Origin of the sequence: Bacillus sp. EB600 (assembly GCF_024494385.1) — a bacterium.
Lineage (GTDB): Bacteria > Bacillota > Bacilli > Bacillales > Cytobacillaceae > JAEVLT01.
Genome location: NZ_JAEVLT010000010.1, coordinates 1 through 57,671 on the forward strand (window position 1 = coordinate 1; position 57,671 = coordinate 57,671).

General features: G+C 37.7%; 54 protein-coding genes, 1 tRNA gene, 4 pseudogenes and 2 other annotated features (1 of these 61 running past the window's edge). Of the genes and pseudogenes, 15 read left to right on the plus strand and 44 right to left on the minus strand.

Translation table 11 applies throughout. The annotated features are described in order from the left end of the window. Window positions 1–321: 321 nt before the first annotated feature. The 3 genes and pseudogenes from JN080_RS29840 to JN080_RS12475 form a co-directional block, all read right to left on the minus strand. Window positions 322–822: a CBO0543 family protein gene (locus JN080_RS29840; RefSeq protein WP_375141651.1), complete on the minus strand. Its 501-nt coding sequence runs from the start codon at window positions 820–822 to the stop codon at window positions 322–324. 311 nt (window positions 823–1,133) lie between these two features. Continuing rightward, a pseudogene (locus tag JN080_RS12470) lies at window positions 1,134–1,268 on the minus strand (YneF family protein); the annotation flags it as partial. 787 nt (window positions 1,269–2,055) lie between these two features. Beyond that, window positions 2,056–3,222 (minus strand): ATP-binding protein, encoded by a 1,167-nt coding sequence (locus tag JN080_RS12475; protein ID WP_256236342.1) that lies wholly within the window; start codon window positions 3,220–3,222, stop codon window positions 2,056–2,058. Between the two features lie 389 nt (window positions 3,223–3,611). Here JN080_RS12475 and JN080_RS12480 point away from each other — a divergent pair, with 389 nt between their 5' ends. Both JN080_RS12480 and JN080_RS12485 read left to right on the plus strand, forming a co-directional pair. Further along, window positions 3,612–4,184: a hypothetical protein gene (locus JN080_RS12480; RefSeq protein WP_256236343.1), complete on the plus strand. Its 573-nt coding sequence runs from the start codon at window positions 3,612–3,614 to the stop codon at window positions 4,182–4,184. Next, a complete protein-coding gene (locus JN080_RS12485) occupies window positions 4,177–4,350 on the plus strand; it encodes a hypothetical protein (RefSeq protein ID WP_256236344.1) in 174 nt (57 codons plus the stop codon). The genes JN080_RS12480 and JN080_RS12485 overlap by 8 nt, the downstream gene beginning before the upstream one ends. A 398-nt stretch (window positions 4,351–4,748) precedes the next feature. Here JN080_RS12485 and JN080_RS12490 read toward each other — a convergent pair whose 3' ends face one another. Next, window positions 4,749–5,351, minus strand: coding sequence for a recombinase family protein (locus JN080_RS12490; RefSeq protein WP_256236345.1), 603 nt, complete (start codon window positions 5,349–5,351; stop codon window positions 4,749–4,751). Between the two features lie 767 nt (window positions 5,352–6,118). Between JN080_RS12490 and JN080_RS12495 the strand changes: the two genes are divergently transcribed. Together JN080_RS12495 and JN080_RS12500 are read left to right on the plus strand one after the other, a co-directional pair. After that, window positions 6,119–6,565: a hypothetical protein gene (locus JN080_RS12495; RefSeq protein WP_256236346.1), complete on the plus strand. Its 447-nt coding sequence runs from the start codon at window positions 6,119–6,121 to the stop codon at window positions 6,563–6,565. Beyond that, window positions 6,566–7,390 carry a hypothetical protein gene (locus tag JN080_RS12500; protein WP_256236347.1) on the plus strand — a complete coding sequence of 275 codons (825 nt, stop codon included), beginning with the start codon at window positions 6,566–6,568 and terminating at the stop codon, window positions 7,388–7,390. A gap of 52 nt (window positions 7,391–7,442) precedes the next feature. On the opposite strand, the gene JN080_RS12505 is transcribed toward JN080_RS12500, so the two are convergent. The 14 genes and pseudogenes from JN080_RS12505 to JN080_RS12570 form a co-directional block, all read right to left on the minus strand. Continuing rightward, window positions 7,443–7,967, minus strand: coding sequence for a HEPN domain-containing protein (locus tag JN080_RS12505; RefSeq protein ID WP_256236490.1), 525 nt, complete (start codon window positions 7,965–7,967; stop codon window positions 7,443–7,445). 370 nt (window positions 7,968–8,337) lie between these two features. Next, window positions 8,338–8,571: pseudogene (locus tag JN080_RS12510) on the minus strand (CPCC family cysteine-rich protein); the annotation flags it as partial. 119 nt (window positions 8,572–8,690) lie between these two features. Further along, a complete protein-coding gene (locus JN080_RS12515; RefSeq protein WP_256236348.1) occupies window positions 8,691–9,143 on the minus strand; it encodes a hypothetical protein in 453 nt (150 codons plus the stop codon). A gap of 302 nt (window positions 9,144–9,445) precedes the next feature. Next, window positions 9,446–10,255 (minus strand): radical SAM protein, encoded by an 810-nt coding sequence (locus JN080_RS12520; protein ID WP_256236349.1) that lies wholly within the window; start codon window positions 10,253–10,255, stop codon window positions 9,446–9,448. After that, window positions 10,252–11,010: a hypothetical protein gene (locus JN080_RS12525; protein WP_256236350.1), complete on the minus strand. Its 759-nt coding sequence runs from the start codon at window positions 11,008–11,010 to the stop codon at window positions 10,252–10,254. Before JN080_RS12525 ends, JN080_RS12520 begins: the two co-directional genes overlap by 4 nt. A gap of 353 nt (window positions 11,011–11,363) precedes the next feature. After that, entirely contained in the window at window positions 11,364–11,633 is a 270-nt protein-coding gene (locus tag JN080_RS12530) for a hypothetical protein (protein WP_256236351.1), read from the minus strand. 143 nt (window positions 11,634–11,776) lie between these two features. After that, window positions 11,777–11,920: a hypothetical protein gene (locus JN080_RS12535; protein WP_256236352.1), complete on the minus strand. Its 144-nt coding sequence runs from the start codon at window positions 11,918–11,920 to the stop codon at window positions 11,777–11,779. Between the two features lie 395 nt (window positions 11,921–12,315). Beyond that, window positions 12,316–13,617: a DEAD/DEAH box helicase family protein gene (locus JN080_RS12540; RefSeq protein WP_256236353.1), complete on the minus strand. Its 1,302-nt coding sequence runs from the start codon at window positions 13,615–13,617 to the stop codon at window positions 12,316–12,318. A gap of 277 nt (window positions 13,618–13,894) precedes the next feature. Further along, complete coding sequence (locus JN080_RS12545; protein WP_256236354.1) at window positions 13,895–14,341, minus strand: HNH endonuclease; 447 nt, start codon at window positions 14,339–14,341, stop codon at window positions 13,895–13,897. A gap of 503 nt (window positions 14,342–14,844) precedes the next feature. Continuing rightward, complete coding sequence (locus JN080_RS12550; protein ID WP_309144673.1) at window positions 14,845–15,102, minus strand: site-specific integrase; 258 nt, start codon at window positions 15,100–15,102, stop codon at window positions 14,845–14,847. A gap of 451 nt (window positions 15,103–15,553) precedes the next feature. Then, on the minus strand, window positions 15,554–16,492 hold the full coding sequence (locus JN080_RS12555) for a tyrosine-type recombinase/integrase (RefSeq protein WP_256236355.1): 939 nt from the start codon (window positions 16,490–16,492) through the stop codon (window positions 15,554–15,556). A 220-nt stretch (window positions 16,493–16,712) separates the two neighbouring features. Next, window positions 16,713–16,925 carry a YneF family protein gene (locus JN080_RS12560; protein WP_256236356.1) on the minus strand — a complete coding sequence of 71 codons (213 nt, stop codon included), beginning with the start codon at window positions 16,923–16,925 and terminating at the stop codon, window positions 16,713–16,715. 73 nt (window positions 16,926–16,998) lie between these two features. Further along, window positions 16,999–17,439: a sporulation inhibitor of replication protein SirA gene (gene sirA / locus JN080_RS12565; RefSeq protein ID WP_256236357.1), complete on the minus strand. Its 441-nt coding sequence runs from the start codon at window positions 17,437–17,439 to the stop codon at window positions 16,999–17,001. Window positions 17,440–17,646: 207 nt separating this feature from the next. Continuing rightward, window positions 17,647–18,405 (minus strand): LamB/YcsF family protein, encoded by a 759-nt coding sequence (locus JN080_RS12570; protein ID WP_256236358.1) that lies wholly within the window; start codon window positions 18,403–18,405, stop codon window positions 17,647–17,649. A gap of 291 nt (window positions 18,406–18,696) precedes the next feature. Between JN080_RS12570 and pxpB the strand changes: the two genes are divergently transcribed. Then, window positions 18,697–19,443: a 5-oxoprolinase subunit PxpB gene (gene pxpB, locus JN080_RS12575; RefSeq protein WP_256236359.1), complete on the plus strand. Its 747-nt coding sequence runs from the start codon at window positions 18,697–18,699 to the stop codon at window positions 19,441–19,443. Beyond that, the gene (locus tag JN080_RS12580; RefSeq protein ID WP_256236360.1) at window positions 19,440–20,441 is read left to right on the plus strand and encodes a 5-oxoprolinase subunit C family protein; all 1,002 of its coding nucleotides are present in this window, start codon (window positions 19,440–19,442) and stop codon (window positions 20,439–20,441) included. The genes pxpB and JN080_RS12580 overlap by 4 nt, the downstream gene beginning before the upstream one ends. Before the next feature lie 33 nt (window positions 20,442–20,474). On the opposite strand, the gene tkt is transcribed toward JN080_RS12580, so the two are convergent. The 4 genes from tkt to yneA form a co-directional block, all read right to left on the minus strand. After that, complete coding sequence (gene tkt / locus JN080_RS12585) at window positions 20,475–22,481, minus strand: transketolase (protein ID WP_256236361.1); 2,007 nt, start codon at window positions 22,479–22,481, stop codon at window positions 20,475–20,477. 167 nt (window positions 22,482–22,648) lie between these two features. Next, on the minus strand, window positions 22,649–22,879 hold the full coding sequence (locus JN080_RS12590; protein ID WP_256236362.1) for a DUF896 domain-containing protein: 231 nt from the start codon (window positions 22,877–22,879) through the stop codon (window positions 22,649–22,651). A 94-nt stretch (window positions 22,880–22,973) separates the two neighbouring features. After that, the gene (locus tag JN080_RS12595; protein WP_256236363.1) at window positions 22,974–23,624 is read right to left on the minus strand and encodes a YneB family resolvase-like protein; all 651 of its coding nucleotides are present in this window, start codon (window positions 23,622–23,624) and stop codon (window positions 22,974–22,976) included. Window positions 23,625–23,651: 27 nt separating this feature from the next. After that, window positions 23,652–23,972: a cell division suppressor protein YneA gene (gene yneA, locus JN080_RS12600; RefSeq protein WP_256236364.1), complete on the minus strand. Its 321-nt coding sequence runs from the start codon at window positions 23,970–23,972 to the stop codon at window positions 23,652–23,654. A 157-nt stretch (window positions 23,973–24,129) separates the two neighbouring features. Here yneA and lexA point away from each other — a divergent pair, with 157 nt between their 5' ends. Next, a complete protein-coding gene (gene lexA / locus JN080_RS12605) occupies window positions 24,130–24,753 on the plus strand; it encodes a transcriptional repressor LexA (RefSeq protein ID WP_256236365.1) in 624 nt (207 codons plus the stop codon). A 480-nt stretch (window positions 24,754–25,233) separates the two neighbouring features. Here the strand turns inward: lexA and glnA are convergent, their stop codons facing one another. From glnA to miaA, 7 genes are all read right to left on the minus strand, one after another. Continuing rightward, entirely contained in the window at window positions 25,234–26,568 is a 1,335-nt protein-coding gene (gene glnA, locus JN080_RS12610; RefSeq protein ID WP_256236366.1) for a type I glutamate--ammonia ligase, read from the minus strand. A 29-nt stretch (window positions 26,569–26,597) separates the two neighbouring features. Continuing rightward, the gene (locus JN080_RS12615) at window positions 26,598–26,981 is read right to left on the minus strand and encodes a MerR family transcriptional regulator (RefSeq protein WP_256236492.1); all 384 of its coding nucleotides are present in this window, start codon (window positions 26,979–26,981) and stop codon (window positions 26,598–26,600) included. Between the two features lie 237 nt (window positions 26,982–27,218). Next, the gene (locus JN080_RS12620; RefSeq protein WP_256236367.1) at window positions 27,219–28,505 is read right to left on the minus strand and encodes a methionine gamma-lyase family protein; all 1,287 of its coding nucleotides are present in this window, start codon (window positions 28,503–28,505) and stop codon (window positions 27,219–27,221) included. A 12-nt stretch (window positions 28,506–28,517) separates the two neighbouring features. Then, on the minus strand, window positions 28,518–29,777 hold the full coding sequence (hflX, locus tag JN080_RS12625; protein WP_256236368.1) for a GTPase HflX: 1,260 nt from the start codon (window positions 29,775–29,777) through the stop codon (window positions 28,518–28,520). Window positions 29,778–29,901: 124 nt separating this feature from the next. Continuing rightward, window positions 29,902–30,846 carry a stage V sporulation protein K gene (gene spoVK, locus JN080_RS12630; protein WP_256236369.1) on the minus strand — a complete coding sequence of 315 codons (945 nt, stop codon included), beginning with the start codon at window positions 30,844–30,846 and terminating at the stop codon, window positions 29,902–29,904. 367 nt (window positions 30,847–31,213) lie between these two features. Then, window positions 31,214–31,444: an RNA chaperone Hfq gene (hfq, locus tag JN080_RS12635; RefSeq protein WP_256236370.1), complete on the minus strand. Its 231-nt coding sequence runs from the start codon at window positions 31,442–31,444 to the stop codon at window positions 31,214–31,216. Between the two features lie 27 nt (window positions 31,445–31,471). Next, window positions 31,472–32,428 (minus strand): tRNA (adenosine(37)-N6)-dimethylallyltransferase MiaA, encoded by a 957-nt coding sequence (gene miaA, locus JN080_RS12640; protein WP_256236371.1) that lies wholly within the window; start codon window positions 32,426–32,428, stop codon window positions 31,472–31,474. A gap of 274 nt (window positions 32,429–32,702) precedes the next feature. On the opposite strand from miaA, the gene mreBH reads away from it, so the two are divergent. Beyond that, window positions 32,703–33,710 (plus strand): rod-share determining protein MreBH, encoded by a 1,008-nt coding sequence (gene mreBH, locus JN080_RS12645; protein ID WP_256236372.1) that lies wholly within the window; start codon window positions 32,703–32,705, stop codon window positions 33,708–33,710. A 124-nt stretch (window positions 33,711–33,834) separates the two neighbouring features. Here mreBH and JN080_RS12650 read toward each other — a convergent pair whose 3' ends face one another. Together JN080_RS12650 and JN080_RS12655 are read right to left on the minus strand one after the other, a co-directional pair. After that, window positions 33,835–34,308, minus strand: a complete 474-nt coding sequence (locus JN080_RS12650) for a CBO0543 family protein (protein ID WP_256236373.1) — start codon at window positions 34,306–34,308, stop codon at window positions 33,835–33,837. 222 nt (window positions 34,309–34,530) lie between these two features. Continuing rightward, window positions 34,531–34,980: a S1 domain-containing RNA-binding protein gene (locus JN080_RS12655; RefSeq protein WP_256236374.1), complete on the minus strand. Its 450-nt coding sequence runs from the start codon at window positions 34,978–34,980 to the stop codon at window positions 34,531–34,533. Window positions 34,981–35,383: 403 nt separating this feature from the next. Between JN080_RS12655 and JN080_RS12660 the strand changes: the two genes are divergently transcribed. Then, window positions 35,384–35,557, plus strand: a complete 174-nt coding sequence (locus JN080_RS12660; protein WP_256236375.1) for a hypothetical protein — start codon at window positions 35,384–35,386, stop codon at window positions 35,555–35,557. Between the two features lie 130 nt (window positions 35,558–35,687). Continuing rightward, window positions 35,688–35,900, plus strand: coding sequence for a hypothetical protein (locus tag JN080_RS12665; protein ID WP_256236376.1), 213 nt, complete (start codon window positions 35,688–35,690; stop codon window positions 35,898–35,900). A gap of 148 nt (window positions 35,901–36,048) precedes the next feature. Here JN080_RS12665 and JN080_RS12670 read toward each other — a convergent pair whose 3' ends face one another. The 3 genes from JN080_RS12670 to mutS all read right to left on the minus strand — a co-directional run bounded on the left by JN080_RS12670 (window position 36,049) and on the right by mutS (window position 41,058). Continuing rightward, window positions 36,049–36,186: a DUF3934 family protein gene (locus JN080_RS12670; protein WP_256236377.1), complete on the minus strand. Its 138-nt coding sequence runs from the start codon at window positions 36,184–36,186 to the stop codon at window positions 36,049–36,051. 294 nt (window positions 36,187–36,480) lie between these two features. Continuing rightward, the gene (gene mutL / locus JN080_RS12675; protein WP_256236378.1) at window positions 36,481–38,412 is read right to left on the minus strand and encodes a DNA mismatch repair endonuclease MutL; all 1,932 of its coding nucleotides are present in this window, start codon (window positions 38,410–38,412) and stop codon (window positions 36,481–36,483) included. A 12-nt stretch (window positions 38,413–38,424) separates the two neighbouring features. Then, a complete protein-coding gene (mutS, locus tag JN080_RS12680; RefSeq protein ID WP_256236379.1) occupies window positions 38,425–41,058 on the minus strand; it encodes a DNA mismatch repair protein MutS in 2,634 nt (877 codons plus the stop codon). Window positions 41,059–41,404: 346 nt separating this feature from the next. Here mutS and JN080_RS12685 point away from each other — a divergent pair. The 3 genes from JN080_RS12685 to JN080_RS12695 all read left to right on the plus strand — a co-directional run bounded on the left by JN080_RS12685 (window position 41,405) and on the right by JN080_RS12695 (window position 43,004). Continuing rightward, window positions 41,405–41,478, plus strand: a tRNA-Arg gene (locus tag JN080_RS12685). A gap of 104 nt (window positions 41,479–41,582) precedes the next feature. Further along, a complete protein-coding gene (locus tag JN080_RS12690) occupies window positions 41,583–42,665 on the plus strand; it encodes a tyrosine-type recombinase/integrase (protein ID WP_256236380.1) in 1,083 nt (360 codons plus the stop codon). A 165-nt stretch (window positions 42,666–42,830) separates the two neighbouring features. After that, window positions 42,831–43,004, plus strand: a complete 174-nt coding sequence (locus JN080_RS12695) for a hypothetical protein (protein ID WP_256236381.1) — start codon at window positions 42,831–42,833, stop codon at window positions 43,002–43,004. 315 nt (window positions 43,005–43,319) lie between these two features. Here the strand turns inward: JN080_RS12695 and JN080_RS12700 are convergent, their stop codons facing one another. From JN080_RS12700 to JN080_RS12725, 6 genes and pseudogenes are all read right to left on the minus strand, one after another. Next, window positions 43,320–43,841, minus strand: a complete 522-nt coding sequence (locus JN080_RS12700; protein ID WP_256236382.1) for a hypothetical protein — start codon at window positions 43,839–43,841, stop codon at window positions 43,320–43,322. Between the two features lie 215 nt (window positions 43,842–44,056). Continuing rightward, window positions 44,057–44,362: a recombinase family protein gene (locus JN080_RS12705; protein WP_309144674.1), complete on the minus strand. Its 306-nt coding sequence runs from the start codon at window positions 44,360–44,362 to the stop codon at window positions 44,057–44,059. Window positions 44,363–44,687: 325 nt separating this feature from the next. Beyond that, the gene (locus JN080_RS12710) at window positions 44,688–44,876 is read right to left on the minus strand and encodes a hypothetical protein (protein ID WP_256236383.1); all 189 of its coding nucleotides are present in this window, start codon (window positions 44,874–44,876) and stop codon (window positions 44,688–44,690) included. A 107-nt stretch (window positions 44,877–44,983) separates the two neighbouring features. After that, window positions 44,984–45,184, minus strand: a pseudogene (locus tag JN080_RS12715) (YolD-like family protein); the annotation flags it as partial. A 333-nt stretch (window positions 45,185–45,517) separates the two neighbouring features. Beyond that, the gene (locus JN080_RS12720; protein ID WP_256236384.1) at window positions 45,518–46,270 is read right to left on the minus strand and encodes a BMQ_0737 family morphogenetic spore coat protein; all 753 of its coding nucleotides are present in this window, start codon (window positions 46,268–46,270) and stop codon (window positions 45,518–45,520) included. A gap of 789 nt (window positions 46,271–47,059) precedes the next feature. Beyond that, complete coding sequence (locus JN080_RS12725) at window positions 47,060–47,683, minus strand: hypothetical protein (protein ID WP_256236385.1); 624 nt, start codon at window positions 47,681–47,683, stop codon at window positions 47,060–47,062. Between the two features lie 500 nt (window positions 47,684–48,183). Between JN080_RS12725 and JN080_RS12730 the strand changes: the two genes are divergently transcribed. Continuing rightward, on the plus strand, window positions 48,184–51,900 hold the full coding sequence (locus JN080_RS12730; protein WP_256236386.1) for a DUF2062 domain-containing protein: 3,717 nt from the start codon (window positions 48,184–48,186) through the stop codon (window positions 51,898–51,900). Window positions 51,901–52,140: 240 nt separating this feature from the next. Here the strand turns inward: JN080_RS12730 and JN080_RS12735 are convergent, their stop codons facing one another. Next, entirely contained in the window at window positions 52,141–52,959 is an 819-nt protein-coding gene (locus tag JN080_RS12735; protein WP_256236387.1) for a DUF2935 domain-containing protein, read from the minus strand. Window positions 52,960–53,255: 296 nt separating this feature from the next. Between JN080_RS12735 and JN080_RS12740 the strand changes: the two genes are divergently transcribed. Then, window positions 53,256–53,495 carry a hypothetical protein gene (locus tag JN080_RS12740; protein WP_256236388.1) on the plus strand — a complete coding sequence of 80 codons (240 nt, stop codon included), beginning with the start codon at window positions 53,256–53,258 and terminating at the stop codon, window positions 53,493–53,495. Between the two features lie 149 nt (window positions 53,496–53,644). Here JN080_RS12740 and ilvN read toward each other — a convergent pair whose 3' ends face one another. The 3 genes and pseudogenes from ilvN to JN080_RS12755 all read right to left on the minus strand — a co-directional run. Further along, complete coding sequence (gene ilvN, locus JN080_RS12745) at window positions 53,645–54,121, minus strand: acetolactate synthase small subunit (RefSeq protein WP_256236494.1); 477 nt, start codon at window positions 54,119–54,121, stop codon at window positions 53,645–53,647. A 5-nt stretch (window positions 54,122–54,126) separates the two neighbouring features. Then, complete coding sequence (gene ilvB / locus JN080_RS12750; protein ID WP_256236389.1) at window positions 54,127–55,863, minus strand: biosynthetic-type acetolactate synthase large subunit; 1,737 nt, start codon at window positions 55,861–55,863, stop codon at window positions 54,127–54,129. Window positions 55,864–55,943: 80 nt separating this feature from the next. Beyond that, window positions 55,944–56,214, minus strand: a binding site (T-box leader). An 83-nt stretch (window positions 56,215–56,297) separates the two neighbouring features. Continuing rightward, window positions 56,298–56,571 (minus strand) — a binding site (T-box leader). 137 nt (window positions 56,572–56,708) lie between these two features. Further along, window positions 56,709–57,671 (minus strand): annotated as a pseudogene (locus JN080_RS12755) (oxidoreductase); its annotated part runs 99 nt beyond the window's last position; the annotation flags it as partial.

The window sequence follows — 57,671 nt, forward strand, 5'->3', positions numbered from 1 at the left end:
TGTTTTGTCTTACGCCAACCGAAATTCATCACCTCCCTAACCTTGGGCTTTGCCCTTCACAGGTTTGAGGAAGGGGAATTCTTTCGGGATTCGTTAAACCAAAATAGCTTAAGACCATAATTAATCCAAAAGTGTATTCAAGGTCAATTGCCGGCCTTAGGAGCAAGCTGTCAATTTTAGTTCCTACACATATCATTTAATCGAAAAATGCACATGAACTGAAAAAATTCGTGTGCATCACATTGCTAGGTTCGTATTTGCATCTCTTAAAGTGAACCCATTCTGTTGAAATAGCTGTATGTTTTTGCTTATCCTATTCCATCACTTTGAGAGACGGGCTAGTAGTTTTCTTGATTTATTGTATTTGCTGAAAAACCATCTGTAAAATCTATACGCTATTTGTAAAATAAGGAACATCGAAATCCAGCTCAAGAACACATTCCAATGGAGATATTTAATGTTATTCGTGTAACTTTCAATAATTCCTTCAAAAAGTATGATAACTGACGGAAAAGAAATGGAGTAAAGCAGTTTTTTTAGCCTTGTTCCATTTTTGGGATAGTACAGATTATAGAGGACACTTACCACAGGGAAAACTAAAAATTCAAATGTAATACTTGTTCGCGAAACGTAATTAAAGAAACGAATAGGATAGGAAATGAGCTTATAGTGAATGGTTATACAACTTAAAATAAAAGAAATAGATTGCATAAATAATAGACTTAGAATGACTTCACGAAGTTTGCTTCTCGGTGCCCCGAAAAACAGTAGTCCTAATGCAATGATCCAAGCTGCAAGTTCAATTATGTTTTCAATAGCAATATAAAACGCCCCCTTTAACTAACCAATAAAATTCTACAAAAAGGGCCATTTTCCTGCATAGACTAATAAAAAAGAACCATTACCTTTTTCTTACAATTTACAGTTGAAATTCCAATTCTGAGAACTCAAAAAAACCACTTTTCATTGGTTTCGTTTCCAATAGAAAAAGTGGTTTCTGATTAGTTTGTTGAAAGATAAGCAAAAATAAAACAAAATGATTTCGAAGGGTTCACTTAACAAAAGGCTCTAAAAGAACTAGTCCTATACCTACCCATCCACAAACTGTTTACCCTCAAAAAATAAGGGCTTCTTTATTTTCCCTGTTTATTCATGGCGTTCATCATTTGATTGATTTTCTTCTGGGATGGTTTCATACCCATTTGTGTCATCATCATCTTTAACATCTGTTCATTAATTGGTGGATTTTTCTTTAAATAGCTCATCATATCAAGGTTTCTAGGCTATATAAAGGAAAACCTTAACCACTCGTTTTTACCAATTCACTACCAAATAGACAGTCACATTTTCTTGAGAAAAGTTAACCATATTTTAGTACAATTTGTCAAGGAAAGTTTAACCTATTTAATAGATATTGGTTAAACCTTCACACTATTTTTCGGGTAAAAAGTGGTTGAAGTTTTCCGTATACATTTTTGAGGTTTATCGTACTGTTTTCAAAAAGTTTCCATTTTGGTTTTGTTGCGATCGAATAGATTTTAAGACGATTATGGGATATTCGTATGGATGGAATCGTAAAATATTGGGGTGTTGATTTCGACCTACCTCTATCTGTTTTGCTGTAAGGTACTTACGAAAACGTGGAAATTATTCCCCCCACATCAATTGCAAGCAAAAAAGAGGGTTTCCCCTCTTACAATTGTTTTGTTCTGTTCAGTGCAGTTACTTTCTTATTTCTTTTTCTCCCATTCAACATTCCTTTGCATCCGCATATTAATTTGCTGTTCCATTAGTGTCATTAGGTTAAGAACTTATAATTCTTTGATGTTTATGTTAATTGGGATTGCATAAGTTTTTTAAAATCACTAAAAATTAAATCAATTCAAGCTTTTAAGTTAAGTATTCAAGAGTCTCACTTGAATGACCTAAACAAATTCTTTCAGATCCTTACAGTTTCAATTTGTTCAGTGATTTCCTCGAGTACGTCGCAGGGGAATCTTAAAAAGAAAACTCCAAACCTTTTGATCAAGTTAATTTGGAGCTTTTTTAATAAGGTTAAACAACTTCTATTTCCAACTGACCAACAATTGGGGTTGGGAGGTTTTTAGCAAAAATTGTATATGAACAAGGAATTATTTTATCACTTGAGTTTGGGCTGAAAAATATCCTTAAATCTTCCCCAAAGGCTTCTGTATACTGATGATGTTTTAAATCACCTATAGTGCTTTCAATAATGTAAAAGCCTTCCTCTTTTTCTACATGAGGATAATGATAAGAAAAAGCAGGAACAGTTGCCAATGCTCGTTCAATACCAGAGACTGGCTCTTGATGAATTTTATCCATAACCATAACTCCCAAAGAAGGAATCTTAAACTGAATAGAAACGTCCTCCAAATATTTATCCCCATCATTTTTCAAAACCATGTTTAGCTTTTCAGATAATTCCTCGCCAATATGAAACAAATCATGTTCGTAATACGTTTCATCAACCTTCTCTAAATTTTCTCGTAATGTTTCTGTACTTCTGTCCTCGTAGGGAACGGATTTAAATGGAGAATAAAAGTTTGTCGATAATCTCAAACGATCAAGATTACTTAACCCTAACTTATCTTTAAACTTCCGTTCTTCCAAGATAGCTTCGATTTGTTGCTTTGCTTCTTGAGAGGGCAACATAAAATCCTTAACAGCACTAACAGTCAACTTTCTATCTAATTTCTTGTTAAATCCAATTGCAATTTTGCCATTGAATTGAAACTTTGACCTAAAGGCAAAAATTTCATCCAAGTCTCTCCTAGTCATTTTTTCTTGCTGGCTTCCCTTTCGGACAAAACAATCCCCTTTTTTAAGTTCTTGATAGTCTTTTTTCATCATGTATGGAGGATTATTACAGTTATCAATTTCAATTACCCCGAGCAAGTTTCCTTCAACTTCCACTGGATAATAAGTAAAATCAATACTTGGCTCAACATTTTCTCTTAATATTTGTTGATATGTAGCTTGGTCAACAAATTCTTCTTTTGGAATAGGAAAATATTGTTTATCTCCGCTTGGCAAATCCTTTACTCCTGTAATAAGGTATCTCTTGCCAACCCTTGTTGCATTTGCCATTGCCATAACATCCTTGATTAAATCCTTGTACTTTTCCTTCCGATACTGCTCCCTTTTAAAGTCCAGCAATGTTCCTTCTCGTTCATATCGAATAATAGACTCAATTTCACTCAAGAGCTTCTCCCCCAGTTTCGTTCTAATTTTTATCTATTAATAAGCTGCATCAAACATTATACTGTATATTTGAATTAATTTTATATTAATAATGAGGTCTTAATTCACTTGTAGAAATTAATGGTGTGTGACAGAACCAACTATGGGGTTTGTCCTGCCCATGACCCCAGTAAAAATGTGGAAGTACCCCATGCTTAGTTTGCTTAAAATTCCATAACCCTGTGATAGAATGGAATCAATTACCATCTAAATAGTAAATTATGTTTACTACTCTCCTCTTAATATAGTAGACAGATTACATACTTTGGAGGTAAAATCTACCTATATATAAAATAAATGAATCGGGGTGAATCAACATTAGTAAGCAGAATTACGAACTTTTTAAGGAGTTGTACTTCCTTGAATTAGATAACAAAGAGAAAATAAACTCCCGTATTTCTGTACCACTTAGTATTGTTACCTTACTCGCAGGAGGTTTTGTATTTCTCCTCTCAAACCTTAATGATATTAAGGGTGAAGTCTGGAAGCCGTTATTTTTTTCCTTTTTCTCCTTATTTACTGTAGCATTTCTTATTTCAATTTTTTATATGGGAAAAGCTTATTACAACTATAGGTATCAGTATCTTCCCTCATTAGCAGACTTAGATGACCAAGCACAGCAACTAGAACTCTATGTAGACAATCTTATTGCAAAGGGTGAGGTACAAGCAGAAAATAAAGAGGAAATCCTGGAGTTAGAAATACAAAGAAGTTTGTGCGAACAATACAAACAGATAACGGATGTAAATACTAATCTAAATCTAAAGAAATTAGAATATCTAAGAAAAGTAGGAATTTGGGTTCTAGCCTCTCTAGTTTTTGGTACAGCGTGTATGATTCCAGTTTTATTTGGAAAGTCAGATGAAGTTCAAAAAGTCAAAATTATAAAATCTATAGATAAGGCGGGGGGAAAAAATGACTGATTCAAATGAAAAAAAACAACCTCAAAAACCAAATGATAAACAGACTATTAATAGAAGCTATGGTAGACCAGCAAATCCGACAAGACGCCCTAAACCAAAATCTCCACGAACTGGACTTGAATATATAACAACTGATAGTATAAAAGGGTTTCTTAAGAAGCGATAGGTACATATTTTTATCATAGTTAAAGTTATGAACAAAGTCATACTTTCAAATGAAAGTATGACTCTTTTTATTAGTATTATATTCTCTTTAATGTAATCACTCATTTTTATTGTTGATTCTTCCTACAATAAAAAGTCCTTTCCTTATACTTATTATTGCTTCCACCCTCTAAAAGTATTTGTCTGAAGCTGGTGGTCTTCCCTTCTCTACAGCACTCTGTTTTTTCAATGCCTTTTTACGCCAATTCAAAGATTATTTTATTTTTCTTCGTTTCGGATTATCTGTGACGTGTGGATTAGGGTACACAGGGTATATTCTACATTTGACCCCTGCAAAAGTGTGGAAAATACGCCCCCACATCCTAAACCAAAAAGAAAGAGACCCCAAAGGGAGTCCCATTAGCTAGCTTCATATTCTTTTACCTTGCGATAGAATGTAGCCTTAGTCAAGTTCGATTTCTTCATGGCTTCAACTGCTGTGATATCCCCTGCTTTCCATTCCTTATAAGCCTGCTCAAATTCAGATGTGATAGATGTTCTAGGTCTCCCAAGGTGTTTACCCTGTGCCTTTGCGGAAGCTATGCCTTCAGCTTGACGAGTCTTAATCTTTGTTCTCTCTTCCTCAGCAACCCATGATAATACTTGTAATACCAAGTCAGCTACAAAAGAACCGATTGAATCATTGTATTTCCGTGTATCTAATAATGGCATATCAAGTACAACAATATGTGCTTTGATGTTCTGTGTGATATCTTTCCACTCGTTTAGAATCATGTCTTTATTACGACCTAGTCTATCTAAAGAATGAATGTATAAGGTATCTCCTTTACGCAAACGCATTTTCAAAGCTTGGTATTGAGGTCTATTGAAGTCTTTACCGCTTTGCTTATCGATATGAATATCACGCTCATCAATTCCAAGAGCATACATTCTATCCAATTGTCTTGCTTCATTTTGATCTTTACTGCTTACTCGTACATATCCAAATTCTTTGTTGTCCATGATAAATTCCACCTTGTTGATTGATAATATTATCATATCTAATGCGTATCATAAGGTCAACAATGTTTTTGGTACGTTTCAAAAGTGTATTTAATACCATATGAGACTATCCAAACCCTTATTGTACCGTTTGATGAAATACGTTGCAAAAAGTGTACCTTTTGAAACATATAGCTTATGTCCTTTTTGAGACGATATACGTCTCCAAACGGTATGCCTATATCAAATAACATCATTAGCAGTGACTAAAATGTTACACCACTGTTATCGGACATCATTATCGAACTTAAACAGATTTTTACTATATGATTTATCCCTTTAATGTGCTAAACCGAGGCGATTATTTGTTTCGTGTCGAACATTTGCCAAATGTTAGTTTGTGAATGAGTGTGGTTTCTGAATCATCAAGAATTGACCTTTTATCAATAGGCGATTTACCAAACATATGTACTTTATTGAAAAATGAGAGGTATATCGTCTCAAATTGGATTAGAAGATTAATCAGAGAACATCACAATACCATCTTTGGTAGGCTTACATAATGCCGTCAGATTTAACCTAAAGCTTAGATTAGAAGAAGGTTTTAGAGGAGGCTTTAATAAAGTGCCTATAAGAGCCATTATGAACGTCTCAGGGTGTGTGGGACTTACTCAATCATACTTCCGATAATAGGGTAAATGATAAACAAAATTGGAGAGGCTCTAACATGTCTTTTGTACTATAATTAACTTAGGAAAAGGGAGGGAAAAATTGGGAGGGGTGTATATATGAAAAGGAACTTTGTTATTTCTAAACAAAGCGACATCGAGGGTTTTAGTTCTTTTAAATGTTCGTTGTGTACTGAAGAATTCAAACTGAATACCACTGAAGTGCAAGAAGATGATGTTATTGAATTATTTTGTCCGAATTGTGGGATACCCAGTCCTATTCCAACCTACTACACTGTTGATATTATAGAGCATGCAGAGACACTTGCTATGAACGAGGCAATGGACATGTTGAATGATTTTTTTAAAGGCTTAGAAAGAACCTCAAGGAAAAGCAAGAACATAACTTTCAAAAGAGGAAAGCCTTTGCCCACTACGCAACCAAGAGCATTGTTTGAGAATGATGACTTAGAGCAAATTGAATTCATATGTTGTAATAGAAAGGCAAAACTCTCACTATTGTCCAAGACAATAAAGCCGTTTTGTCCATATTGTGGGGTGAATTAATTGGATTTGGTAATTGATGTAAAACAATTTAAAGTAATGTCTAGGCAATTTAGGAGAATGGCGGGGGATTTACTCAATGCTCAAGATACATATGAAGCAATGAGATTAGCAACAAGATTCAGTAAGTATATAGACAATGAGCCAATCCTGTTTGACTTTATAACAAAAAATAATGTGGTAAACTTTGATATGAAGGAAATCATTCAGTCACGGGGATTTAATGTAAAATTTGACATTCCTCTAGAAGTGAACGAGGAAATAGCCTTCATTTATCAACTTTTAAAATACACAACGGAGAACTTTGATAGATATGATACTGTTTCACGGGCATATGCAATGTACCGTGGTGCAAAGATTTCTGATAGTATTCGTGAGTTTAACAGGGAAGTTGTAAAACTATTGGTAAATCATATTACAGACTATTTAGAAGAGAAGGCAATCGAATTGGGTATAGATGAAAAACCAAATGCAAAAGTTTTAGTTCAAGGAAATGTAGGACAACTAAACTTTACAGAAACAGGTAACATTCAAGCTAACCAACAAAATAACAGCCAAAATAGTAATGAAGAACTTTTATCACTCGCTAAGGAAATTATTACCGCTTTGAAAGATGCAAAAATTGAAAATACTGCCGATAAAGAAGATGCTATTGATTTTGTTGAAGAAGCAACAAATTCTATTGAAGCTGGCAACCAACCAAAACCATCTGTTATCCGTAGAGCAAGGGAGTCATTAAGCAAAATAAGACCTGTGGTAGAGGATGCCTCCTATTTAGCAATGCAAATTGATAAGTTCGTCCAAGCAGTCAGTAACATACAATTCTAATAATGGACAAGTCTCCATGTTTATAACAGAAGGCTTGAGGACAGTAGTGTCCTCAAGCTTTAGTTTCATTTAGTTGTTGCTTCTTAAAAATTTGAAACTTTACATAGGCTTTGTAATCATCATCTTGACCATTTAAACAAAACATAAAAGCTTCTATAAAATCTAAATCCACGCTTGAAAGTCTACCCTCATGAAAGTAGCGAACAGTCATAAAAGTATCTTTATGTGAATTTAGAAGGTTGTAAAAGTCTATCTCTGATATTGGAGAATTACCACCATAGATTTCTGACTTAAAATTATATGCTTGTATAGTCCGCTCAACCATATCTATTCGAGTTTTTTGTTGCAGTTGATTAAAGAGTTTATTTAAATCATGACCTCGTGGTGTTTTACCACTCTCAGAATGTAAGATACTCTTCAATGCAAGTTCACAGGAAAATGCAGATACTGTGATAGCGGGTAAAGAGTATGCTGATAAAATATCACCATAAAAATTGCTTACTTCAACATGTTTATCAATCAAACATTTATATGACAAGAAATATGAATTTGCAGATGAATGTATAATCTCGCTCATTTGCTCCACTGAATCAACTCCTATTTATTATTGCTCATTTTCATTTAGTGACCTACGTCTTAACTTCAACAAAAAGATGTTCTTCTCCTTCTTTAAGGATAACACCCGCTTATTGAATAGTATTTTTCTTAATTTTTTCTATTTGCTTTGCTTAATCTTTATCAATAGGTGTACTTACCTGTTTAATTTCACCACCAAAAGACCATCCCTTACTTTCAAGAAATTCAGTAAATTCGTCTAAAAAGTCATGAATATGAATTGACTCCTTAAAACTACTTTCCAAAACGTTTCCTTCTATTTGTATTTCTACTATTTTCTTTTCATTGAGTTTTACTTCATTTTCCCACACTGGTTTCAATAAAGGGTCTTTTTCATAGTTACCTTTAACTACGTTGTTAAGATATTGTTTCTCACTAACTCCAAATCTAAGAAAGTTTCTTTGTGCTTGCCTTAAACATACACCATTTGCACCGCCCCAATAATCTGGGTTTTCATTCATCACATAATCATCTTCCCAAAAACAAACTTTACAAATTTCATAGCTGTCCCGTGTTCCTTCTGAAAGAGTTTTATATCCACAACATTGGCAAGTAAATAACCCCATTAAAACCACCAATCCAATCTTTATTTTTCTTTATTGTATCAGCTATTCTTCCACTACCCTTTAGCACATACAAAAAAGCGTTCCTGCCTGATACAGAAACGCCCAACTTACTTGTAGAACTATTCTCTTTTGATTTCAGTAACTATTGGTTCATCAAAAGAAATAATATCAATAATATGGTCTAAACATGCTATCTCATAATGAACAAATTGTTCCTCTGGAAAGACATCGGTAACAATAGTACCTTTGTTAATGAAGTCTAAATACCTTGATTTCTTAAAAATTCGAAAAGCATTTCCCTCAAAGATTTCATAATTGTCTAAAACAGTAAATGACTCATTAATGATGTTATAGGAGACATATGAATCAAATTCAATCTGTAATAATGGCAATTCTTCATCAACTTCTATGGGGAATGCTTCTGTTATAATATGTTCACCTATCTCAATATCTTCACTTCGCTGGCTTACTTTACATCTTTCAATAAAAATTCTTAACGAATTGGTTTCATGCTCAAATAAGCTATGTAGATAGAAATAACCTTTCAGTTCCATTAAATCTTTATATTCCATTCTATCACCTCTTCTTATCGAGATTTTTATTATCAATTCGCTATATACATCTTATTTCCTTCTTACACTAACACAAGAAGCGACTGCCCTTGTTGAGCAACCGCTTTTACCCTTATTGCACCATCCTTCACCGTTACTACAAGAATATATATTTCACAACCTATATAGTTTAGCTGCAATCAATAAAATCACAGTTTTAATAATCGTCGTGCAGCTATATCTTGATCAAACCTGCCCGTTACTGGAAAAGCGATCCTTCGCTATCGAAGAATCGCATCCAGTTAGTTTAAGTACAATATTGTTTAATTTATATAACGATTTATTGTTTTAGGATTAATACACTCATCAAGTTTAGAGAGTTTCTCTGCCACATCAAAATCAAAAATTGAACAAATGTCTCTGTAATCCCCCTCTAAACTATTCGTATAAATCTTTCCTTGCTCATCACAAAATATATAACCACTAACCCTATCACTATATTTAAATTTTTCAATCTTAAATTTCTTCTCTTCCTTATCCAAAAAGGTTAATGCACTATCAAAATCGTCATCACATATTTCAAACGTATCTTTTTTCTTTCTGGCAGCAGATAAAGGGAAAAACTGATATATACTCCAACTATATATATTTTCAAACTGCATTAAATATCTAAATATATCATAAATAGAATCTCTGTTTTGTTTTGTCAATATGGTATTTATTTTAATCCTAGTATTTGACTCTTTTAATGTTTGAAGAACAGAATTTACCTTAGTAAATAAATTTTTTGATTTCCTCATATAATTATGAGTTTCCCCGACTCCATCTAAGGATATTCCAATTAAATCTACAAAATTTTCGATAAAGGAAAAATCACTTTGAGTAATTGAAATACCATTTGTATCTACTTGAGTAAATAACCCATTTTCTTTGGCTAGTATGCACGATTTTCTGAAACTACTTTTACTAAAAGAATCACCACCACCAAAGGTAATCACGTCGAAATCCAATGATATTGCTCTTTTTACTACCTCATATGTTTTGTCTTCTATTTTTTGATGGTGAAAATTCACATAACAAAAATCACAAGTTAAATTACAGCTTTGATTGTAGGTGAGTATTATTCTTTTCATTTCTCTATAACCTCTTCGAATGATTCAGAAAGTTTCCAACAATTCTCGAAGTGACTTTTTAATATATTGTAATTACGGTTATCACGGTTGAATTCTATAGCAATAAAATTGTTTTCAATTCGGTCTGATGTTTTACCCAAATGATATGGGTCATAAATCATATATTTATCTGTAAAAAATAATGAACAATAAACCTGATCAGTAAACCTAATTTCTAAGTTCTCATATGTATTATTTAAAGTTACCAGACCTTCGATATTTAACTTTCTATCAATCCCATCATTATTATTTAGGTTATTTCTAACTTGTTTATTTGTGCAGTAAGGATTAATAAGTAGAACCTTAAATGATACTCCTTTATTTAATCTATCTTTTATATTCTTCCAATGTCTATCTGTTGGAATATCCAAGTATGATTTGCCGGTTTCAGCAAGTAGAAACATTTCGTTTGCCTCATCTATGACCTTTGCAGTTTGTGAATTTCTTTTATTTTTAGATTCATAATTATCCATAAAGTAATGGTTTGTAATGCCATTTCTCTCTATTTCTTTATTTTTTTGCTCTCTATTAATTGCAAGCTTAATTAATGGATTGAATTCTTTATTTTTAATGAAAATCTCAAGTAATATAGTTATGATTACAACTATTAATACCCACCAATATAATTTTTCACTTTTTAGAAAATCAATAATAAATACTGAAAGACCAAATAAAATTATTTCTAAGATCTTGATATATTTATATAGTTTACTCATAATCCACCTCACTTTTTTATTTTGCTCCTAAATAAAAACTAACAAAGGTTTTAATATATAAAAAAAATCTTCCATACTTGGTTGATTGTAGTATTATTCTATCATTTTGGAAAAAAATATAAAAGAAGTGAGATACCCCATACTTTTTTGTATACTGGCTTTTGTCATTTTCAAAACTGTTATCTCCTTAACTAACCTCCCATTACTTTAAGTACATTCTTTCACAAACTCTAGCTTATTGTAATAATTAAAAAAAGACGAGTTTTATTAATCGTTATGCACCTATGTCTTGAATTCAACCCTATATTCAATTAGCAACTCCAATACATAAAAATATCACTAAGGGTAATCCCTCAGTGACTTAGTCTTTCAAGACGTTTAACAACATCATCTAATTCTGATTCAATGACTTTAAAAGCATATCGTATAGCGTATTTATAATTAAATCCACTACCCCCATTTTTATGAATAGTAAATTTACCTTTTGCGTTACGAATATCAAATGCGTGTAATAGCTTTTCCTTTGACACCACCATTGCAACATAAATGGCTTTATCCGTATATCCTTTCTCGTGAAGGCGTTCAATACCTTCCGTAATATACCTAGTTGAGTTATTGTTCATTTCATGCAATCTAATAATATTATCTCTGAAATAATCAAAGGGTGTATTAATAATTTGTTAACCTCCTTATAATATTCAATTTTCTCTTTTTCATCGTTATTGTATTAAGCTATATAAAAAGAGAGGCTCAATGAAGTCTTTTCTCACTCTTCCAATACTCCAACCGCTCCGATTTTTATACTCCATCTCTTTAAATTATCCGCTACTTTAGTTCTAACCCCAAGTCCGTTAATAACATGGTTTAGCAGACAAATATTAACAAGTTTGGATAGTTTATTCTTTCCCATGAATCCCCTATGATATTAATGTTTCTTCTATAGCATTGTACAGAAATCCAGAGTGATTATGATAGTTGCCGTTCTGCACGAAGTGGAGAACGAGCAACTGCCGAGGAGTCACGGAGCGAAAGCGTAGTGACGGGCGTGGTCAACGCCTTCTTTTCTCTTTAAAAGCTTTTAGGCTTGTCAGCCCGTCACTCGTTCGTTCATCACTCGCTCCTCCCCGACCATGTGCTAATCTCCGCTACGCTGCGATTAGACACATGTATAAGATTCTTTTTCATCATCGCTTATGCGTTTTTTATATAATCTTCTATAAGGAAAATAGAACAAACCCCAACAGCCACAAGGGTTCAAAGAATCACTTATGCAAAAATTTAATATACCAAGTTTCAATCCTTCTACTATACAGTAAATACTTCATCTTTTTCAAACCATGCAACAGCTTCTCCATTTAAATACTTCTCTAATAACCCCCTCATTCTACTCGAAGGAATGTATAATTCGATTGGTTCTCCACGTCTTATTCTGCTTCGGAACAGCCATTGAATTAACTCTGATAACGCCCAGAATTCTTCATCAACATCAACTTTGTGGTATTGAAAAAACTTCACTTCAACTGGGTTCATAAATCGATTTGCAAGATATATACAAACTTCTTTATCTATATAATCATTTGTTGCTCTAGCAGTAAGTGTAACGAATTGCTTCTTTGCTGACTTAGGGGTTAATTTCTCTTCGAAATCCTTCAAGCATGTCCACATCACTTTTTCAGACTTTACTTTACATTTGTTCCAGTAAAAGTTATATGCGTGACTTTTAATTAATTTAACCATCTCTTTATCCTTCACATTCTCTGTCAACCAGTTATGACTGAATGCCCCTTTTTTATCTCCTACAGCGTTCATATCCTTTTCATTGTATCTAGTCGGATAATAAATATTGATGTTTTGTTTTAGGAATTCGACATTCTCTTGCGTTGGTTTAACATATGGAATTAACTCAAAGCGACCAGTTTCACGGTTTAATTCCACGGAATTGAAATACATTGGAACTTCAAACATTTTGAAATAATACCGCTGCGATTGTCCCCAAAACATATATGTGAGTATGAAAACATCCTTGAACGCTTTGAATACTGATACAGGAAATGTCCAAAACATGGCTGTATTGTTGAAAATCATAAGATTGTTTGTCTTGGCTAGCCTCTCGATTCGTTTAAACGTTCCATCATATTTTTCTTTTTTCCAAGCAACAAAACCATTTTCATCCACGGTTACGTATGGTTCATTCCCATCGTGACCAAGCAATAATTTAATGTCATCTTTCGAAATTTGTGCTTGTACAATGACATTAGCTACTTCATCTAGTATAAGTGTATATTTATGAGATTTGATAAAAGTTAATGTTGCTTCATCAATATTTGAAAATAACTCATGTGTACTGACAATGTCTTTCCCTTGCCTTACTAATCGCTTTAAACTTTCTAGTTTTGTAACGTTGTCTTTATCCACCTCGGGTTCTGAAAACTTTCTATTTGTAACAGAGTTTTTAACCCTTTTGACTTCAGATAAAAATGGAGTAATAAACATAAACCTTTCTGATTCATGAGCCTCGTTCATATATTGAATTGCCCAAGAAGTTTTTCCCTTTCCACAAGTTGCATCTATTATTCGAACTGCTTGGCTTTTTAATACTTTTTCCAATTTAACTCCCTTTTCTGATGGCTAGGTTTCGCTATTATTAGCAGCCATCTATTTCACTCCCTTCATGTTTTGGTTAGAAATTGAATCCAATAATGCTCAAAATTGTTTCATTTTTATTGATGTTTTAGACTATAAATTTCTGTACCGAATCGACCTCTTAATATATATAAATATTAGTACCCCGATTCGGTACAGTTTTTTTATCGCTCATTTAATAGGTATTTATTAATAAAACTAGGTACTTCCAACTCCATTTTTCAAATGGTCATTTATTGTACTAGTGTGATAATCTTCTCTTTTTCTCATTTTGATAGCTTCTGCGTCGGCACTCTTTTTGGTAACATCTTATACATAAATTATTAGTAAACACTCTCGGTACTGCTTCGTTGCAATAACTACATTTCTCCTTATATTGTTGACGCTTTTTAGCTATTTCGTGTTGATGTTGTTTTACATATTCCTGCTCAGCCTCGATTAATGCCTTGAATTCTTCATCTCGCATCTTTCCTTTGCGTAGATTGCATCTTCTGCATAAGATTTGAAAATTAGATAAATCGTTGCTACCACCTTTTGCAAGAGAGACAATATGGTCTACATGTGCTTTTGTTGGAGAATTACGTCCTACACCATATTTATCATGAACTTCGCATCCACATGCTTTGCAGATATATCCTTCCGTTTCTAACAGGTGTCTTCTAATCTTTGCTAAATGATAAGATGTCATAATCAAAAAATCCCCTTAATTTATTGTTTTAGTTCCTCAAAAAACACAAAAAAGAAGTGAACCTACACGCAACACCACCTCGTTAGAAAGCATACCCATGGTCAAAATAACAATGACTATTAGTTCGATTTTCAAATTCATCATTATACATCCCAATATATGTAACCTCTCCTTTGGTGTTATGGAAGAAGTTACAGTCCTGCTATTTTTTGTTAAGATGTGATAATAAAACCTTTAGCATGTGTATATTTTCATTTCCATTAACCCTCCGTATTTAATTTGTTGACTAATATTATCAAATCAAAATCCTACTGTACTAGAAATACAGTAAGGTGATATTTTGAGAAAAATAGAGTATGGAAGAGAAAAACGTAAAAATGTATTTAATTTTGAACTTTTTTACCGATTTAATCTTTGATGCTTTTAATTGTGATTTGTAGAGAGGTGCCATCCCAACCATAAAAAATAAGAGAACAGCCATGTGCTGCCCCCTTTTTCCCGCACTATACATCTAATGAATTTAGTGGATTATACTTGTCATTCTGCTCCCTTAACTCGTTCCCCCACATAGCAACATATTTCATAGTAACAGCAATATTTTGGTGTCTCATAAGCTTCTGAATTGCAAAGGCACTCATTCCGGACATAGCAAGTCGATGGCAAAATGTGTGACGGAAGGTGTGTGCGGATACCCGTATATCTTTAAAATTCATTTTTTTCCCTAGATAATTAAAAACTAACATAATAGAGTTCTCGGTCATTTGAGTGTTATCCCGCTTCACAAAAACGTAATCGCTGAATTTCCTCCAAATATTGTTTACAGAAATTTATAACTGCTAACGGCTCTTCTCGTATTCATCTTTAAACATCCACTTGTAGCCACCTGCTAATTTTCGATGTCCATTACAAACAGAAGATATGTGACCTATTCCTGTTTGTTCTTGTGCATCGCTAGAGCATTACTGTGTTGCCCTTAACCATTATGTCTTTGAAAGGGTAATAACCTTTACTTAGCAAAAAGAAAAAGAACAGTCATCGTGTGACTGCTCCCTTCAATTCCTTCTGTAACCCTTTTTTGTTATTTAATATGTTTTAACACTATCCTACAAATCAATGCCTAAGACTTCGCCATTTGGCTCAGATTCAATTCTGTCGTATAGTAGACCAATTAATCCCATGTTAGGAGGAACGCTCACAGTTGTATCGCATGTATCATACTTTCAGCTTTTTTCCAAAATTCATCAATGGACTAATATCAATACCTCTCTGAATCAATGTCTTATCATCCAATGTTTGAAGATAACGTTGTGTTGTAGACACGTCAGAATGCCCTAGTAGCCTTGAAAGCGTGTATAGGTCTTTCCCATTCAACAAAGCATTTACAGCGTAGTAGTGCCTAAATGTGTGCGGAGAAACCCTTGCATCTTCAACATTCGCTCTCTTCCCTGCTTCCCTAATGATATTCCATAATGTAGTGTGGGAGATTTCACCACCAGTATAGTTCAAGAAATAGTTATCTGCTGTTGATGCAAACTCTTTAAAATATTTTGCTTTTTGTCTTTCATATTTGATTAAGAATTTCTTCAATGCAGGAGTAATTGGAACGTGTCGCTCTTTATTACCTTTTCCCATGACTACTATATTATCTTTATCAATAATGGATTTATCCTTGAATGTACGAATCTCTATGGCTCTAAGTCCAGTGTCGGCAAGCATGGCAATGATAGCCTTGTTTCGAGCGTCTAAATACGTCTTAGTGCCAAATGAATCAATCATTGCCTTTACTTCATCATCAGTGAATCCCTTAAGCAAGAGTTTAGGTTGCTTCGGTCGTTCTACCTTGTCCATTGGGTTATGTTTAATGTACTCTTCACTAATGCACCAGTTAAAGAAAGCATTGACTGCCTTGAATGTTGTAAGAATTGTCTGGGGCTTATTGCCCCTGTGTTGTTTTGCTCTGAAATATGCCTTTAAATCATCCACAGCAATGTCTTTTAAAAGCTTGTCCTCAGTACCCCTTTTGTTTGTCATGAAGTTGCTTAGAAATTTGTATTCCTGTTTCTTATTTTTCATTGTTTTGGCAGTGTAGCCACATGCCTGACAATGAACTAAATACTCATCCATTGCATCAAGATATTTAATTTCTTCCATAATAAAAAGCCACCTTTTCTGTTGAATTTTTGATTAATCCTTCATCAGAAAATGTGACTAATTGGTATAAATTGCAAAATGAGTGCGAAGGTTTAAGCATTTTTTTACGTTTTTTCGGGGAAGGTTTCAGACTATGTAAAAATCTTATCCATTCATCCTAAAATTCCGTTCCGAGCAAAACACCCAAACCCTTGTCCCACCAAGGATAATAAGGGTTTCTTTATTTCCCCTGTTTATTCATGGCGTTCATCATTTGATTGATTTTCTTCTGGGATGGTTTCATTCCCATTTGTGTCATCATCATCTTTAACATTTGTTCATTAATTGGCGGATTTTTCTTTAAATAGCTCATCATATATTTACGAGCAATGAAAAATCCTAGTGCTATACCAACGACTAATGCTAGTACACCAACTAGAATAGTTGTAACCATTAGACTTCCTCCTTCATGTTGTCTACCATACAGTGTACTAAAATCCGCGCAACAATACAATATCTGCTTTCAATTAGATTAATTTTCTTTCTTTATATGGTTTTAACCATCCAAACCGGAAATGCTCCAAGTCAATTGCTAAAAAAGATGCTTCACTTTTTCGCAGCACTTCGAAAAAAACCGTTTCCGCTTCTAACGTTCCGTTTGCCTTTACTTCTAGCTTGTTTTCGAATACCCGGAGATAAGCAGAGCTTAGTTTTCCGCTTAATTCCATCATATATGTGCCGTAATCTTCCGTAAATCCGCGCACCTTTCCGAGCTGTTTTTGGATCATTTGATGTATTTTTAAAACTGGTATTCTTTTCGTTATATAGTTAATTTGCTTTTGTGTTATATCTTTAAATTCACCGGTCGATTGTTCATGTTCTTGAAAAAGCTGAAAAAACATTTGCTCTTTTCCGAAGTAATGTGCGGCAAATTCATCTTCTATTAAGTATAGCTGATAGTTCCTCACCACAATCTCCCTTTCACAAGACACTCTTTTATTTATTATAAAAAAGCAACAATAAAACGTCTGTCTTATCACGGCGAAAACTATAACTATTATTGTCGAAAAACAGAAAAGCATAATGAAATGACAAAAGGCACCCGAATATGCTTAATCAGAATGCCTTCCTTTTCTATTTCTGCTTTTTGCTCTAACACTTATTTCCACCTTCTTCTATATGATTGATGAAATGGTAATATTGTTTCGTTCTAACGTTTCTTTCATATATTTTGCAAAAGCAAGTGCATGTTCACCGTCCCCATGAATACAAACAGTATCTGTTTTTAAGGAAACTGGTCTTTTCTGTTGAGAGGTGACTCTCCCTTCTGTCACCATTTTCACCACTTGTGCAACGGATTGTTCTTTATCTTTTATTAAAGCATCAGGTTGGGATCGAGAGGTTAACGTACCATCCGATTGGTATGTACGATCTGAAAAAACTTCATGTGCGGTACGTAAGCCCAGCTTTTCTCCTGCTTTCGTCAATTCACTCCCAGCAAGTCCAAACAAAATTAATGAAGGTGAGACATCATATACGGCTTGAGCAATGGCTTCTGCCAACTTAGCATCTTTTGCAGCCATGTTATACAAAGCTCCATGTGGTTTAACGTGCTGCATACCCTCATTACATGTGGTTAAAAAACCTTGGAGAGCACCTATTTGATAAACCACCATATCATATGCCTCTTGTTGTGAAATTTTCATTTCACGACGGCCAAAACCATTTAAATCCGGAAGCCCAGGATGTGCCCCTATTCTAACTTGATTTTCAATTGCCAGTTTGACGGTTTCCCTCATGACACTCGGATCACCAGCGTGAAAACCGCATGCAATATTTGCGGATGTTACATACTTTAAAATTTCTTTCTGCTCCGCTAATTTATATCTGCCAAAACTCTCCCCTAAATCACAGTTCAAATCTACAGTAAACATTGTATTCCCCCTGCTATTTTTCTTTGGATATTGGCCGCTTAATTCAAGCTTTAAGATAAGCATTTTCATTTTGTTACGAATTAAGGAATTGTAGTTTTAAATTTCAAATCCATTCTACCGTAATAAATATCGGAGTAGACAGTAAGTACAAAATTTTCAAACTATCATAGGTATTATATAGAATTTACAGTTTGTTTTTTATTTTTTGACAATTATAATGATAATAGTCATGATATAATCCGTTATTTAAAACAATAGTTCCGATATTAATGAAACAATGGAGGTTTTGGAATGAGTTGTTCTTTCACTGAAGCCGTGATCAAACCATTAGGTGATTCGGCATTGATTGTACAGCTTGGCGATGAACTATCCCCTGCTATTCACCAAAAGGTTCAAGCTTTGTCAATGCTGTTAAATACTAATCCATTTGATGGTTTTGTTGAGTCGGTCCCTGCATTTACCAATCTAACAATTTATTACAATCCAATAGTTATTTACCATTCTATCATGGACTTTAATCACAGACACTCACGAATGACTCCTTTCCAAAAAATTAGTACTAAAGTGAATGAATTACTGCGGCAAATGGACGAAAAGCAGGTTTTTGTGGAAAGACTTGTGGAGATTCCTGTCATATATGGCGGCGAATATGGTCCAGATCTAAATGATGTTGCTGCTTATCATAAGATGACAGCCGAAGAAGTGATTCAAATCCACACAAAAAATGAATGTTTAGTTTATATGTTAGGATTTGCTCCAGGATTTCCATTTATGGGAGGAATGGATGAAAGAATTGCAACTCCACGAAAAGAAAGTCCGCGGTTAGCAATTGTACCTGGTTCTGTAGGAATAGCCGGAAAACAAACGGGGATTTATCCACTAGACACACCAGGAGGCTGGCAAATTATTGGCCGAACTCCATTCGATTTATTTCAACCCGACTTGACTCCGCCAACCTTACTTAAAGCCGGGGACAAGATTAAATTTTTCCAAATTTCTCTGGATGAATATAAGGAATATAAGGAGTTAACTCGATGACTGTTAAAGTACTTCATCCAGGACTGTTAACCACAATACAAGACTTAGGAAGATATGGTTTTCAAAAATATGGAGTCGTTGTCGGCGGAGCAATGGATCACTATTCATTAAGGGCAGCAAATCTGCTAGTAGGAAATAAAGAAAATGAAGGTGCTCTAGAAATTACATTAGTAGGTACCTCTCTTTTATTTGAGAAGGAAATGGTAATCTCCATAACAGGCGGTGATTTATCTGCTGTCATTGATGATAAAAAAGCAGGAACGTGGCGGCCGATATTGGTGAGAAAAGGCTCGATCTTACAATTCAAATCACCGTTAAAAGGTTGCAGAGCCTATGTTGCTTTTGCCGGTGGGATTGCTGTTCCAGAAATAATGGGAAGCAAAAGCACCTACCTTAGGGCAGGCATCGGCGGATTGAAAGGCAGGGCTTTGCAAAAAGAGGATGTAATTGAATTCAATGAAATGAATGAATTCAGTCAAGCGTTATTTACTAAATTGGATAAATTAGGAAAAGATGTCGCCTGGTCAGCAAATTACACCGCTTTAATCAATTTACAGCAAACGCAAACGATTCGTGTAATGAGAGGCACGGAGTTTAAACGCTTTGATCAAAACAGCAAAAGAAACCTGTTCAATCAACCCTTTACCTTAACGACCCAGGCTGATCGAATGGGCTACCGAATGGAAGGTCCTGTCCTCTCTTTAGCAGAGGAATTTGAATTATTGTCTGAAGGTGTAACAAACGGAACCATTCAAGTACCGCCAAGCGGCAATCCGATTATCTTAATGGCTGACCGGCAAACAACAGGCGGCTATCCGAAAATCGGTCAGATTATTACGGCTGATTTAGCTAGTATGGCTCAATTACAACCGACTGCAGTCATCCATTTTAAGGAGGTTTCACATGAAGAAGCAGAAAATGAATTAGTAAAAAAAGAAAAAATAATAGACGAGATAAAAATAGGCATTCGTTTTAAAGTACAAAAAAAAGGAGAATGAACTGCGCTCATTCTCCTTTTTTTAAAACTTATTCTATTCTTGCAGTAATGCTTTCACGCGTGCCACTACATTAGCTACACTAAATCCGTATTCTTCCATAACCTTTTCACCTGGTGCTGATGCTCCAAATGTGTCGATGGCAAGGACTTCTCCTTCATCCCCAACATATTTGTGCCAGCCAAATGATGCGGCCATTTCAATCCCGAGACGTTTTTTTACATTTTTCGGTAATACTGACTCTTTGTATTCTTTTGATTGTACTTCGAAGCGATCCCATGATGGCATGCTGACAACTGAAACATGGATACCTTCACTAGCAAGCTTCTGCTGTGCTTCTACTGCAAGTCCAACCTCTGAACCTGTTGCAAGTAGTAAGGCATCTGCTGTTTCTTTTCCGGCAGGTGAGATCACATATGCACCTTTGGACACACCTTCATATGCATTTTTATCTGTATCTTTAATAGTAGGTAAATTCTGACGTGTTAACACAAGAGCTGTTGGTTTTTCAGTCGATTCAACAGCAAGCTTCCATGCAGCAGCTGTTTCATTTCCATCTGCAGGACGAATAACAGACAGATTCGGCATTGCCCTTAAGGCAGCAATCTGTTCGACTGGCTCGTGGGTAGGACCATCTTCTCCTACAGCAATACTATCGTGAGTAAAAACATAAGTAACAGGAAGTCCCATCAAGGCAGCGAGGCGGATCGCTGGACGTAAGTAATCAGAGAAGACAAAGAATGTTCCGCCGAAAATCTTCACTCCGCCATGAAGTGCCCAGCCGTTCATGGCTGCACCCATTGCAAACTCACGAACGCCGAACCAAATGTTTCTTCCTTCATAGGATCCTGGCAAAAAGTCTGCTGATCCTTTAATTGATGTTTTGTTTGAGCCGGCAAGGTCTGCTGATCCTCCAATAAAGATTGGTAGGTTTTTAGCAATTGCATTTAGTACTTCACCTGATGAAGCGCGGGAAGCAAGGCTCTTACCTTCACTATAAACAGGAATATCTTTATCCCAGCCTTTAGGAAGTTCACCCTTTAATGCTTTTTCCAGCTGGTTCGCTAATTCAGGGTATTCCTGTTTGTATTGAGCAAATTGGTCTTTCCATTCCTTTTCTTTCTTCTCGCCATTTTCGACGATTAGTTTTTGGAAGTTATCATATACTTCTTGAGGAACATGGAAATCTTCTTCAAATGTCCATTGATATGATTCTTTTGTCAGCTTTAATTCTTCTGCACCCAGTGGAGCACCGTGTACATCCGAGGTTCCTGCTCTATTTGGTGATCCATAGCCGATCACTGTCCTTACTTCTATCATAGTAGGACGGTCTAAATCAGCTCTCGCTTCTTCAAGGGCTTTGGCGATTTCTTCAAGGTTATTCCCATCTTCAACACGAAGGTATTGCCAGCCGTAAGCTAAATAGCGATCCTTTACGCTCTCAGAGAAGGATTGTGACAATTTCCCATCAAGTGAGATGTCATTTGAATCATATAAAACAACTAATCGACCTAGTTTCAGATGCCCTGCCAGCGAAGAAGCTTCTGCAGATACGCCCTCCATTAAGTCTCCATCACCACAAATACTGTATGTATAATGATTGACTAGATCAAAACTCCCTTGGTTGTAAACACTAGCCAAATGGCGTTCAGCCATTGCCATCCCTACAGCCATTCCTATCCCTTGACCTAATGGTCCAGTTGTTGCTTCAACACCCTCGGTATGTTTGTATTCTGGATGCCCCGGAGTTTTACTGCCCCATTGGCGGAACTGTTTTAGATCATCAATTGTAACATTATAACCTGCTAAATGGAGCATCGAGTATAACAAGGCTGAACCATGTCCAGCAGATAATACAAAACGGTCACGGTTAAACCAATGTGGATTTTTGGGATTCTGGTTCATGAAACGGGTCCACAACGTATATGCCATTGGGGCTGCACCCATCGGCATGCCCGGATGACCGGAATTTGCTTTTTCAACCGCATCAATTGCAAGTGTGCGAATCGAAGTTACGGATAATGCATCAATAGAATTAAACATGATTTACATCCTTTCTCAAATCCTAATTACTAACTTCAAATTTAATATTATAATTCAGCAACGATTTATACAACAAATAGCTTTAAAATATGCCAAAAAAAAACACGTCATGATTATTTTATACAAAGAAAATTTACATATGTAAAAGGAATACAAAAATTGTATTCCTAATGTAGTCTATTCTTTTTAATTCTTTTTATTTTTTCTGGTGTTACATCATTTCCTAATGGATCAATTACCTTAACGTTGGTGATTGTATTTTCCATTGAAGAACGGAAGGCCGCAAGATACTCACTTCTTAATTTGGATTGTTCTTTTGCTTCCATTTCTGATAAACCGGTTTGCTTTGCCTTTTTCGCAAGCTCGTTAATTCTCGCAATTTTTTCTTTTGATAGCATTTGTTATAACCTCCTTACAGAGTTTCAATTCTTTGCAAACTTAAATGCTTAATATGACATTTGATTTTACTAGAAAAATGAACATCTGACAAGGTTATTGTTCTTCAAGTGAATCAAGATACTCTTGGTACCTTCTATGTACAGTGGCTTTCGAAACTTGATATCCGAATCCTCTTAAGGTTGCTGCTATTTCTGCAAAGGTTAGCTCGTTTTTTCGAAGCCGGACAATTTCTGTGATTGGAACTAAAATTTTATCTCGTCCAGAACTTTCTCCCTGGTTTTTCAGGTTCCGTTCAGGTTTATATCCATTTTTAACAGCACGCTTCATACCGCGTTTTATTTTACTATTATGAAGCTTGCGTTGGTATTCTTCCACAATCCCAACAATTTTTAGAACCATCGAATCCGATTCTGAAAGCTGGAGTTCCCCGTTATCAGCAATGCTGTAGAGCTTGGCCTTTTCTCTTAATATGCAATGCAGTAAGGCAATTTTCGCATTTCCTCTGCCAAGTCTTGTTTCATCCTGAATTAACACGGCTTGTACCTTATCTTCTTTTACCATGTCTAGTAATTCAAGAATTCCATCCCGATCCAGCTCATATCCACTAGCTTGTTCTTTAATAATCTTAACTATCTCCAATTGATGGTCTTTTGCAAGCTGGACGAGCTCTTCCTCCTGCCGTTGTAGAGAAGTTTCTTGCGTTTCCTTTGTTGTACTAACGCGACAATAGATAACTGCTTTCAATGTAAAGACTCGCTTTCTTTAGAGGTACTATTCAGCAGCACTCGCTAACTCATTCGTCACTTCTGGCTTGCTGCTGACCGGTATGACTATTTTTTCACCCGGAAAAATATGATCTCCTTCAATATGGTTATGTGTTTGGACCCAGTTAACAAATTGAACCTTTGATAAAGAATGCTCTTCAGAATAGTCCTCAGCAATTTTCCAGATGGAGTCACCATCGGAAACGGTTACTGTTTTATATTGTTTTTGATGAAAAGAATCGAATCGAATCGAAAGAAGGAATGCGGTAACAAAGCTTAAAACAATCAGTATAATAGCATATGAATAGTGATTCCACAATTTTTTCATGTAAAGCACCTCGTTTTAGAATGTATGTTCGTTTTTGTTAGTTCAATTATAATTCGAACATTTGTTTTGTGTCAACTATTTTTTCGAACTAATGTTTGTATAAAAATGGTTGCCATGCTATAATAAAGACAATAAAAACCATACGAGGTGCATCCTTATGACAAAATTATCGAAAAGGCAGCAGGATATCCTTGATTTTATAAAAAGTGAGGTCAAGAAAAAGGGCTATCCACCATCCGTTCGTGAAATTGGTGAAGCAGTTGGACTAGCCTCTAGTTCTACTGTTCACGGTCATTTAGCAAGATTAGAAAGCAAAGGTCTTATCAGACGAGATCCGACAAAGCCACGGGCAATCGAAATTTTGGAAGTTGATGAGAATGCACAAATTCCAAGAAGCAATGTTGTCAACGTACCAATAGTTGGTAAAGTAACAGCCGGTCTTCCGATTACAGCAATTGAAAATATTGAAGAGTACTTTCCACTACCTGAAAGATTGGCTCCTGCAGATGAAAATGTTTTTATGCTTGAAATCATGGGAGAGAGCATGATTGAAGCAGGAATTCTTGATGGGGATTATGTGATTATCAAGCAGCAGTCCACGGCTGAAAACGGTGATATTGTTGTCGCAATGACTGAGGAAGATGAAGCTACGTGCAAACGTTTCTTTAAAGAAAAAGATTACTTCCGCCTACAGCCGGAGAATTCTACAATGGATCCCATCATTTTACGGAATGTTTCCATTCTAGGAAAAGTAATCGGTGTTTATCGACAAGTTCATTAACACACATGAAGAGTGATTGAAATTTTGCATTTTACTAGATTCATGGAGAAAGCACCCAAAGTTGAGGTGCTTTTTTTTTGCATTCTTTTCCTTTTGGGGTTTGTGATATTTTGTGAAAGCTTTACATAGTCTTAAAACCGATTTAACATTTATCGACTATTCTTGATATGAAAGGGAGATATATCGGAGGAGGCTGTTATAGTGGTTAATAGGTTGGCTTTTTTGACAAGGTTTATTCTTTTAACTGTTTTATGCATTCTTGCTCCATAGCTAGTTTACAAACAATAGACATAACAAACTCATTTTTATCTTTTGCAATCATTTTTCTAATTATTCCTGATATCTAATTTTCATTTTAGTGCCTAGGAGCTCATTATTGATGAGGATCTGGGGACTATCCAAGATCGCAGCCGATTTCAGCCCAATTCCTATAAAAGAAGCCCTGACACCATTGGTATCAGGGCATTCTTCATTTATGGATTAATACATTTTCATGTATTGTTCGCGTTCCCATGGGTGAACGGCTGTACGGAACATATCCCATTCAATTTCTTTTGCTTCAATGAAATGTTCTAAAATATGTTCGCCAAGACCGCTTGTCAAGATTTCGTCTGCTTTTAATTCCTCTAAAGCAAGGTGCAATGTTGCAGGAAGATCAGTGATTCCTTCAGCCAATCTTTCTTCTTTGTTCATGACGTAGATGTTACGGTCAATTGGTGCTGGAGGAGTCAATTTGTTCTTAATGCCATCTAAACCAGCTTTTAGAAGAACAGCCAAGGCCAAGTATGGGTTTGCTGCCGGGTCAACACTGCGGACTTCGACACGTGTGCTTAAACCGCGAGATGCCGGGATACGAATTAACGGCGAACGGTTGCTTGAAGACCAAGCAACATAGCAAGGAGCTTCATAGCCAGGAACTAAACGCTTATAAGAGTTTACAGTTGGGTTTGTAACAGCTGTAAAGCCTGGTGCGTGTTTAAGAACACCTGCGATGAAGTGACGCGCATTATCACTTAATTCAAGGTCAGCGCTTGGATCATAAAATGCATTCTCTCCGTTTTTGAATAAAGAAAGGTTGCAGTGCATACCAGATCCGTTTACTCCGAATAATGGTTTTGGCATGAAGGTAGCGTGCAATCCATGTTTTCTGGCAATTGTTTTAACAACAAGCTTGAAAGTTTGGATTTGGTCACAAGCTGTTAAAGCATCAGCATATTTGAAGTCGATTTCGTGTTGTCCTGGAGCAACTTCATGGTGAGAAGCTTCAATTTCAAAGCCCATTTCTTCAAGTTCAAGAACGATGTCACGACGGCAGTTTTCACCAAGGTCTGTTGGAGCAAGGTCAAAGTACCCGCCATTATCATTTAATTCAAGAGTCGGTTCACCTTGTTCATCTAATTTGAACAAGAAGAATTCTGGTTCAGGTCCAAGGTTGAAGTTTGTGAATCCAAGATCCTCCATTTCCTTTAAGACACGGCGTAAGTTATTACGCGGATCGCCTTCGAAAGGTTTGCCATCAGGAGTATAAATATCACAAATTAAACGGGCAACTTTTCCTTTTTCAGCAGTCCAAGGGAAGATAACCCATGTATTTAAATCAGGATATAGGTACATATCAGATTCTTCAATCCGCACAAAACCTTCGATTGATGAACCATCAAACATCATTTTATTTTCAAGGGCTTTTTCTAATTGGCTAACTGGAATTTCAACGTTTTTAATGGTTCCAAGAATATCCGTAAATTGAAGACGGATAAATTTAACGTTTTCTTCTTTAGCCAAACGTTGGATATCTTCTCTAGTGTACTTTGCCATTTTACTACCTCCAAATATTCTAAAATTAATTAATTAATGAAGAAACGTGACATATTCCCTTGGCGCATGTTTGGCCGGTTGAATCTTCCAGCCTGAATGAGTTCATTACGAAGTAAATTTCGTAATTCATCGTCCGATAGGTTGCGCTTTGGCTTTTCCAATTGCGGTTGAAGGTCTTGAGGAACCAGCTGTTCTTCTTTGTCTTGGAATATCCGTTTAATGCCTGCCATGTTAATGCCTTGATCAATTAAATCCTTTATTTCTAGAAGCCTATCAATATCAATCAGGCAAAACATTCTTCTGTTTCCCTCTGTTCTTGCAGGAGAAATTAAGCCATGCTCTTCATAATAACGAATTTGTCTTGCGGATAATTCTGTTAATTGCATGACAATTCCAATGGGAAACAGCGGCATGGTGCGGCGAATCTCACTTCCACTCAAGATTTCTCCTCCCCTCTAACTAAAAGAGTTTGCAATAGTCCAACCCCTTTTGAACGTTTAACAGGGCGAACTGTACTCGTTTTAAAGGGATAATGATCGCTTTTCTGAATCTATTGTCATTATATTCTATGTTATATTTGTTGTCAAACATATGTTAGGTTATTTAACATCATTTTTTAAAAGAAAAATAGAATTGTTCAAAAAATTTTCTTAGTTCTTTTCCCATGTGTTCAATTCTATTAATCCTGTTTCAATTAACCTGTCCAATGCAATGCAAACAGCGATTTTGACATGTGCATAGGTTAAACCACCTTGGACATAGGCTACATACGGCGGTCTGATCGGACCATCTGCTGTTAACTCAATGCTTGCTCCTTGAATAAATGTTCCAGCCGCCATGATCACGTCATCCTCATATCCCGGCATATAGCTTGGATGTGGGGTAACGTATGAATTGATCGGTGAAGCAAATTGGATTGCCTGACAAAAAGCAACCATTTTATCACGGTTGTCAAATTGGACCGATTGAATTAAATCCGTGCGCTTAGCATTCCACTTTGGTGAAGAATTCATTCCTAGTCTTTCAAGCATGGCTGCTGTAAAAACAGCACCTTTTAATGCTTGGCCAACCACATGAGGTGCAAGAAAGAATCCTTGATACATTTCTTGCAGACTGTATAGAGATGCACCTGCCTCGGCCCCGATACCCGGAGAGGTCATTCGGTATGAGCATGCTTCCACCCACTTTTGTTTACCAACAATATAGCCGCCGGTTTTTGCCATCCCACCTCCCGGATTTTTTATTAAGGAACCCGCCATTAAATCTGCCCCAATATGGCATGGTTCCAGCTCTTCAACAAATTCTCCATAGCAGTTATCTACAAACACAACAACATCGTTTTTAATTTCTTTGACAAAAGCGATCATTTCCTTTATGTCCGAAATCGTAAACGACGGGCGTGTTGCGTAGCCTTTTGAACGCTGGATGCCAATCATTTTCGTGTTTGGTTTTATTTTTTGTTCGACAACTTGATAGTCAATTTTTCCATCCTGCTTTAGTGAAACACTATCATAAGAAATGCCGAACTCTTTTAATGACCCTACTCCGCTGCCACGGGTCCCAACGATTTCTTCGAGGGTATCATAGGGTTTACCAGTTATGTAAAGTAATTCATCGCCAGGGCGAAGCACTCCAAACAAAGCGATCGAAATCGCATGTGTGCCTGAGATAATTTGCGGACGCACAAGCCCTGCCTCACCGCCAAACACATCTGCGTACACCCGCTCGAGCGTGTCCCGACCGATATCATCATAGCCGTAGCCGGTCGATGGCATGAAGTGTGAATCGCTTACCCGATGTTTTTGAAAGCTTTTTAAAACCCGAAATTGATTTGCTTCGATCCTCGCATCAATCTCTTTATGAACTTCAGCAATTTGCTTTTCAACCTCTTCGACGATTGGCTGAAGCTTCTCCCCATTTTCTAACTGTTGAAACATGTTTTACTCCTTCTAGACTTTATACTTTTGTAGCTGTCCTGTTATTTGATGATCTTTTAGTGTGTATCCTTTACATTGATAAAATTGGTCTTCTTCATGAAAAGAAAGCTCGCGTAAAATCGTTTCATTCTTTAATTGCGATAGCAGCTTTCCTTCTGAAGCTGGGACTTCAACTTGGTAAGGATCCATTATTTCAATCATAACATCCTCAATTTTTTTCTTTAGCTTCTGACGGTCTTCTTTTTCATAAGCAGTGATAAAGATTGTTGGTGTTTGGGCTGTCGGAACAAAATCAGGATGTTTTATATCCCTTTTATTATATACCGTTAATTGGGGAATTTCCTTTACTTCCAAATCGTCGAGCAGCTTATTAACTGTTTTTTCATGTTGAAAATAATCATGGTTTGACATATCCACTATATGAAGCAGCAGATCGGCTTCCCTGACCTCCTCTAAGGTTGAGCGGAAGGCAGCAATAAGTGATGTTGGTAGATCTTGAATAAAACCAACTGTATCGGTAATAAGGGTAATAAAACCACTTGGCAAAATAAGTTTTCGCGTCATCGGATCGAGGGTAGCAAAAAGCTGGTTTTCCTCATAGGAGTCCGCTTCAGACAACCTGTTAAAGAGGGTTGATTTTCCGGCATTTGTGTAGCCAACAATCGCCACCTGAAATGTTTTGTTTTTCTTTCGTCTTTCCCTGTACCGTTCTCGGTGCTGAACAATGACCTCCAGCTGTTTCTTAATATCATCAATGCGGCGGCGGATATGTCGGCGATCTGACTCCAGTTTCGTTTCACCAGGCCCTCTCGTTCCAATTCCTCCACCAAGTCTTGACAAGGATGTTCCTTGTCCGGCAAGACGAGGCAGGATGTATTGAAGCTGGGCAAGCTCTACTTGAAGCTTCCCTTCTTTAGAACGAGCTCTTTGTGCAAAGATATCCAAAATGAGCTGAGTTCGGTCAATGATTCTGGCATTTAATTCAGATGCAAGGTTCCGTTTCTGACTTGGGGACAGTTCATCATTAAAAATAACCAGGTCTGCTTCAAGCTCTTCTACAAGGGCTTTAACTTCTTCCACCTTTCCTTTTCCAATATAGGTGGCCGGGTGGATTCGATCGCGTTTCTGGGAAACAGACAGAAGCACATCTCCTTGAGCTGTTTCGGTTAATGAAACTAGCTCCTCCATTGAATATTGGAATCGCAAATCATCCAAATCTATCGTTTGACAACCGACAAGGATTGCTTTTTCTACTTCTTTTTTTTGTTCCAAGCAGCAACCTTCTTTCTCTTTTTGTCATTTTCATCATACCAAAAATAACATTGATACTCTAATTTTCCCCGACTCTATTCTTTCATAAACAAAAATCAGTAACAAAAAAGACCCTTTCATGGGCCTAATCTTCATCAAACACTAGATCATTACTTCTTAGTGTCATGAGTTCATGTCTGTCATAACTATTTTGCATCAAGATCCGCATTGCTTGAGAGCGAATTGATTTTTCAATAACATTACGGACGTAGCGCCCATTCGAAAAACTATTTGGGTTCAAGATCGCCTTTACCCAAATTAAATGGTCCCTTAACTTCTTTTCTGCTTCGTGGCTGAGTGTATATTCGCGCTCCTTTAACATCCGGGAGGAGATTTCCATCAGTTGTTCAATATTATAATCGGGAAAATCAACGACCAGAGGGAAGCGGGAATGCAATCCGGGGTTCAAGGTTAGGAAATATTCCATTTCACGGGAATAGCCGGCCAGGATTAATATAAACTCATGTTGTTTATCCTCCATATGCTTTACAAGTGTATCAATCGCTTCTTTGCCAAAATCCTTTTCTCCCCCCCTTCCTAATGAATAGGCCTCATCAATAAACAAAATACCGCCTTGGGCCTTTTTAACGAGGTCCCTTGTTTTTTGGGCTGTATGACCAATGTATTCCCCAACAAGATCAGCGCGTTCCGCTTCAATGAGATGTCCCTTTGAGAGGACATTCATTTTTTGAAAGAGCTTTCCAATTAGGCGTGCCACTGTTGTTTTGCCTGTCCCAGGGTTCCCTTTAAACATCATATGAAGGGCTTGTTTCCCTGCCTTCAATCCCATTTCTTCACGTTTTTTATTTACATAAATCCATGCATATATTTCCTTTATCATTCGTTTCATTTCGCTCATGCCAACTAACGTCCCGAGATCTTCTTCAATTTCCTTTAATGCTGTATGCTCGGGGGGGATTTCCTTTGGAGCAACTTGGGAATCCGGCAACTCTTTTGTTAGCACTTTTCTTTGTGAGTTAAGGACGATGCTGATTTGACCATTACTTTTCATTCGAATCGGTTGATCCAAAGCCTTCACCTCGCATTTCTGCAACAATATACGCTTGTGAGTTTTTATTTGTGACAATTGCCCAATTTATCTTTATTGAAAAAATTTACTTTAAAAGGATGACGTTGAACCTTTAAACATCAATTTTTTACTTTCAAAGATTATGCGCTTTCCTAGAAAGATTCGTTCATACTATGTGTATTCAGTTCAAATGAATAGTATTAGTGTAAATAGAGTTTTTAAGAGGAAAAGCGAATGCCGGTCTGAATGCGTGTCCCATTCGTACTGGGAAAGGTTAAAAAGGCTTGAGCCGTCTGAATTTAAGTCCTAAGTCATAACTTCCCTCACATGAAAAAGAGCCTGTATATACAGGCTCTGGAAAGTGAATTTATTGTGGGTCTAAATCAAGATGAACATTTTTTTGCGGTGCGAAAGTTGAAATCGCATGTTTAAAAACGAGCTGCTGTTTTCCTTCTGATTCAAAAAGCACAGTAAAGTTATCAAATCCCTTAATTTGACCTCTTATTTGAAAGCCGTTTAATAAAAATACGGTTACATTAGTGCCATCTTTTCGCAATTGATTTAAAAATTGATCTTGAATGTTTATAGCTGTTTTCATTTGGTAAATCCTCCTCTTTAGTCTCTACTAATATGTATTCGATTTTAATTGTAGCTTTCCTTCCACATAACGAGAAATTCCGATTATTTTTTTTTCTAAATCAGCTGCTTCCGTTATATCAAACCATTCTACATCCATTTTGTTACGAAACCAAGTTAATTGCCTTTTTGCATAATGACGTGAATTTTTTTTCAGGTTGTCAATGGCTTCATCCAGGCTTAGTAAGCCATCCAGATGATCATAAATTTCTTTGTAGCCAATCGCCTGAATGGATTGACAGTCACGGAGCCCTTGATTATAAAGGTTTTGTACCTCCTCGACCAATCCTTGTTCAATCATGATATCAATGCGGGCATTTATCCGGTGATAAAGTTTTTCACGATCCATCGTCAGGCCAACCAGCGCTGTTTGGTATAGAAGTTCCGGCTGCTGATCTTTCTGGGTCTCACTCATTGTTTTACCAGTGCTATAGTAAATTTCTAATGCCCTTATGACCCTTCTAATGTTATTAGGATGGATTTGGCTGGCGCTTTTCGGATCAATTTGGGTTAATTCACGATGCAATGCTTCGCTGCCAATCTCCCTTGCTCGTTCCTCCAACTGCAAGCGGAGAGCTTCATTGGCAGGTGCATCCGAAAATTGATAATCATAAATAACAGACTGAATATACAATCCAGTGCCGCCGACAATCATCGCAAGCTTTCCTCGATTTGAGATATCAGCTATTTTCACGCGGACAAGCTCTTGAAATTCCGCAGCCGAAAAGCTTTCATCCGGATTCTTAATATCGATTAAATGGTGCGGAATCCCTTCCATCTCATCTGCTGTTATTTTTGCAGTACCAATGTCCATTCCCCGATAAATTTGCATCGAATCACCGCTAATGATTTCACCATTTAACCGTTTCGCGAGTTCTATACTCAGCTTGGTTTTTCCAACTGCAGTTGGTCCGATTATAACCAATACCTTTTGTTTTTCATCCAATTTTTTCACACTGCCTTTTCATTTGGGCTGAACATGCGAAACCACTCTACGGGTTTCTCAGCCTTATCGTAACATACAAGTAAGTAGCAGTTGAACATCAAATAAGTATAAACAAAAAAAATCTAATCTATGCATTATAACTACATTTTTTAAATAAAGGTTACAAAATTACAAAAGAATAACGATTCGTTTACATTCGACAATCTACCCCCAAATTCGTGTTACCCTTATATGAAACTTATTATGTATGAATCTATAGAAATAGGGTGAAAACATGTTATCAGCTGCTGAGATTGGAATTGACTTAGGAACTGCAAATATATTGGTATATAGTAAAACAAAGGGAATTGTTTTGAATGAACCTTCTGTTGTAGCAATCGATACCGTAACAAAAAATGTTTTAGCTGTAGGACATGAAGCGAAAGAAATGATCGGTAAGACTCCCGGCAAGATTGTTGCCATTCGGCCATTAAAAGATGGCGTCATTGCCGATTATGATGTGACCACCGAGTTGCTAAAAAATGTTATGCACAAGGCTGCAAAAAAATTAGGCTTTGCGATGCGGAAGCCAAACGTGATCGTGTGTGCACCATCAGGTTCGACAAGCGTCGAGCGTCGAGCCATCCAAGATGCGGTTCGAGCAGCCGGTGCGAAAAAAATTCTTTTGATTGAAGAACCAGTTGCGGCCGCAATCGGCGCCGGTCTGCCTGTTGATGAACCTGTTGCGAACGTGGTCGTAGATATCGGCGGTGGGACCACGGAGGTCGCGATTATTTCCTTTGGCGGAATTGTTGCCTGCCATTCGATTCGGGTTGGGGGGGACAGGCTTGATGATGAAATCATTCAGCATGTCCGTAAGGAATACAATGTGTTAATTGGCGAAAGAACAGCGGAGAATATTAAAATGGAAATTGGCAATGCCGTTGTCAACCATGAAGAAGTTTCTATGGATGTTCGCGGGCGTGATCTGGTTACCGGCTTACCAAAAACCGTTACGCTCTCTTCCCGTGAAATTAATAGAGCAATGCGGGAGTGTCTATTACAAATTCTGGAAGCGATTCGAGCAACCCTCGAAGACTGTCCGGCCGAGTTAAGCGGAGACATTGTTGACCGTGGCATCATTTTAACTGGCGGTGGTTCATTACTAAACGGAATGGAGGAATGGTTGAGCGCAGAAATTATTGTTCCAGTTCATCTTGCCCCAAGTCCGCTTGAATCTGTTGCGATCGGCACAGGAGAAGCCCTTCAGTTTATTCATAAACTGCCCGCTGCGGTTAAATAAGATAGAGATTACAACTATATCGAAACAAAAAGAGCTGCTGGGTTTTGCAGCTCTTTTTATTTGATCATTCTTTAAAAATCTTCCATTATTCAAGTGAATAACGAGCATTATTATAAAAACAAATTCATAAGAATTTCCGGTTAGGATCGATCTTTTTTAAAAGATAAATAATATATTTATGAAAGCAATTTAAGGTTAAATATATAGACGGATACATCAGTAAAGAATAGGCAAGCTTCCAATTATTGTAATAGTATGTCTTAGTCCACAAGAAAATACATTCCATTACACAGGCAACAACTTCCCAGGCCAAAAGATAAATAAGCTTGTTTATTACTTTCTTTTTATAGGGAAAATAATTTAAATACACAATATTTACGGCAGGGTAAATTCCCAAAAGGTAAATTAACGACCTAAAGTCAGGTCCTTTTTGAAAATAACCATATAAATGATATTTTAAATCCAAGAAAACATCTGCATTTACTTGTAAATACATCGCGAATAAAGACGTTGCTGCTATTTCAATTCCAGTCAACCGTTTCGGTATAAAAATGGCAATAACATTAAATAGAACAACAATAATGATCAGGATCAGCATACTGCAGCTCCGTTCTACATAAATCGCTGCTTTTATTCTTCCCCAATTGGTAAAGGTTTATAGTATTTTTGGAAATATTAATGGCGAATTATTCCGGAGAATTTACCGCTTTTGAATGGTGTTAAATAACTTGACGGATAAACAAAATGTAAAGAAGGCAAGCCAGTTTATGCGGCTTGCCTTTATCTATATCATGAAATTTTATAAATTGCAGCAGATTGATTATCCGCGTCTTCCGCCTCTGCCGCCCTGTTTTGCGCCAGTGTTACGTTTAAGGGTAGACAAATTCTCTTCACTAGTCTTTAGATATTTAGCGATTTTATCTTCAAAATTTTCCTTTGGTTTGAAGTTGCCTTTTGGCCGGAAATCTTTAGAACGGTTATCCGTTCTTCCTTGACGTGGTGGACGTTGTGAATATGAAGAGGTTTGTCCTTCAGGCTTGTCTATAGCCTTTTTGATAGACAAGGCAGTTTTTCCGTCTTTCTCACTAATCACTTTTACTTCAATCACGTCGCCAACTTTGAGATAGTCATTAACGTCTTTTACATAACTGTCTGCAACCTCACTGATATGCACAAGACCAGTTGAGCCTCCTGGTAATTCTACGAATGCTCCAAAATTAGTGATACCTGTTACTTTACCTTGTACTTTGCTACCTACTTCTACTGACATAAAAATAATGTTCCCCCTCAATAATGTTAAAACAAATTAATTATAACAAATAACTTACGATAATAGCAAGTGAGTTTATTGTTTCCAACATTTTTCTCGTTACTCCGTTTAACATATTTCTTTAAAAAGTTCATCCAAATTTATTTGCATATTCAAAAATCAGCGATAGTATTTAAATGAGCCATTACGAGAAAAAAATTTATCCCAACTTGATGTATTATACTCATTCCTACAAAAAACGACAACTTACCTTTAGTACGTGGGAATGGTATACTATTATTAAGTATGACTGGATAAAAATAAGCAGTACTGTCAAACTTAAATTATAATGTATCTTTCTATATGAGCGATAAACTTAATTTAAAAAACTTAATTATGTACGGATACAAGAGAGGGTGGTAAAATGAAGAAAAGTATGTTTAGTGTCGGAGAAGAAGTTACTATCAAATCATCTGGTGAATCAGTAACAATTATTAAATCACAATATGTAGAAAATATGAAAAGGTACTCTTACATTGTAGATGAACATCCAAATACCTTTTTCTTTGAAGAAGAATTATCGAAAGAAGAAGAATAACCTCTATTCAATATTGTTTTGATCACGAAAGTTTTTTTACTGGCACTCCGTTTAAAGATAAGAAATAATCGGTATCCAAAGGAAAAAACCTCCTTTATGTCGAAAATTATATACAAAGGGGATGATCCCAATGAATAAAGTTGGATTACTAAAAAATTTACAAAATGCCAGTCGAGGTAATTTTTTTTCAATAGAGATTCCTAAAGCTACAAAAGAAGATGAAAAAAAGATTGAAGAACTGGTTGGGGAATTAGAAAGAGAAGGAAAAATTAAATTAAGAGAATGTGTCCAACGAGATTACTCAGTTTATTTGCATGGAATTATTAAGTATGCATCCGAATGATCGGATGCATTTTTTTGTGTTATATTTGAGTTTTTCAAACTAACAATCGCAGTCTAAGAAAAAAGCTGCCGAAGCAACCTGTCTTACTTGTACTATTGCAACGGTTATGTCGTTGGGATGCCTCACCTTTGTTCGTGCTGGTGACCATTCATTCTTCCGGTCTTTTAACACCCTTGCTTACATAAGGCTTGGCACTCTTGGCTTTCTTTGCACTCGCCTGCCACCGATTCCAGCCCTTCTTATCTGTTCCTCTACCTGTTCCACCTTTACCCTTTGCTTTACTCATATCATCACTCCATTATCATTAAATACCCGAGTTCCTATGGATTGTTAGTTGTGTCCATTTTACTTTGTTCGTAACCAAGCACGATGATACCATAACAAGGTTCCGAGGATACCATTCAAAATAGCATAGCATTTTCCTAAAGACAATACTATTTTTTGTTGAAGAATAAAATAGTAGATAAATTTTTAAAAAATGAAAATAGAGGAGGAAATCAAATGTGATTTCCTCCTCTATTTATGTCGTTATTAATGGTGTTGATACCTTAACCGTTCATCATTTTGGACATAACGTTTCTTACATTACACGTTTGAACATTTTTTCCATATCGTACGTCGAGTAATGGATGATAATCGGTCTTCCATGCGGGCATGTAAATGGATCCGAAGCCTTTCGTAAATCATTTAGCAACGTCTGAATTTCATCGTTACGCAAATGGCGATTGGCTTTGATTGAGCCTTTACAGCTCATCATAATAGCCGCTGCTTCACGAAGCTTCTTGATGTCGACCTTCTTCATCGCCAGCAGCTGTTCAATCATTTCCTCGATCGTTTCTTTTTCTTCACCCTTTGGAAACCATGTCGGGTGTGAGCGGACAATAAAGCTGTTCCCCCCAAACTCCTCCAGAAATACACCAACTTTTTCAAGCTCGCCCTTGTTCTCGATGATCTTTACATATTCATCGGTTGAATACTCGAGGGTTAATGGCATTAGCAGGTCCTGAAGATCATTCTCAACCCGCCCTACTTTTTCACGAAAATACTCATATTTAAGCCGTTCCTGGGCTGCATGCTGATCAATAATGTACAAGCCCTTTTCATTCTGGGCAAAAATATAGGTCCCGTGCATTTGACCGATTGGATAAAGCGGTGGAACCCTGCTCTCCGTTTGGACAGGACTTTCTTCTGGGACAAAAGAATTTGTTTCTGGTTCAAAAGAATATGTTTCCGGAACAAAAGAATGTGCTTCTGTTTCGACAGCCTCTGTTCCTGATTCGAAGTTCTCAAGCTCCCAACCTGCTCCCGCCGCCTCGTTTCGAAAAGGCTCTCTTGCAGGCTCGACTTTTGTTTCGAGAACGGGGCGCCGCTCTTGAATGCTTTCGGGAAAAACGGGCGGTTCCCAGTCTACCTCATTTTTCGGTGGGGGTGGCGGCATAAAGGATGGCTCGTTATCCAATAATAATGCCGTTTGTTCCGATTTTAGCTGTTCTTTTTTTACTGGTGTGAAGCCGGTTGGAATAAGCTGCCTGTGCTTAAATGCATTTTTTATCACGGCTGTGACGAGCTCATTTAGGTCTGCTTCTTTACTGATCCGCACTTCCATTTTGGCTGGATGAACATTGACGTCAACAAGAATCGGGTCCATAACAATATTCATAAGCACAAGCGGGAACCTGCCGATTGGCAGCAAGGTATGATATCCTTCCTGGATCGCTTTAGCAAGCGGATAGTTTTTGATGAATCTGCCGTTAATCATTGTTGATATATAATTCCTTGATGCCCGCGTTACTTCCGGCATTGAAGCGTAGCCGCTAATTTGAAAGTCAAGCGACTGACCTGAAATCGGGACCAGCTGTTTGGCAATTGCTAACCCATAAATGGCGGCCAAAACCTGGCGGACATCGCCATTTCCGTTTGTTTGCAAAAGCTTCCGCTCATTATGAATCAGCCGGAAGGCAACCTCTGGATGAGAAAGAGCTAAACGGTTCACGACATCGGTAATATTCCCAAGCTCCGTATGGATCGTTTTCATGTATTTTAAGCGGGCAGGAGTATTAAAGAACAGGTCCGTTACGGTAATATCGGTTCCTCTTCGGCTTTGTGCTTTCTCACATTCGGTCACTTTGCCGCCCTCGATCAGAACCCTGTTTCCTGCCCCCTCACCGGTTGAGGTTATCATTTCAAGCCGGGAAACAGAGGCAATACTTGGCAAAGCTTCACCGCGGAATCCGAGGGTCCGGATCCGGAATAAATCGGTCTCATCCTTGATTTTGCTGGTTGCATGCCGTTGGAATGCTGTTAAAACGTCTTCTTCCTCAATACCGTAGCCGTTATCGGTGATGCGGATTTTTGCAAGACCCGCTTCTTCGACTTCAATTTCGATCACGGTACTGCCGGCATCAATGGCATTTTCGACAAGTTCTTTTACAACCGATGCCGGACGTTCAACAACCTCACCTGCTGCTATTTTGTTGGACAATGCATCATCGAGCTGGATGATTTTTCTCATTGTTTCCACCTCCTAGCTTTTCAGCTTTTTATGCAGCTCATACAAGGTATTCATGGCCTGAATCGGTGTCATATCTAAGATATCAAGAGTTTTAATCTGCTCAAGAATCTTCTTCTCTTTTGCAGAAGGCTCCTGTTTCTTCGTTTCCTTCGGTTCGTCAAAAAAGGAAAGTTGTGCCGTTTCTTCTAAAATACTAGGCTTTTCAGGAATCGACTGTGCCTCAGACTGTTTTTCGTCCTCTTTTACTATTTTAACCGTTTGTTCAACTGGCTGTTCTTCAAGCTCTTTTAAAATTTCAGCAGCCCGGTTGATGAGTTCTTTTGGAAGCTCAGCCAATTTGGCCACATGAATACCATAGCTTTTATCGGCAGGACCTTCTTTTATTTTATGAAGAAAGACAACCCTGCCATTATGCTCAATGGCACTGACATGGACATTTTTAAGTTTGGCAAGCTCTTGATCCAAAACGGTTAATTCATGATAGTGCGTTGAAAACAACGTTTTTGCGCCAATTCGATTATGAATATATTCAATAATCGCCTGGGCAAGTGCCATGCCGTCATAAGTTGATGTTCCGCGGCCAATTTCATCGAACAAGATTAAGCTGTTTTGCGTCGCAAACGTGATTGCATTATTTGCTTCGAGCATTTCGACCATAAATGTACTTTGCCCGGAAATAAGATCATCTGCCGCACCAATCCGAGTAAACACCTGGTCGAAAATTGGCAGCACTGCTTCGGTTGCCGGAACATAACAGCCAATTTGCGCTAAGATGGCTGTCAAAGCAATTTGACGCATATACGTACTTTTCCCTGACATATTTGGTCCGGTTATCAATAAAACTTCTCGTTCATTGTCCATGAAGCAGTCATTTGGGACATACTCTTGTGCATTGAGGACTTTTTCAACCACTGGGTGTCTGCCCTCTTTCAACGCAACACGGCGGTCTTCGGAAAATTGTGGTTTCACATAATGGCGATCCTCACTTACTTGAGCAAAGCATTGCAACACATCAAGGGCACTGACCAATTTTGCTAAGCCTTGTAGTCTAGGAATATATTCTTTCACCGTTTCGCGAATTGTGGCGAACAAATCATACTCAAGCTCGCCGCATTTTTCTTCGGCCTCTAGAATAAGTGATTCTTTTTCCTTTAACTCTGGGGTAATGAACCGTTCTGCATTCGCTAACGTTTGTTTTCGTTCATAGCGGCCTTCCTCTAATAAATGCAGGTTCGCCCGGGTAACCTCAATATAGTAACCAAAAACTCTGTTGTAGCCAATCTTGAGTGATTTAATTCCAGTTTTTTCTTTTTCTTCTCTTTCCAACTGAGCTATCCATGTTTTTCCGTTTCGGCTTGCGTCCCGATATTGATCCAGTTGTTCATTGTAACCATCACGTATGATATTGCCTTCTTTTAATGAAAGCGGCGGGTTATCGATGATCGCTTGCTCCAATAAATCTGTTACTTCTTCACAAGGATCCAGTTTCTCTGCTGTTTCGACCGCTTCCTCATCCCCAAGTCCATTCATCAGCTCTTTTAACAGCGGAACTTGCTGCAACGATCTTTTTAATTGCACTAAATCGCGGGCGTTAACATTTCCAAACGCGACACGGCCTGCAAGCCGTTCCAAATCATAGACTTCCTTTAATTTTTCACGAAGGTCCTGACGTTCAAAAAAGTGCTGCAGTAAAATTTCGACCATGTTCTGACGGCGTTCAATCTCCTCCCGGTCAATTAAAGGCCGATCAATCCATTGCTTCAGCATCCTACCGCCCATCGCCGTCATCGTTTCATCCAAGAGCCATAACAGTGAGCCTTTTTTACCCTTTGAGCGAATGGTTTCGGTGAGTTCTAAATTTCGTTTTGAATAGTAATCAATTTTCATAAATTGCTGGATTTGATAGGTTGAAATCGGCTGCAGATGATCAAGGCTTCGTTTCTGGGTTCGATATAAATAGTTAAACAACCTTGCTGAAGCCTGCTTTAATTTGTTTTGGGTTATATCCTTGAGCAAATGGGTAAAATTATCGCCAACCGCATCATTGTCTTCAAAGGATATTGCAAGAATATCGCGCTCGCGCATTTTCTTTTGCAGTTCTCCGTCAAAGTCAGTTGCAACGACAACTTCTTTTGCACCTAATACCGCTAATTCATTTAAAACTTCTTCAAATTGGCTTGAAAGTAACGTAACCCGGCTTTCACCGGTCGAAAGATCGCTGTAGGCGAGTCCAAACGTATGGTCAGGAAATACAGTTACGGAAGCAAGATAGTTGTTTTCTTTGTCCGACAATCCGCGCCCTTCCATAATCGTTCCTGGGGTGATTAATTGGACAACTTCCCGTTTCACCATACCTTTTGTCAGCTTCGGATCTTCTACTTGTTCGCAGATTGCCACTTTATAGCCTTTTGCAATTAATTGTTCAATATAGCCTTGGACAGCATGATAAGGAACCCCGCACATTGGAATTCGCTCTTCACCGCCACCATCCCGGCTTGTTAAAGTTATTTCAAGTTCCTGGGATGCATTCAAGGCATCCTCAAAAAACATTTCGTAGAAATCTCCTAGTCGAAAAAATAAAAAGGCATCCTGATACTCTGCCTTTACGGTTAAATATTGTTGTATCATCGGCGTATAACCAGCCATAATTTCCTCCAACATTCGCATTATTCATTTCGTGTAGCTTCGACAAATATTATATCATAATTGGGAGGTTTCTTGATTTAGAAGTAATTGGTTTCTGTCCAAAAATAGACGCTGCTGTGGCTGATGTTGAATTTGCCTATTGACCTTTTTTGTTCTTCTCGATATAATAATAGACGTTCCTTAAAAACTGAGGAATTAAATTAATATGTCCTAGTAGCTCAGCACGATCGAATACGCTGCGAAGGATTACTTCAGCACACATGCCGAGCCGCTGCTTGAATAAGCTTTCTGAGGCAGGTGTGGGATTTTTCACCGTTACATTATTTTAAGGAAATTAACTTTATATGTCCCAGTAGCTCAGCAGGATAGAGCAACAGTTTCCTAAACTGTAGGTCGGAGGTTCGAATCCTCTCTGGGACGCTATCTAAAGAAAACGCTATGTTATGCGATTTGTTCACCGTCAATCATTACTGGACAATCACGTGACATAGCGTTTTTTCGTGTAGCTTTAGGACGTGGTTTTGATGACTGTAGGACTGACTCCGTTAACTGTAGGTCACTTCGGCTCTAACATGGAAGGAGCTAAAAAACGCATGAAAAGAAGATTCATCGGAGAAAGAGGTCTTAAAGACACACCTGATGTCCCACAGTTTAGGGATGTCTCATATTCATTTTTGGAGTCTATTGACATCTTTATTCGGGCTAAAACCGCAGAAGGATTACGTCCAGGGACCATTAAAGGTTACCACGATATTTTCCGTTACTTTCGGCAATGGTTGAATAATGACAAAACGAATGTCAATGAAATTACTACTGATTCAATTCGCCAATACATCAATTATCTAAGAACGGAAAGAACGCTTTATGCCGAGGACCCAATACGAAAACGGGAAGATAAAGGATTATCCGTTTATACGATTAACATTCGTTATTCGTGGTCTAAGCACGTTTTTTCGCTTTCTATTAACGAGGGTATCCTTCCGACTAATCCTATGAAAAATATATTCCAAGTGCGTGACGATGCCCACGAAGAGGTTCCAGGTATACCTGACGAACAAATTGACGCCATCATATCCTCTTTTGACGACAGGCAGTTTGCACAGTGGCGCGATAAGACGCTGATATTATTGTTATTGGATACTGGTCTTCGAATAAGTGAAGCACTATCATTATCTGCGGATCAAGTAAATTTCAAGGAATTATCGATTATTGTACCATCTCAGATCGCAAAGAATCGAAAGTCAAGTGAGATACCGATTAGCCGTGAGGTTGCTAAGAGGTTACGCCAATTGTTAGATGAAACCGAGCAATATTTTGGAGAGGGGTGTAAGTTATTCATGAACCCATATGGTGAGGATTTTACCGATGACGCCTTTCGTCGCAGATTAAATCGATTAAAGCGGAAATTAAATATACCGAAGCTGCACCCGCATATGTTCGCGTTCTTCTTCCATTCACCTTACGTTGAACTTGCGTTATCTATAAATTTTCGATTATGTACCTTATTTTTCCTGCTATGTGGAGGCGACTGTAATGAATCGAGTCGATGCCCTTGGTCGATAAAACGTTTTTCGATGCGTCTCAGAGCCTTTCTCTGCGCTTGCTAAGAATGGACAAAATAAAAAAAAACGCCATTTAGGCGACCTTGCTATTTACACCAAAGCACCCGTTCCTAATAAGAAATATTACACAGTAGACCCAAAAAGCGACATATTGATATAAAACAAAAACGCGTATAATTGTTGTAAAAAACAGGCTTGGAGGAATCAACAATGAACTCTGAAGAAAAGTTAAAGGAATTAGTGGATTACATTGCCGCAATGACGAATTACTATATGAATGTTTTATCAGAAGAAAAGACGGATGACAAAAGAGCCTATATTAAAGGAAAGCTGAATGCATTAAGTGACATAAGAAAAAAACTTAAAAAATTAGATAAAGGATAATGCACATTTTGAAGAAGTTATGCTTATTCAACTATCCGCCAGTTAGTTCAACAAGAAAAAGGAACTTCACAGTATGACCCTCGAGATTTTTCAACTCCGAAAGAATTTTTAAAAACGGATTTTGCTATTTGTACCGACCGATTTTATAGAGGGGGGTAGCGTTCAGCTCGTCAAGGTTTCGAGATTTGACGTTCATGTTTGAGTTACAACAGGCAAGTGCCGATATGACATGGTGGCTTTGTTCGTGATAGGGTGGCGGTGGCGCATTGTCCAAAAGAAAGACCGCTCTATACGTAAGAAACGGTCTAAACATGCTTATTCAAACGTTAGGCTACTTTCGTCACTGCTTTCTTCTTCGTCATCATCATTATGATGGCCAGAAACGACTATGAAGTCTTCATGGCGGAAAAACATAGTTGCCTCCGAGAAATCTAGTGAACTTCCATCAGATGAGAATCCTCCTGTGACACTGATCTGAATCTTATTCCCTGACTTTTCAACGTCTCCGCTTATGGTGACTATCAAAGCACGTGGATTGCTTGATGCTGTTGTACTAGTGGCCGTTGAGGTCGCGTCTATGAACAGCGGTTGATTAATCCCTGCTGCTGTGTTCGGGGGCAAAATGAAATTCGTTGGAGGTACAACTACTGGAGGCTTGACGACCTGGTCGATTCGTACCGTGGCGGTAAGTGTCTGGTTGGTCTGGTTACTTAGCAACACGATCACTACGTTGCAGTGACTGTATGGATGATGGGTAAAGTTAGGAACAAGAAAAGGTCCTGTACTTAAAGTCGCCATAAAAAACACATACTTTCCATAAAAAGTCTTTCTGTCCATTATATTAAATGCAAAGGGTATTTGTAACGGACAAATCACGGAGTTAATCTGTACAATTACTTATGTTGAACACTAAGGGTTTCGAGTTCACTTCGACTGTGCTTCCCACCAGTTGTAGTTTATAAGGAGTATGGTCGATCTTGATCGTAGGTGGCATACCCTAACCTGCTTTATCGTTACTATGAGTAATCAACCAAACGTAAAGCGAACCGTCATCAGTTCGCCTGTTTCTCCTCGTATTCCTTAACTAATTTATAGAACGTTGTCCGCTTCATATCCGCTCTTCTCATCGCCTCTGTTGCAGTGATCTGCCCCGCTTTCCACTCCGTATATACCGTAATGAATTCATCCGTTAGTTCCGCTTTTGGTCTGCCGAATTTTACTCCATTTTTAAATTTAACATCAATCCCTTCTCGTTGAGGCTTCTTGATCGGTTCTCTTTCCTCTTTAGCTAACCATGATAGTATCTTTAATACAGGGTCTAATCCTAAAGCTCGATCAACAAGTATCTTCTTCGTCAATGTTGTGAGATTTGACGTCCATGTATGCGTTACACCAGGCACATGTCGATATAAAGGGTGGGCCTTCGTTTGTGATAAGGTTGCTAGGTAAGTAGCTATTGTTCGTTTTAACTAAATAAGGAATTTAAAGGGTTTTGGTTTTGGCATGTTGTTTATTATAAAAAAAAGATCGTCGAATGACGATCGCTAATTTCTCCGAATTTTATAAAACTTTTCAAACAGAATTTAGCTCTTTGGACCGAATGATTTTAGTCAATTGCGGGTTCAAAACGTAAGCGATATTTTTTACGTATAGAGAAAAACAAAATAAAAAACGGAGAGTGATTTACTCTCCATCAGCTACAACGATTTCATATCCAAATGGTTTAAGATTTTGCTCATATACTTCCCGTGAAACGATATAGTACGTTTCTCCACCGTTATCAGTAATCACGACTTCACTCGGACTTTTATCTATTTTAGCTTCAATTAAACTATCATATGGAGCTCCTAGAAATTCCGTTAAATTTATCATTTAAACACCCCCTGTTGCGAGTGATTCTAACAGAATTTTGTGAAAGACGAAAGAGGGAATTTACATTTATTAAAGATTTAACTATATTGACCCATTCGATATTCGATCTATATCCACTCATTCTCCACAATCACCTCAATAACATCTTCAATTGATATCCGTTCATTCTCTCCAGGCTTTACTTCAATGCTTAGCTGATGAGTTATTGGATCAACGTAAGGAATGCGACCAATCACTTTCTCAGTAAATCCATCGGTCCATAACGTTAACTTTACGGTTAAATTACGTTCCATCGCATAACATATACGTTGGTCGAACTCTTAGGCCTCATATTCGTCATTAAACGGCTTAGGTTGGCGTTCTTGATCCTTATACATCGAGCGTTGCATTTCGAATGCTAACGGTATAAAAGAAGCTGGTTGCCATTTAATTTTACCGCGGTCACGTATAGTCATATTAATCACCTCACATTTATCATAAACGAACGAGTGTTCTGCATGGAAGTAAAAAAAGAACCTACATAGGTCCTATTATTTGCTTTCTTTAACAACTTTTTTATCTTAACTCTATTTTACAAAAGAGGGTATTCAAAGCAACCAAATTTATATGGTCGTTTTGAAAATTTATCTATTTACCCCTTCTTAGGGAGTAGGGCAGGGTTCTGCTGGTGGAAATATGGTTGGACATTGTGGCGGGAACATAAGCGCCGGACACACGAACGGTAATTCTGGACGTGGAGCACAGAATTCTGCAGTAATTTCAAGTTTTACTAATGCTTCCATTTGAATGTTTTGGCACATATTAATTGAAATATCAAGCTGTTGGAATGTAAATAACCCAGGTGAAGCACCAGGACGGCAAATTAGGTTTGCGTCACATTCAAAATCTGTAATTTCACATTGTAAGAATGTACCTGGAGGTGCGCAAAGGAAGAATTTTTCAGCTACTGCAAATGGAATTGGCGTAGTTTGGCAAAATACTCCCTGAGGGTTCGTTACGCGAACAACCACAAAACCTTTCTTCAATACTTTTACTTTTTGAAGCGTTACAGTTTCACAAGTTGGAAGAGTGAAAGTTCCAGTTGCACGTCCTTCTGGCTGAGCAATTTCAGTACAAAGGATTGAACCGGGTGCAAGCGGGTCTACTGGATTACCTTCCTCATCTGTTACGAAGCAATCAACTGTAAAAGTGTTGCCTAAAACGGCACAAGGGTCATCGGATAATCCTGGAGATGGGGAGACACCGCCAGGGCAGTCAAAGAAAAGTGTTGTTCCCAGGTCGCTTGCATTGAAGCTGATCAGGGGCACATCTGATTGTCGAGTAACCCAGTCATACACTTTGTTAACTTTAATACAAAGAGTTTCCTGACCGCCATTCACTGATCTAAAATCCATGAATAAAACCATCCTCTCTTAATTAAGGTTACTAATTAGTCAAATGACATTGTTATCATATGTGTTGAATATGTAATGTTTACTTAATTTAACTTTACCCACTATTAAATTCGTTATTTTCACTAAACATCAAACGAAACATATTATGAAATATTCCATGAATAAAACCTCTTTAAAAAAGCGGGGACAGTTTGTGTAAGGGAAGCTTTCATCTTCTCGTTAGGCTGCCCCGTTAACAACGAGCCAAACTAAAAAAACGTCACCAATTAAAGTAAGGTGACGTAAAATAATTGATATTTAAATACGTAATTCAACGGTAAGTGTAAATATGTTGATTCTGGAAGTCTATTCGTCATTTATACATGCTCGCTTCAATAGAGATACATAATTCCATTTTGCATCTACAGTCCTTCGAATCCCTTTTCAATTGCATCCTCTAAGTCCTTTCCGTACATCTCTACATAGCGCCGTAAATTTTCTAACGACTGGTGACCCGATAACCGTTGCAACACAAAAATATTCGTACCTGCCTCGACCTTTAACCGGCAAAGTGTTCTTCTAAATGCTTCGAATCCTCTCTGGGACGTCCAAAAGCCCTTGCGTAGCAAGGGCTTTTTCTGTTTTTACTGTTATAGGTATTAACTAAGGTTCCAAAGTATTTTATTACTCCTGAAGACAGGTGCATCTTACGAGAAATGGAGTCAAGCGTATGCTTAAAACCACCTTTTTGATGATAAAAAAGATCGTCTTCTTTTTACGATTCTATTCAAAAAAATTACTTTTTTCTTTTTATTCCTTACGGCCCGCAGCTTTTTCTTTTGCGGCTTGAGAAACTTGTTGTCCATGGTTGTTTGTCGTTGTAGTTGTTGTCGTTGGCGCAGTCGCAGCAGCAGATTTCGTGCTTGAAGCTCCTGTTGAAGTACTATTCGACTTTGACGTAGTGCTCGTTGTAACCGCTATTTTCATTGCAGGCGCCGGGTTCGTTACAGGTACAATACCAGTAGCAGGTGCTGTGTTCGTTATAGGCGCAATGCTATTTACAGGTGCTGTATTGGTTGCAGTCGCTGTTGTATTGACAGTCGGTGACGCAGTACGAATGGTAGTCGTATTCTTTTCATTCACGTTTATGTCCTGATTACTCTTATTTTCATTTTTGGAAACCGCTTGCGGAGCTGAATGATTATCAGGTAGAGTGGTTTGCACGTCTTTTACATCTGTTGTTGGTGTTTGATCTTTCACTATTTTTTCTGCTTGGTTACTGCCATTTGCCGTTTTGTGATGTCCGGAATTGATAAAAGTATTTCCTTGTGTTGATAGCATACTAGAATGATCGGCTAATAAGGCGTTGGTGACAGAAAATGTAATGGATCCCACTAACACCATAGAAAGGGCTCCTTTAGTAAGTTTGTTCATGTTTTTCCCCTCGTGTCTTTTTGTGCTCGATCGCAATACAAGTATTCGTCCAACCCTATGTTGTTTATGGGGGTATTATGTCACTATGTGTAATTAGGCCGTATGATTGCAATGATTGCCCTCAATTGATTTGTCTCCAAAAGGATTAGGAGACTTATTCCGGCTTTTCTTCTTTAAGAAGAAAAGAAGTTTTTCGTACTGATCAATCAAAAGTGATTTAAGACTAATAAAAACCAAAAATATACTCCAGTACCATTAAAAAATTAACAACATTTTCACCCTACCCCCAAAATTCTAAAATGACTTCCTAACCTTTTGTTGTTATTCATTTTTTGTCGAAAAAACATCTGTACGCTGATGCAGACGTTCAGGATCCACTGATCGGTTAACCGCGCCTGTTACCGAAATGTAATGTTTTTAGAGATTTTAATGGTATAAAATCAATCTATTAAGTTATAATTATACATTTTTCGACACTACATCTATAGGGAGGGATCATAGTGAATCGAGTTTTTAAATGGATTGTTAGATCATTGTTTGCACCTGTCACGGGAAGTGGAGGAGCGGTTGCGAGTACACTTGGTTTTTTCCTGGGCTTTTTACCTTTATATAGTTTAAGAATCCCATTAATGCTTGTTTTTTCACTTTTGTTTCGTCTTAATATTGTCGCTTTATTCCTTGGAACGTTGTTTACGATTTTTATTCCTATCATTCATCAATTACCATTCCTGAAGTTACATGTATTGGAAAGATACTTTCCAATACATGCTAGTATTAATAACTGGTCATTTTCTACCCTCAAACATAAAGTACCATTTTCAACAGGGGTCCTGGGAGGCTTAATCGGTCTTGTCTGCTATTTTTTCTTCTACTGGGTTTATAATTTAGGACTAAAAAAAAGGGAGCGGAATCAAGAACATGTTTTTCTTGATCCCACAAAAAGACGCTGGTCGGTTATTAAACGGATGAGTTTAGGCTTTCTAGTGTTCTTTGTTTTAGTATCGACTATTTTTATTGAAAGCCTTATTACTAACCCGGTATTTCCTAACCTGCAATTGAATAAAAGCGCAGCATCGAGTGGGATTGTACCGATTAATCAAAGTTTCAGTGATGCTCAACTTGCATCACAGCTTCAAAAAACGGAGCCTTCCCCTGTTGTTCAAAAAAATCTATTGAACAAAAATCAAGTTTCGGATAAACAAGAAGTTTATGGCTTTTACGTCAATTGGGACCCAAACAGTAAAACTTCTTTTAAAAAAAATATCAATTCAATTACAACCTTAATACCGGAGTGGCTGCAGCTTACTCCTGACCTTACCTTTAAAACCAGCACTGCCTCTGCTATTTCTACAGAGGCAAAAGCACGTCATATCAAGGTTCTCCCATTAGTTAATAATTTCATTAATAATAAATGGGATGGAGATACTCTTCACCGGTTATTTACTACTCCCGGAGCGGAAGATCTTTTTATTAAAAATTTGTTGGCTTATGTGAGAACAAATGACTTTGCCGGTATCAACATTGACTTTGAAGAAATCAATGAGAATGATAAGGCTAATTTTACTCGATTTATGGATAAGGTATCAGAGCAATTTCATCAACATGGTCTTATGGTAACAATGGATGTTCCGCCAAAGAACAATAGTTATGACTATGCTTCATTAGCAGCTGAAGTTGACCGGATGATTGTCATGCTATATGACCAGCATACCGCCCTGAATGCTCCGGGACCTTTAGCTACATCTGATTGGGTAAAAGAGAGCTTAAACCAGCTCAATATTCCATCCCAGAAATTGATTGTAAGTTTGGGAAGCTACGGTTACGACTGGGAAGAAAACTCCAATCAGCCCGCAGATACGATGACGTTCGGGGATATAATGAATCTTGGAATTGGTACAAACCTGCAAATCCATTGGAATAGACAAGCCGGCAACCCTTATCTTCGTTACAAATTAAACGGAGAGAACCATATTGTTTGGTTTTTAGATGCTGCTACATTTTATAATCAAATGAAACTGGCGGTAAACAGCGGTTCAAAAGGAATCGCAATTTGGCGTCTCGGTTCTGAAGATCCTTCTATCTGGAATTACATGAATAAACCGAAGGAAATACAAAATCCATCCAATGCCCTTAAAACCATAGTCAGTCCTGAGCCTGTTCACTATACAGGTGCCGGCGAGATTTTAAAAATTGTTTCTTCATCTGAAAAAGGGAAAAGAACGATTCAAACCGATTCGGATGGAATTATTCAACAAGAAACCTATGCTGCATTACCAAAGCCTTTTGAGGTGGTCCGGTATGGCAAACCTAAACGTAAAGAAGTCGTGCTAACCTTTGATGACGGTCCGGATCCAACCTATACACCACAAATATTGGACATCCTAAACAAGAATCATATAAAAGGAACCTTCTTTATCGTTGGAGAGAATGCTGTACTGCATCCGGAACTGATTCAAAGGATGTATAAAGAAGGCCATGAAATAGGCAGCCATACCTTTACTCATCCCGATGTTGCATCCACCACACCATTTCAAACGAAGATGGAGCTAAATACAAATCAGCGCTTATTTCAGGAAATTACGGGTCATTCGATGAACCTTTTCCGCCCGCCGTATGAAGCGGATGCAGAACCAAGCACTAGGAGTGAACTTCTTCCTGTTTTAAGGGCACAGGAAATGGGATATACAATGGTTGGGGAGCTAATTGACACCAACGATTGGCAAAGACCTCCTAGTAGTAAAATTGTAAAACGCGTAATTGACCAACTTCCAAAAGGAAATGTCATCTTGCTCCACGATGCTGGCGGTGACCGCTCCAACACTGTAAAAGCTTTGCCGATCATTATTAATGAGCTCAAAAAACGCGGCTATACCTTTACCACCGCTGCTCATCTTATTGGAAAAAAAGATAGTCAGGTTATGCCTCCTGCTGTTCAGGATAGCCCTTATTTAATCTATGACAAGGCTGTATTTAAAGTCATGCAATGCTGGCGATTAGGATTAAGCGTCCTGTTTTACTCAGCAATCATTTTAGGAATTCTTCGCCTGATTATCTTCTTTTTTCTTTCCCGAAAACAGGTAAAGGCTTATAAAGAGACCAAGATTGACCCTGAGTTTACACCTTTTGTAAGTGTTGTTATTGCGGCCTATAACGAGGAAAAAGTAATTGGGAAAACGATTGATTCTATTTTAGCCAGCGATTACCAAGCTTTTGAGGTGCTGGTTATCGACGATGGATCAAAGGATGATACTGCTGATGTTGTTCAAAAAACTTATGCAGACCATTCCTTAGTCAGATTACTAAAAAAAACCAATGGAGGAAAATCTTCCGCTGTTAATCTTGGTTTTAAAGAAGCAAAAGGGGAAATTGCGGTTGCTCTTGACGCTGATACACTCATTGCTGATAATGCCATCTCACTGCTTGTTAACCATTTTAAAAATGAAAATGTTGCTGCTGTTTCAGGTAATGTTAAGGTCGGCAATAAAGGGAACCTCCTGACAAACTGGCAGCATATCGAATATGTGACAGGCTTTAACCTAGAGAGAAGGGCCTTTGCCGCTCTCAATTGCATTACGGTTGTACCGGGTGCGATCGGTGCATGGAGAAAGACGGCCGTAGAAGATGCAGGATACTTTAAAGAAGATACACTGGCAGAAGATACCGATATCACTCTTACCCTTTTACGCCAAGGGAAAAAGATTGAATTTGAAGAAAAGGCTTATGCCTTTACAGAAGTGCCGGAAGATATTAAAGGTTTGGCAAAACAGCGTTACAGATGGGTTTATGGTACCCTGCAATGCTTATGGAAACATCGGGAGGCTTTATTCAATAAAAAACATAAATCATTAGGATATATCGGCCTTCCAAACATGTGGCTTTTCCAATATATTTATCAAACAATATCACCTCTTGCAGATATCTTGTTCATTATGGCCCTTTTTGGCGAGCATCCCGGAAAAGCATCCATTGGCTTTATCCTGTTTTACTTGCTGGATTTCGCTTCTTCTCTATATGCGTTTCGATTAGAGAACGAAAGTCCTAAACCACTTGGTTCCTTGTTCCTGCAGCGAATTTTGTACAAGCAGCTTATGACTTATGTCGTGATAAAATCCATCTTTTCGGCAATAAAGGGAGTAACCGTTGGTTGGAATAAACTAAAACGAAAAGGTAATGTAACCCAGGAAACTTATATCGCAAAGGTTAAGGAAAATATGTAATGGAATATCCGCACAAGTCTTTCCCATTTGGGGAAGGCCTTTTTTATATTGATTTATAAGTGCTTTACCTACGGGCGAAAAAGCATTACGTATATGATGCTCATGTCCATGTTGAACCACATTAACTCCAATTAAAACTTCAAATCATTTTATTAGAATCAGCCCGAAACTAGCCCTCAAATTATAAATCTGAGGGCAAAAGAATGGAATACTTTATTGCTAGTAAGGACCTATATTAACTTAGTCTTTATCAATTACAACATTTTGTGCACGATTGGATAGATCACTTAAAATTGATAGGAATTTATTCGCCTCACGAGTAACATGATCAGCAAGAAGGGGATTAATCACGCTTAATATTTTACATTGTTCGATTAAATCTCGCGCATCTCGTTTAAAGTTACGAAGATCAGTGGTAGCTCTTTGAGCATCTTCAGTAAAGCGCGTTAGTACATTGAAGAAGGAAGGTTCCGTTTGTTTGACCATTGATTCTAAATCCCGGGCCTGTGCTAATAATTGATCAAACTCATCTGAAAAAGTACTTGCAACGGTAATCAGTTTCCGTTCTGATTGGTCAAGTAATGAAGCAATAAACTTACTGTGATCGGCCATAATTCGAAGCCAAAAGACATTTTCATCAACGATTCGATCTGCAAGAGGTTCACGCCTTCCTTCGTTCAGCCCCCTCAAAGTTTCAACAAAATACCCGGCTTCACGTGCAATGTGATCAATTAAAAGTGGAAAATTAAATCCTCCAATTTTACATTGGATAATTAATAATAAAACCTTAGATTTAAACTCTCGAAAACTCCGTGCAAGTAAAATACTCTCTTCATTAAATTTTAATACCACATCAGGGTCGCGACGTAATTTGGCAACTTCCATTAACCGTTTATCAAATGCAGCGAAAAACTGATCTGCCTGTCTGATCAAATTTTTATCATTTCTGTCAAAGCCCTGTGACATAAACAATGCGTGTTCCTTCATGATACGCAGCCAGAAAAGATTCTCATTAATTGACTCTGTAACAAAATCCATCTCTGTTAATTCTTCTCCCACCCATGTACCCCTCTCTTTTTCTAAATTTAGGCGTTATCCCAAAGCCTGTAGTTTTATATATGTCATAGCTTCACAGAATGGTACTAGCCATTAACTATCCTATTATCCGGGACAGGTAAATAGAACCTCTTTTGCTCACTACTTCCCAATTACTTGGATAATCATAAAGAATGATTGAACTGTCATGATTGTTAGTCATTTTAATTGGGCATCATTCCAAAGTAAATCCGGTAACAGCTGATATGCGTAAACATACTATGAAATGCCAACATCTAATTGAAAGGGGCAAATTGTTTATGAATCAGTCATTCCCTATTTTTTGCTATACATTTGCTCGTAATTGTCCGGAACCTGATACCAGTATTAATTTAGAAGATTTTATTGGTAGTTCTGCAAAAATTACTAAACTTGAGAATGTACTTGGAGAACAGCTACGTGATGAATTGAAACGCCTTGGAGGTAATAAACCTTTACCGGCTATACGTAAATCTAAAAAACGGCCGTCAATTGAATGTCGAATTTTAAGCTATAAGTAATTATTCAAGATGAAAAAAGAATTGAAGTTTTAGGAGGATATTCGTTTATGAAGAAAAACCCTGATTTTTCCTTCTAGGAAGTAATCAGGGTTTTCTTAATTCTTAAGTTATTAAAATTGGATTTTTTCATTAATTTCCTAGGTTCAATTTCACTTCTCCATTGCCATTACTCCAGTACGCGACAATTGACATATGCCATAGGGAATAAACTGGTTTACAGTTGCGTTAATCTTTTCTGAATCACCCACTGCCTGGATAATCATCGTTTTTGTGCCGATGTCTAATACTGTTGCCTGAATTTTTTTGACAAGATTAGTCATCTCTTCAAACATACTTGGCTCCACGTTAATTTTCAAAAGCGCTAATTCACGCGTAACTGTTTCTTGAGGACTTAGAAGTGTTGCTTCGTAAACGTCAATTAATTTCAATAGTTGATTTACCATCTGATCCACTTGGCTGTTGTCACAGGTTGTAACAATAACAATTCGTGATAATCCAGCTTCTTCTGAGGCTCCAACCGTAATACTTTCCATATTATATCCCCGCCTGGTAAAAAGACTTGTTATTCTCTGCATTACCCCCGGGTGATCTTTTACTAACAGCGAAATTGTTTTTTGATTTTCCATGACCATTATTCCTCCATCTTCATTTCACTAAGGGATTTACCCTGTAATACCATTGGTAGGACTGTCTCACTTTTCGGTACAACAAAATCAATTACTACAGGACCCTGTGTCTCTAACGCTTCTTTCCATACAAGCTCAGCTTCTTCTTTTGTTTGTGCTCTAAGCCCTTTTACTCCATACGCTTTAGCCAATTGAACAAAGTCTGGACTTCCTGATAAATCTATGTGACTATATCGCTCTTCGTGTACAAATTCCTGCCATTGCCGGACCATACCCAATACCTGATTATTAATAATCACCACTTTTACAGGGATGTTATGAATTGCACAAATGGCTAATTCCTGGGCACACATTTGCATGCCGCCATCACCATTGATGGAGATGACCAAGCGGTCTGGATTTCCCATTTGCGCTCCGATGGCGGAAGGTAATCCAAACCCCATCGTCCCCAATCCCCCTGAAGTTATTAAAGATCGAGGATGATTAAACTGGTAGAATTGGGCTGCCCACATTTGATGCTGCCCTACATCGGTGGTGATAATTGCTTCACCTTTGGTCGTTTGGTGAATCATTTCGATCACATATTGCGGCTTTAGCACTTGCTCTTCATCCTGATACTTCAAAGGAAACTTCAGTTTGTTTTCCTTAATTTGCGAAATCCATGCTTCCGATTGAGCAGGCTTGGCTATTTCATTCGCCATTCCAAGTACGGACTTTATATCACCAACACAAGGGATATGGGTCTTAACGTTTTTTCCAATTTCAGCAGGATCAATATCGATATGGGCAATCTTTGCATGGGGTGCAAATCCCTCCAAATTCATCGTAACCCGATCATCAAAACGGGCACCGATACTAATCAACAAATCACTATTTTGTATCGCTGTATTCGCGGTATACGTCCCATGCATTCCCGGCATTCCCATCCATAATTGATGGGCACTTGGGAATCCATCTAATCCCAAAAGCGTAGTCGTAACAGGGATTTGTGTCTTATTGACAAATTCCAAGAGCTCCTCGTGTGCTCCCGAATGAACAACACCTGCTCCTGCCAATATTACAGGACGTTTTGCCTCCGAGATGGCTTTTACTAATTTTTCAACTTGTCGTTTGTCAGGTGATTTATTCGGTTTATAACCACGGAGTTGAATCTCCTCCGGATAGGTAAAGGTTGTTTTATTAGATGATACATCCTTTGGGATGTCAATCAGTACAGGACCTTTTCTACCGGTGGATGCTATAAAAAATGCCTCATGAATAATCCTTGGCAAATCCTCAACATTCCGAACTTGATAGCTGTGCTTTGTAATGGGCATCGTTATACCCATAATATCTGCCTCCTGAAAAGCATCCGAACCAATTAAAGATGTAGCAACGTTACCAGTAATAATAACAAGTGGAACGGAATCCATATAAGCCGTGGCAATTCCCGTAACAAGATTTGTTGCTCCTGGACCCGATGTAGCTATACAAACACCCACCTTGCCTGTTGACCTTGCATAGCCATCCGCTGCATGGATCGCTCCCTGCTCATGGCGTGTTAAAACATGTTTAAAATCCTTGTTCCCATACATGGCATCATAAATGTATAATACAGCCCCACCCGGATAACCGAAGACACAATCTACTCCTTCTAATAGCAAGGAACGAAGCAAAATTTCTGAACCTGACAGGTAATCAGGCTTTAATAATTTTTCTCGTAGATTTCCCTGAGATAAAACTGTTGTACTTTGAGTATCCATTCGTTATCCTCCTTCAAAAAATACATTCTTTAATTTAAATTTAAAAAAACTCCTTCATCCCACCGCACGCAGTATGTGCGAATCGGGACGAAAGAGATTGCTTCCGTGGTACCACCCTGTTTTGTTACATGCCTCACAGCATATAACCTCAGCAGGTCTCAAACTACTTGAAACCTTTAGCACAGTAACGTGTGCCATCCGGTTTTCCTTATTAGCGAGTTGTTTAACCACAATATTCAGGAAAACTGCTCAGAGGTGACTTCGAACCAGGGGTTATGGCAAAGGTTCCAGCAATTCCTTTGCTCTCTGTACATAAGTGCCCTGTATCTTGATCCTCGTCATAGCCTATCTTTTTTTCATTTTCTTAATTTAACCGTAATACATTGTTAGATACAAAAAACCTCTTTCATCTCGACACACGCAGGAATTGCGTATGTCGGGACGAAAGAGGTTGACTTCCGTGGTACCACCCTGTTTTGTTATATGCCTCACAGCATATAACCTCAGCAGGTCTTTAACTATTTAAGACCTTTTGCACAATAACGTGTGCTTATCGGTTTTCCCTACTAGCAAGGGTGTTTAATCCCTATTGTTCAGAAAAACAGCTCAGAGGTGACTCAAAACAATGGTTTATGGCAAAGGTTCCAGCAATTCCTTTGCTCTCTGTACATAAGAGCCCTGTTTCTTAATCCTCTTCATTGCTATATATTATCAACTTATTGCGAATTTTATTATAATTAAGAAAAAATGTCAACAGTCTATTTAGCCTAAAGTGAAAAATGTTCAGCAAAATTTATACATTTTGGTGGTATTTCGTACATGACTTGATACAATCATTTTTTACTTTACACAAGTGTAGACAAATGCTTATTGACATCATATTCAATTAATTCTTCACCATTTTTGATACGATGCAGAAAATCAGGATTAGCAATCAATGGACGTCCAAATGCAGCTATATCGATTGTACCCTCTTTTATTGCTTGTTCAGCTATTTCTGGATTTAAATGCCCTACCCCCACAATGATGTCATTCCAGTATTTTCGCACCAGCTGATGCAGCGTTTTCCCATCTGCTAACACATCCCTAAAGTCCTTCATTGCAGTGGATGGGTGGACCATTTTCACACCAACCTCTTTGAAAGCTTCAATAAATTTACGAATAGCTTCCTCTGGATTCGACATGATGTTGTCAGAAAATCCGCCTTTCATAAGAGAAAAACGGATTAACGTGCGATCCGCACCAATCTCATCGATGACTGCAGTTAATACTTCTTTCATGAAAGTAAGTCGTTGGGCAAAATCTCCCCCATAGCGGTCAGTCCGCTTATTCGTGAGATCGGAGTTGAATTGGTCAATCAAGTAGCCATGTGCTCCATGGATCTCTACTCCATCGAAGCCGGCTGCTCGTGCATTTTTTGCAGCCTGGGCAAATTGTCGTACCACTTCTTGGATATCTTCTATCGACATCTCTTCAGGAACATCATAAGGTTTGCGGAAGCGATGAACTAATCCTTCTGCTTGAATAGCGGAAGGGGCCTGGGGAGGTAGACCGCCTGTTAGTTCGTGATGTGTAAGTCTTCCAACATGCCAAATCTGCGCAATAATTGTGCCCCCTTCGTTATGTACAGCTTCGGTCACATTTTTCCATGCTGTAATTTGTTCTGGAGAATACAAACCTGGGACCCCCGGATTCCCTTTCCCTTGTGGGCTAATTACTGTTCCTTCCGTAATAATAAGACCGATACCATCGGCTGCGCGTTTCCTGTAATACTCGACCACATCTGGGCCGACAACACCTGTCTGGTC

Coding starts and splice junctions, on each gene's coding strand:
- JN080_RS12650 (WP_256236373.1), bottom strand. CDS start 34,308: ATGCTGATCCTGATCATTATTGTTGTTCTATTTAATGTTATTGCCATT.
- JN080_RS12695 (WP_256236381.1), top strand. CDS start 42,831: ATGAACTCTGAAGAAAAGTTAAAGGAATTAGTGGATTACATTGCCGCA.
- JN080_RS12485 (WP_256236344.1), top strand. CDS start 4,177: ATGACTGATTCAAATGAAAAAAAACAACCTCAAAAACCAAATGATAAA.
- JN080_RS12515 (WP_256236348.1), bottom strand. CDS start 9,143: ATGGAATATAAAGATTTAATGGAACTGAAAGGTTATTTCTATCTACAT.
- JN080_RS12530 (WP_256236351.1), bottom strand. CDS start 11,633: ATGAACAATAACTCAACTAGGTATATTACGGAAGGTATTGAACGCCTT.
- tkt (WP_256236361.1), bottom strand. CDS start 22,481: ATGTTTAATTCTATTGATGCATTATCCGTAACTTCGATTCGCACACTT.
- JN080_RS12740 (WP_256236388.1), top strand. CDS start 53,256: ATGAATCAGTCATTCCCTATTTTTTGCTATACATTTGCTCGTAATTGT.
- JN080_RS12620 (WP_256236367.1), bottom strand. CDS start 28,505: ATGTTTCAACAGTTAGAAAATGGGGAGAAGCTTCAGCCAATCGTCGAA.
- JN080_RS12665 (WP_256236376.1), top strand. CDS start 35,688: ATGAATAAAGTTGGATTACTAAAAAATTTACAAAATGCCAGTCGAGGT.
- JN080_RS12615 (WP_256236492.1), bottom strand. CDS start 26,981: ATGCCGCTGTTTCCCATTGGAATTGTCATGCAATTAACAGAATTATCC.
- mutL (WP_256236378.1), bottom strand. CDS start 38,412: ATGAGAAAAATCATCCAGCTCGATGATGCATTGTCCAACAAAATAGCA.
- JN080_RS12670 (WP_256236377.1), bottom strand. CDS start 36,186: ATGAGTAAAGCAAAGGGTAAAGGTGGAACAGGTAGAGGAACAGATAAG.
- JN080_RS12560 (WP_256236356.1), bottom strand. CDS start 16,925: ATGGTTACAACTATTCTAGTTGGTGTACTAGCATTAGTCGTTGGTATA.
- hfq (WP_256236370.1), bottom strand. CDS start 31,444: ATGAAAACAGCTATAAACATTCAAGATCAATTTTTAAATCAATTGCGA.
- JN080_RS12535 (WP_256236352.1), bottom strand. CDS start 11,920: ATGGGAAAGAATAAACTATCCAAACTTGTTAATATTTGTCTGCTAAAC.
- JN080_RS12490 (WP_256236345.1), bottom strand. CDS start 5,351: ATGGACAACAAAGAATTTGGATATGTACGAGTAAGCAGTAAAGATCAA.
- JN080_RS12580 (WP_256236360.1), top strand. CDS start 19,440: ATGACTGTTAAAGTACTTCATCCAGGACTGTTAACCACAATACAAGAC.
- ilvN (WP_256236494.1), bottom strand. CDS start 54,121: ATGGAAAATCAAAAAACAATTTCGCTGTTAGTAAAAGATCACCCGGGG.
- pxpB (WP_256236359.1), top strand. CDS start 18,697: ATGAGTTGTTCTTTCACTGAAGCCGTGATCAAACCATTAGGTGATTCG.
- JN080_RS12720 (WP_256236384.1), bottom strand. CDS start 46,270: ATGGATTTTAGATCAGTGAATGGCGGTCAGGAAACTCTTTGTATTAAA.
- yneA (WP_256236364.1), bottom strand. CDS start 23,972: ATGAAAAAATTGTGGAATCACTATTCATATGCTATTATACTGATTGTT.
- glnA (WP_256236366.1), bottom strand. CDS start 26,568: ATGGCAAAGTACACTAGAGAAGATATCCAACGTTTGGCTAAAGAAGAA.
- ilvB (WP_256236389.1), bottom strand. CDS start 55,863: ATGGATACTCAAAGTACAACAGTTTTATCTCAGGGAAATCTACGAGAA.
- JN080_RS12550 (WP_309144673.1), bottom strand. CDS start 15,102: ATGACCGAGAACTCTATTATGTTAGTTTTTAATTATCTAGGGAAAAAA.
- JN080_RS12495 (WP_256236346.1), top strand. CDS start 6,119: ATGAAAAGGAACTTTGTTATTTCTAAACAAAGCGACATCGAGGGTTTT.
- JN080_RS12700 (WP_256236382.1), bottom strand. CDS start 43,841: ATGGACAGAAAGACTTTTTATGGAAAGTATGTGTTTTTTATGGCGACT.
- JN080_RS12655 (WP_256236374.1), bottom strand. CDS start 34,980: ATGTCAGTAGAAGTAGGTAGCAAAGTACAAGGTAAAGTAACAGGTATC.
- JN080_RS12525 (WP_256236350.1), bottom strand. CDS start 11,010: ATGAGTAAACTATATAAATATATCAAGATCTTAGAAATAATTTTATTT.
- JN080_RS12660 (WP_256236375.1), top strand. CDS start 35,384: ATGAAGAAAAGTATGTTTAGTGTCGGAGAAGAAGTTACTATCAAATCA.
- JN080_RS12520 (WP_256236349.1), bottom strand. CDS start 10,255: ATGAAAAGAATAATACTCACCTACAATCAAAGCTGTAATTTAACTTGT.
- JN080_RS12505 (WP_256236490.1), bottom strand. CDS start 7,967: ATGAGCGAGATTATACATTCATCTGCAAATTCATATTTCTTGTCATAT.
- JN080_RS12690 (WP_256236380.1), top strand. CDS start 41,583: ATGACTGTAGGACTGACTCCGTTAACTGTAGGTCACTTCGGCTCTAAC.
- JN080_RS12710 (WP_256236383.1), bottom strand. CDS start 44,876: ATGATAAATTTAACGGAATTTCTAGGAGCTCCATATGATAGTTTAATT.
- mreBH (WP_256236372.1), top strand. CDS start 32,703: ATGTTATCAGCTGCTGAGATTGGAATTGACTTAGGAACTGCAAATATA.
- JN080_RS12725 (WP_256236385.1), bottom strand. CDS start 47,683: ATGAACAAACTTACTAAAGGAGCCCTTTCTATGGTGTTAGTGGGATCC.
- JN080_RS12590 (WP_256236362.1), bottom strand. CDS start 22,879: ATGCTATCAAAAGAAAAAATTGCGAGAATTAACGAGCTTGCGAAAAAG.
- lexA (WP_256236365.1), top strand. CDS start 24,130: ATGACAAAATTATCGAAAAGGCAGCAGGATATCCTTGATTTTATAAAA.
- mutS (WP_256236379.1), bottom strand. CDS start 41,058: ATGGCTGGTTATACGCCGATGATACAACAATATTTAACCGTAAAGGCA.
- JN080_RS12570 (WP_256236358.1), bottom strand. CDS start 18,405: ATGTTTACTGTAGATTTGAACTGTGATTTAGGGGAGAGTTTTGGCAGA.
- JN080_RS12545 (WP_256236354.1), bottom strand. CDS start 14,341: ATGACATCTTATCATTTAGCAAAGATTAGAAGACACCTGTTAGAAACG.
- JN080_RS12555 (WP_256236355.1), bottom strand. CDS start 16,492: ATGGAAGAAATTAAATATCTTGATGCAATGGATGAGTATTTAGTTCAT.